The organism is Curtobacterium sp. MCBD17_013, assembly GCF_003234565.1.
Taxonomy (GTDB): domain Bacteria; phylum Actinomycetota; class Actinomycetes; order Actinomycetales; family Microbacteriaceae; genus Curtobacterium.
In genome coordinates this window covers 1-56,756 of sequence record NZ_QKTU01000017.1, presented here as the reverse complement: position 1 = coordinate 56,756, position 56,756 = coordinate 1, and the positions used below count along the sequence as shown (strand labels likewise).

The window sequence follows — 56,756 nt, the reverse complement described above, 5'->3', positions numbered from 1 at the left end:
GCGAGAGGGAAACGCCCGGTCACATTCCGAACCCGGAAGCTAAGCCTCTCAGCGCCGATGGTACTGCAAGGGGGACCTTGTGGGAGAGTAGGACACCGCCGGACTCAACGTGAAGATGTGGCCACCGGCCCTCCATCGGACTCCTGGGACTCGTTCCCAGGATGCCGATAGGGCCGGTGGCCATTTCTGTTTAACCCAGTGCGCCGTCGCGCCATGTGTGCGGATCCATCCGGCACGTGGTGGACTGAGCGTGGACAACGACACAGTGAACCGTCTCCGGTACGACCTCCGGATGAACGTACGAGGAGCCATGGTGGCCGACAGCCCCGAAGACGAAGCCCGCGACGACCGGCGCAACCGACGCGACGGAACCTCCCGCTCGAGCAGTGGTCGAGCAGGTGACGGTTCCGCTGGGGCACCCGGTTCTGGCGCTGGTCCTCGATCAGGGGCTGACGGTCGGCGCGGTCGATCGGGTGACGACCGGGGCACCGCATCGTGGCGTGATGCCGGACACCGGCGGGAGAACGGTGAGCGGCGTGACGTCGTGCGCCCCGACGGCGATCGTGGTCCCCGAGGAGGCCGGAGCGCTGAGCGCGGCGGGTACGTGCGGGGACCCCGGGAGTTCGAGCGTCGCGACGATCGGGGAGGCAGTTCGTACCGAGGGGGACCGCGAGACGGCAACGGCCGGGGTGTCGAGGGTGGACCTCGAGGATCCGGCCGTGCCGACGGTGATCGTCCTGGGCGCCTTCAACGTCCTTCCGAGGGGGAGCGTCCGCGCCGCGACGGGCGGGACTTCCGGGCGAACGGCACCCGTACGGACCGCCAGGGATGGCGCGACGACCGCGGGCGCGGACAAGGCGGTGCGAGGCCCGATCATGGCGGCGTCGGTCGGGGTGCGGCGGGGCGAGATGGTGGCCGGGCCTCCCGTCCGGCAGACGGCGGCCGCCGTCCGTACGGCGACGACCGCACACGCTCCGGCGACGACCGACGTGCCCGGAGCGACGAGGGCCGGCGCTTCGGCGACGACCGCCGGACGCGCGGTGACGACCGCCGACCGTACGGCGACGATCGGCGTGAACGGCGCGATGACCGCGGACCTGCCGGGGCCGGCCGTCGTGCTGGTTCCGATGGCGGCCGTTCGGGCGGAGCCAGCCGCGGGCAGGGTCCGCGCGACGGTCGACCGTACGGCGATCGTGACGACCGGGCGCGCGGCCAGGACGGGCGCGCCGGGGGTCGCGAACGTGCGCGCTTCGGTGACCGCTCCCGGTCTGCAGGCGCTCGCTTCGGGGAGGGGTCGCGGGACGCCTTCGTCGACCGCGATCCGTTCGGTACTCGGTCCATCCGTCCGCGTCACGATGACCCGGACGTCCCCGAGGGCATCCAGCCCCGTGATCTCGACATCCAGGCGCGCGCCGAGCTGAAGACGCTGAGCAAGGACAACTCGGACTGGGTCGCGAAGCACCTCGTGGCCGCAGCACTTCTCATCGACGACGACCCGGAACTCGCGCACGCGCACGCGGTCAGCGCCGGACGTCGGGCTGGACGCGTCGCCGTGGTCCGCGAGACCCTGGCGATCACGTCCTACCGACTGGGTGACTTCGCGTCTGCCCTCCGGGAACTCCGGACCTACCGCCGTATCTCGGGGCGCAACGACCAGCTTCCGATGATGGTCGACTGCGAGCGCGGACTCGGCCGTCCGGAGCGCGCACTCGAGTTGGGACGGTCCGTCGACCGTGCGGCACTCGACGTGCCCGTGCAGGTGGAACTCGCGATCGCGATGTCCGGAGCCCGACTCGACCTGGGGAATCCCACAGCGGCGCTTGCCGAGTTGGAGATTCCACAGCTGGACCCGGCGACGGCCTACAGCTGGTCGCCGTCGCTCTACAGTGCTTACGCGGCGACGCTCGAAGAGCTCGGCCGCCAAGACGAGGCCGACGAATGGTGGGCCCGTGTCGATCGTGCTACCGCGGCGCTCGCCGAGGCTGCGGATGAGGATGCTTGGGAGACGGTGGATGTGGTCGAGGAAGCGATCGACGGAGCGGACGACGAGCGAGGCGAGGACGACGGGCTTGCCCCCGTCGACTCCGGGCGAGCCGATGGCAGTGGGAGCGACGACGGGGAAGCACCCAGCGATGGACTCGTCGAGCGCGGAGACGGCGTCACCGGTGACGACGGCATCGACGAAGGGCCAGACGTCGCCGGCGTCATCGAGTCGGATGACATCGACGACGAAGCGTTCGAGATCGACGAAGCCGACCCAATCGACGTCGACGGATCCGGAGCAGACCGCTGATCGGTCTGGATCGAAACCGATCGCGGGCGCGGTCGATGTGCACGACGATGGGTCCGGATCGGCGCGCACCGACTCGGCTGACGCAGCTCGTCCGCCCTTGGACGGCATCGACCTCGTCCTGACGGACCTCGACGGGGTCGTGTACCGCGGCGCCGCGGCGATCCCGCACGCGGTCGAGGCACTCACCGCGGCGTCGGCCACGGCCCGCGTCGGCTACATCACGAACAACGCGTCCCGGCGCCCGGCTGACGTCGCCGAGCACCTGCGTGGCTATGGCCTCGAGGTCGGAGCGGACGACGTCGTCACCTCGTCGCAGGCCGGCGTCCGGCTCCTGTCGACGCTCGTGCCAGCGGGGGCGACGATCCTCGTCATCGGTGGAGTCGGGTTGACGAGCATCGTCGAGGCCGGGGGCTTCCGGGTGACGGACTCCGCCGACGACGAGCCAGCGGCCGTGATCCAGGGGTTCTCACCGGATCTCGGGTGGCGACAACTCGCCGAGGCGTCGTTCGCCCTGGCCCGGGACATCCCCTGGGTGGCGACGAACATGGACTGGTCGATCCCGGTCGAGCGCGGCATCGCCCCGGGCAACGGCACACTCGTGGCGGCGGTGCACAACGCGGTGGGACGCATGCCCGTCGTCGCGGGCAAGCCAGAACGGGCGATCTTCGAGACGGCGGTCGAGCGGTTCGGGGGAACGCAGCGACTGTTCATCGGCGACCGGCTCGACACGGACATCAAGGGTGCCAACGACGCCGGTATCCCGAGCGTCCTCGTGCTCACCGGCATCGACCGAGCGAAGCAGGTCCTCGCCGCGGATGAGCGATCGCGGCCGACGTGGGTCCTCGGTGACCTCCGCGGTCTCGCCGAGCCGTACCCAGTGACGCACCGCGAAACCGACCGCGACGGAGCGCGCATCGTGCGGGTCGGTGGGGCACGCGTGAGGATGCAGGCACACGTCGTTCGCGTCGAGGAGCGCGGCGACGACCCCCTCGACCTCCTGCGGGCAGGGGCGACCGCGATCTGGGAATCGGGGCTCGCGATCTACGGTCTCGACGTCGATCCGGCGCTGTACGGCGGCGAGTAGCCTGGACCGTATGGGTGAGCACGACGAGACCGGAGGGGACGCATTGATCTCCCGAGTCCGGCTCATCGAGGACCAGCCGCTCCCCGAGCGCGCCGACGCCTTCGCGCAGCTCCATGACGAGCTCCGCACGCGTCTCGAGGGTGGTGGCAGCGCGAGTGCGTGACGGGCGGCCCGCCGCGGGTGCTCGGACCGCTGGTGACGCCGATGCCGGTGTGCACGCTGGTTCTGGTTCTGGTTCCGGTGCTGCTACCGGTGCCGTCGAGCGTTCGGTGCGGCTCGACGCGCTGCTCGCCGAGCGGGGACTCGTGCGGTCCCGGACCGCCGCCGTGAAGCTGGTGCAGGCGGGCCGGGTCGTGGTCGACGGCATCACCGCGGTGAAGCCGTCGTCGCCGGTGCGCCCCGACGCCACGCTCGCGGTCGAACCGGACGACGACTGGGTGTCGCGGGCGGCGCACAAGCTGGTCGCGGCGCTCGACGCCTTCGAGGTGGACCCGGCGGGCAGGGTGGCGCTCGACGTCGGGGCATCGACCGGCGGCTTCACGCAGGTGCTCCTCGAGCGAGGAGCGTCCCGGGTCATCGCGCTCGACGTCGGTCACGGGCAGCTCGACCCCCGCGTGGCGTCGGACCGTCGCGTCGTTGTCGTCGAGGGGATGAACGCCAGGAACCTCGAGCCCGATGGCTTCCGCGCCCTGGATCCCCGGGCCGCGGCCACGACTCTGGTCGTCGCCGACCTGTCGTTCATCAGCCTGCGACTCGTGCTCCCGGCGCTGGCCGACGCGGTCCCGGCCGACGAACACGTCCTGCTCGTGAAACCGCAGTTCGAGGTGGGGCGGTCGGGCATCCGCGAGGGCATCGTCCACGATCCTGACCTCCGCGACGACGCCGTCATGAACGTCCTCTGGACCGCGCACGACCTGGGGTTCGGCGTAGCGGGCGTCATCGCGTCGCCGATCCTCGGTACGCACGGGAACCACGAGTTCCTCGTGCACCTGGTGCGGGGCGGCGGGACACAGCCCACGGAGTGGCGATCCCGGGTGACGGCGCTCGCAGCGAACGCCGTGCGGGGCACGACGTCCGTGCGGGGCACGACGTCCGTGCGGGGCACGACGTCCGTGCGGGGCACGACGTCCGTGCGGGGCACGATGTCAGCGCGGGACCGAACGGGTACGGACAGGAACGAGGAAACGCGATGACCGGCGAACGACACATCCTGCTCGTCTCGCACACCGGCCGGCGGGACTCGATCGACGCCGCGCTCGAGGTGTGCGACCTGCTGCACGCCGCAGGCCTCGTCCCGGTGATGCCGTTCGACGAGTACGCCGACATCCGGCGTGCCGAGGCCTCCGTGGGCCAGGTCGACATCCTCGGGGTCGACGTGCAGACGTCCGAACTCGAGATCGTGATCGTGCTCGGCGGGGACGGGACGATCCTCCGTGCGGCGGAACTGGTGCGCGACGTCAACGCGCCGATCGTCGGGGTCAATCTCGGTCACGTCGGGTTCCTCGCCGAGAGCGAGCGCGACGGGTTGGCCGAGACCGTGCAGCGTGCGCTGAGCGGCGACTACCACGTCGAGGAGCGGGTGACCCTGCAGGTCGACGTCATCCTGGGGCAGGACGTCGTCTACTCGTCCTGGGCGCTCAACGAGGCGACCGTCGAGAAGGCCGCCCGCGAGCGGATGCTCGAGGTCGTCATGGAGGTCGACGGCCGCCCCCTCTCGTCGTTCGGGTGCGACGGTGTCGTCATGTCCACCCCGACCGGGTCGACCGCGTACTCGTTCTCGGGCGGCGGTCCCATCGTGTGGCCGGACGTCGACGCGCTCCTCATGGTGCCGCTCGGGGCACACGCGCTCTTCCAACGACCCATCGTCGTCGGTCCGAACTGCACGTTGGCCGTCGAGGTCCTGCGCCGGACGGCCGGCCTGGGCGTGCTCTGGTGCGATGGACGACGCACCCACGACCTGCCTCCCGGCGCGCGCGTCGAGGTCCGGCGCTCGCCGCAGCCCGTCCGGGTCGCACGTCTCAAGGACGCGCCGTTCACCGACCGGCTCGTCGCGAAGTTCCAGCTGCCGGTCAGTGGATGGCGTGGGCCCCAGCACGACGAGGACGGATCGTGATCGACGAGATCGGGATCCGGGACCTCGGGGTGATCGGCGAGGCGACGCTGGAACTCGGCCCCGGGTTCACGGTCGTGACGGGTGAGACGGGTGCCGGCAAGACGATGATCGTGACGGCGCTCGGCCTGTTGCTCGGGGCGCGCGCCGACGCGTCGTCGGTACGGCGGGGGAGTGCGTCGGCCGTCGTCGAGGGCCGCTGGCGGATCGACGCCGACTCGCCGGTCGTCGAGCGCGTCGAGGACGCCGGCGGAGCGGTCGAGGACGGCGAGCTCATCCTGACGCGGACGGTCTCCGCCGAGGGACGCAGCCGCGCGACCGTCGGCGGACGGAGTGCGCCGGTCGCGGTACTCGGGGAACTCGCCGACCGGCTCGTCACGGTGCACGGGCAGTCCGACCAGATCCGCTTGACCTCGGCGACCGCGCAGCGCGCCGCGCTCGACGCCTTCGGCGGCTCGGCACTCCGCGACGCGCTCGCCGCGTACACCACGGCGTACGACCGCTGGCAGCAGCATGCGGGGGACCTCGAGGGCCTGACGCGCGATCGGGAGGAACGCATCCGGGAGGCGGACACGCTGCGGGCCGCGAGCGCGGAGATCGAGGCGGCCGACCCACAACCCGGCGAGGACGTCGAGCTCACGGAACGCGCCGAGCGGCTCGGCAACCTCGAGGAGCTCCGCCTCTCCGCCGGCCTGGCCCACGAGGCGCTCTCGAGCGAGGCGCTCGACGGCACACCCGACGTGGTCGGGCTGGTCGAGGCGGCGCGCCGCGCGGTCGAACGGGTGGTCGGCTTCGACGCGGAACTCGCGCCGATCCTCGACCAGCTCACCGACATCGGGTACCAGGTCGGCGAGGCGGCGTCGACGTTGTCGAGCTACCTCGGCTCGCTCGACGGCGATGCCGCGCACGACCTCGAACTCGTCAACGAGCGACGGGCCGTGCTCGCCGCGCTCGTCCGGAAGTACGGGGACGACGTCGACGACGTCATCGCGTTCGGGCGGCGGGCGTCCGACCGTCTGCTCGAACTCGACGGGGACGACGACCGCATCGTGGCGCTCGAGGCCGCGGTGGAGTCGGACCTCGCCGTGCTCGAGGAGACGGCGACCGCCCTCACCGCCGCACGGACGACCGCGGCCGAGGACCTCGCCGCACGGGTGACCGACGAGCTGGCGTCGCTCGCGATGTCCGGGGCTCGACTCGTCGTCGAGGTGACGGATGCCGGTGAGTACCGGCAGGCCGGACGGGACCAGGTCGCGATCCTGCTGCAGCCGCACTCGGGATCCGACCCGCGGCCGATCGGCCGGGGTGCGTCCGGCGGCGAGCTGTCCCGCGTGATGCTCGCGATCGAGGTCGTGATGGCCGGCACGACCACCGTGCCGACGTTCGTCTTCGACGAGGTCGACGCCGGGGTCGGGGGAGCGGCGGCGATCGAGATCGGACGCCGCCTGGCCCGCCTCGCGCGGACGACCCAGGTCGTCGTGGTCACGCACCTCGCGCAGGTGGCGGCCTTCGCCACGAACCACCTGCGGGTCGTCAAGGACGCTTCGGGTGCCGTCACCTCGAGCAGCGTCCAGCGCCTGCAGGGTGAGGACCGACTGCAGGAGATGGCGCGGTTGTTGTCCGGACTCGACGAGAGCGAGAGCGGTATCGAGCACGCGCGCGAACTGCTGCAGATGGCGGCGGCGAGCGTCTGAGGCGGGCGGCGGTCGGGCCTCCCGGCATCCTGCGGGCGCCGCGCGGACCGGACGAGCGCTCCATCGGCGTCGCGTCCCGGGGCGTGGCGCCGCGACACACCCGGACCGCCGCCGGCACCGCCCGCCGCTCCGGGCGGCATCGACGGGGTGACGCCCCGTGCCATACAATGGAAGCCCGTGGCGGACATCTTCAGCGGCGGTACTCGATCCTCTTCTCCTGACCAGCCCTCCAAGGTCACGAAGCACATCTTCGTCACCGGTGGCGTGGTCTCCTCGCTCGGCAAGGGCCTCACCGCCGCGAGCCTCGGCAACCTCCTCACCGCGCGGGGCCTTCGCGTCGTGATGCAGAAGCTCGACCCGTACCTCAACGTCGACCCGGGCACCATGAACCCGTTCCAACACGGCGAGGTCTTCGTCACCGACGACGGTGCCGAGACGGACCTCGACATCGGCCACTACGAGCGGTTCCTCGACATCAACCTGTCGCAGTCCGCGAACGTCACGACGGGGCAGGTCTACTCGTCGGTCATCGCCAAGGAGCGCCGGGGCGAGTACCTCGGCGACACGGTGCAGGTGATCCCGCACATCACGGACGAGATCAAGCGCCGGATGCGGGAGCAGGCGAGCAACGACCCGCAGCCCGACGTGATCATCACGGAGGTCGGTGGCACCGTCGGCGACATCGAGTCGCAGCCGTTCATCGAGTCGGCCCGCCAGGTGCGACACGAGCTCGGGCGGGCGAACGTGTTCTTCGTGCACGTCTCCCTCGTGCCCTTCATGAACGCCTCGGGCGAGCAGAAGACGAAGCCGACGCAGCACTCCGTCGCCGCGCTGCGCTCGATCGGGATCCAGCCCGATGCGCTCGTGCTCCGCTCGGACCGCCCCGTGTCGGACTCGAACAAGCGGAAGATCGCGCTCATGTGCGACGTCGACGAGGGCGCGGTCGTGAACGCGGTGGACGTGCCGTCGATCTACGACATCCCGACCATGCTGCACAACCAGGGCCTCGACGCGTACATCATCGACGCGCTCGGGCTGTCCGCGGGCCCGGTCGACTGGTCGAGCTGGAACGAGGTGCTCCGCGCGGTGCACGAGCCGAAGCGCGAGGTCACCATCGGACTGGTCGGCAAGTACATCGACCTGCCGGACGCCTACCTGTCCGTCACCGAGGCGTTGCGAGCCGGCGGCTTCGCGCACAACACCAAGGTGCTGCTGAAGTGGGTCGTGTCGGACGAGTGCCAGACGCCCGAGGGTGCGGCGAAGCACCTGGGTGACGTCGACGGCATCTGTGTGCCGGGCGGTTTCGGCGTCCGCGGGATCGAGGGCAAGCTCGGTGCGCTGCGGTTCGCCCGCGAGAACGGGATCCCGACCCTCGGTCTGTGCCTCGGTCTGCAGTGCATGGTCATCGAGTACGCGCGCAACGAGGCGGGTCTGCCGCACGCGTCGTCGTCCGAGTTCGACCCGGAGACGCCGTTCCCCGTGATCGCCACCATGGCCGAGCAGGTCGACATCATCGCCGGCGGCGACCTCGGCGGGACGATGCGGCTCGGCCTGTACCCGGCCGAGCTCGGCGAGGGCACGCTCGCCCGCGACCTGTACGCCGCGGCGGAGGCATCCGAGCGACACCGTCACCGCTACGAGGTGAACAACAAGTACCGCGACCAGATCGCCGACGCAGGTCTCGTGTTCTCGGGGACGTCGCCCGACGGCACGCTGGTCGAGTACGTGGAGCTCGACCGGTCCGTGCACCCCTTCTACATCGGCACCCAGGCGCACCCGGAGCTGCGGTCGCGGCCGAACCACGCGCACCCGCTCTTCGCCGGCCTCGTCGCCGCGGCGCTGGACCGTCAGGAGGCCTCGCGACTGTTCGAGGTGCAGGAGCCGGAGACCGAGTCCGTCTGACCACCGGCGACGCGGACGGGAGGGACGGTGCCAGTCGGTACCGTCCCTCCCGTCGTCCGTCCTCCCCATGTCCGCGTCGCGCTGCGCCGTCCACTGCCGCCCCGGCGGTCGAGTGTCGTCGTCGCGGCGAGGTGCAGGATGGATGCGTGACCGAGACCGCGACGAACGACCCTGAACCCACGCCCGCTGAGACCCCGCTCGCCGACGAGCACCTGGAACCACCGCTCAAGGCGTCCGAGGTCGTGTACGAGGGCGCCGTCTGGGACATCCGGAAGGACACGGTCGACTACAACGGCGAGGACATGGTGCGCGAGTACATCGCGCACACCGGCGCCGTCGCCGTCTACGCCGAGGACGACGAAGGCCGGGTCCTCGTCATCCAGCAGTACCGGCACCCGATCCGCAAGCGGGACTGGGAGCTGCCCGCCGGGCTCCTCGACCAGCAGGGGGAGGACCCGCTCGACGCCGCGAAGCGCGAACTCGGCGAGGAAGCCGACCTCGAGGCCGACGACTGGTCGGAACTGCTCCGCTTCACCCCGTCGCCGGGCGGCAGCGACGAGGTGATCATCGTCTACCGTGCCCGCGGCGTCCGTGCCAAGGACGAGGCGTTCGAGCGCTCCTTCGAGGAGGCCGACATCGTGAAGCGGTGGGTGCCGCGCGAGGACGTCGTGCAGGGCGTGCTCGGCGGCCGGCTCGGCAACGCGATCCTGTCCCTGGCGGCGCTCGCCGTGGACCGGGTCGAGTCCCGCTGACGCGGAGGACCGAGGGCAGGGTCGGGATCGCGGGCTCGGGCCACGTCGGAGGCCCGCTCGACCTCGCGGGGTGGGTCCGCGGGGTGGGTCCGCGTCGGGCGGACCGGGACCTCGGTCGCCTAGCCTGGATGCCGTGACGACGTACGACGCTGCCGTGGGGAGCTACCTGCGCCACGTCGCCGTGGAGCGGGGACTGTCCGAGCACACGCTCGCGGCCTACCGACGAGACCTGACGGCCTTCGGACAGTGGCTGGGGTCGGACCCGGACGGGGCGGTCGTGGTCGAGGACGTCCGACGTCTCACCAAGTCGCACGTGTCCGACTTCGTCACCTCTCTGGCCACCCGGCCCGAGGGGCCGCTCGCGCCCCGGAGCATCGCCCGGATGCTGTCGTCGATCCGGTCGTTCTCGGCGTTCACCGCTGCGGAGGGCGTCCTGCCCGCGGATCCCGCCGCGTCCGTGCGACCGCCGAAGTCCCCCATGCGACTGCCGAAGGCGATCACGATCGACCAGATGGGCGCACTCCTCGCCGCCGTCGACGGAGACGATCCCGTGCAGCTCCGCGATCGCGCGTTGCTCGAACTCCTGTACGCGACGGGGGCCCGGATCTCCGAGGCGGTCGGCCTCAGCGTCGACGACGTCACGGCCCTGCCGCCCGACGATGACGACGAGGACGGGGACGAGTCGGAGATCGCCGTGGTCCGGGTGACCGGCAAGGGCAACAAGCAGCGGATCGTGCCGCTCGGCAGCTACGCGCGAGCCGCCATCGACGCCTACCTGGTCCGGGCTCGGCCGGTGTTCGCCGCGCGCGGCACGGCGACCCCCGCGCTGTTCCTCGGTGTCCGCGGGGCGCGCATGTCCCGGCAGAGTGCATGGCTGGTGATCCAGGCCGCTGCCGAACGCGCCCACCTGACCGCGCACGTCTCGCCCCACACGTTCCGGCACTCGTTCGCGACGCACCTGCTCGAAGGCGGAGCCGACGTCCGGGTCGTGCAGGAGCTGCTCGGCCACGCGTCGGTGGCGACCACGCAGATCTACACGCTCGTGACCGCCGACATGCTCCACGACGTCTACGTCACGAGCCACCCGCGGGCGCGACGACCGACAGGTGTGCACACCGGCGGCACCCGGGCCTGATCGGGCACGCGTCGCCGAGCGTGCGGCGCGGGGCGGCGTGGGGTGCGCCTCCCGGCCGCGTCGTCGGCCGCCGCTACGATTGCAGCGTGCCCACGAACCCGACGACCCAGCCCGCGATCGGTCCGACCGGGCGACCCGTTCGGACGTTCCCCGTGCCCGAAGAACTCGACGGCCACGGGCCCGCCCGCATCATCACCCTGTGCAACCAGAAGGGCGGCGTCGGCAAGACGACGACCTCGATCAACCTCGGCGCAGCGCTCGCCGAGTACGGACGCCGCGTGCTCGCCGTCGACTTCGATCCGCAGGGTGCGCTGTCGGCGGGACTCGGTGTCCGCACGCACGACGTCCCCACCGTCTACGACCTGCTCATCGGCACGGTGAAGGACCCCAACACGATCATCCAGGGCACGGGGACGCCCGGGCTCGACGTCATCCCCGCGAACATCGACCTGTCCGCAGCCGAGGTCCACCTGGTCAGCGAAGTCGCTCGCGAGCAGATCCTCGCCGGGGTCCTGCGGAAGGTCTCGCGCGACTACGACGTCATCCTCGTCGACTGCCAGCCCTCGCTCGGACTGCTCACCGTCAACGCCCTCACGGCCGCGCACGGCGTGCTCATCCCACTCGAATGCGAGTTCTTCGCGCTGCGCGGGGTGGCGCTGCTCATCGAGACCATCGACAAGGTGCGCGACCGGCTCAACCCGGCGCTCATGCTCGACGGCATCCTCGCCACCATGTACGACTCCCGGACGCTGCACTCGCGCGAGGTCATGGAGCGGGTCGTCGACGCGTTCGGCGACAAGGTGTTCGAGACCGTCATCGGGCGCACCGTGAAGTTCCCCGACGCCACGGTCTCCGCGCGACCGATCACCCAGACCGCGCCCGACCACCCCGCAGCGGCTGCGTACCGGGCGCTCGCGCGGGAACTCGTCTTCCGTGGCGCCGTCGCCTGACCCGACGCGGACGGCACCGGAGGCCCTGACCGCGTCGGCCACCGAGACCGACGGGCGCCCGGGGTTCCGGGTGACGCTGGCGAACTTCGACGGGCCGTTCGACCTGCTCCTGTCGCTCATCACCAAGCGTGAACTCGACATCACCGAGGTCGCGCTCAGCGCCGTGACCACCGAGTTCATCGCATACGTGCGGGCGGCCGAGAGCGCTGAGGAGCTCGACGAGGCGAGCGAGTTCCTGGTCGTCGCCGCCACCCTGCTCGACCTGAAGATCGCGGGGCTGCTGCCACAGGGCGAACTCGTCGACGCCGAGGACGTCGCCCTGCTCGAAGCACGCGACCTGCTGTTCGCGCGGCTGCTGCAGTACCGGGCGTTCAAGCAGGCCGCGCACTGGTTCGGGGCGCAGTGGGACACCGAGGTGCGCCGGCACGTCCGGTCCGTGCGGCTGGAGGAGCGGTTCCGGGCTCGGACCCCGGAGCTCGTCTGGACACTTTCCGTACAGGACTTCGCGGCGCTCGCGGCCGTCGCACTCGCCCCGCGGGAGATCCCGACGGTGGGGCTCGACCACCTCCACGCGCCGCTCGTCAGCATCCGCGAGCAGGCCGCGATCGTCGTGTCGATGCTCCGCAACGGCGGCGAGGTGACGTTCCGGCAACTGATCGCCGGCGTGACCGAGACGGGTATCGTGGTGGCTCGCTTCCTGGCGATCCTCGAGTTGTACCGGAACGCCTCCATCGTGTTCGAACAGCTCGAGCCCCTCGGGGAGCTCACCATCCGCTGGACCGCGGACCACTGGTCCGACGAGAGCCTCGCCAACTTGGGAGCCGACTATGACGGATGACAGCAGCGGCGGTCGTGCCGGCGGCTCCGACGAGCCCGGCGGCGCCGACGAGATCGCCGAGGCCCGCTTCGCCGAGCAGGAGCTTCGTGACGGCGAGGCAGTGGACGCCGCGAACGGCGCCGACGATGCTCGGAGTGGCGCGGCAGGCCTCGACGTGCCGATCGACCGTCAGATCGAGGCGATCCTGATGATCGCGGACGAACCCCAGACCCCGATCGCGCTCGCGACCGCGGTCGGCGCGCCCGTGCCCGCGGTCCGGCAGGCCATCGAGCGCCTCGTCCATGACTTCGACGGGGCGGACGGCGGGGTCCGCCGCGGGTTCGAACTCCGTGAGGTCGGCGGCGGTTGGCGCTTCTACGTCCGGTCCGAACTCGACCCGGTGGTGGAGCAGTTCGTGCACGCCGAACGTCCCGCCCGTCTCTCGCAAGCAGCGCTGGAGACCCTGGCGGTCGTTGCCTACAAGCAACCGATCACACGTGCTCAGATCGCGTCGATCCGCGCCGTGAACGTGGACGGTGTCGTTCGGACCCTCGTGGCTCGCGGACTCATCGCGGAGTCCTTCACCGACAGCGAGACCGGCGCGATCAACTACGTGACCACGGACCTGCTGCTCACCCAGCTCGGGATCAACACGCTCGAGGAGCTGCCGCTCATCTCGCCGCTCCTCGAGGACGGCACGGAAGGATTCGCCGATGGCCGCGCATGACGACGACCGGGACCCGAGGGGGCGGGATCGGTCCGACCGATCGAGGCCGGACCGGAACGGGCACGGCCGCGCTCGTCCCGGTGCCGGAGGCGCTGATCGTGGTCGTCCGGATCGAGACGGTCCGGATCGCGGCCGTCCCGATCGCGGCCGGCCGTACAGCGACCGTGGGCGCGGTGACGGCGCCCGTGGTGACCGGCCGATCGACGGTCGGCCGTACGGCGACCGTGGTCGCGGCGACAGCGCCCGTGGCGAGCGGCCGAACGACGGTCGGCCGTACGGCGACCGTGGTCGCGGCGACAGCGCCCGCGGTGAGCGGCCGAACGGCCAGCGTCCGTCCCGCGACCGTCCGACGGGAGGCTTCGGTTCGCGCGGCGAGGGTCGCCGTGGGGGCGGCCCCGAGCGACGTCGGGACGACCAGAGCGACCGTTCGGGTGTTCCGCGCGACGAGCGGTTCCGTGGCGGGCGACACGGCGGGGACGACTCCCGGCCGCGAGCCGGGCGTGACGATCGCCGACAGGACGACCGGGGCGGCCGCGAGCGGGACCCCCGGGCCGGCCGCGGGCAAGACCCTCGACGCGACGCGCAGCGGTCCGACCCCGCGGACTCGCGGGTGTGGCACAACGGTCGTCGGTACGTCGGCGGCACCGCGAACCCGCGGAACCAGCGCCGTGACGACGACGGACGACCGGGGCGCCGCACTCCCGCCGCCCGGCCGGACACCACCCCGCTCCGGCCCGGTGCCGTGGATGAACGAGGGCTCCCGCTCGAGGGGACGCCGGAGCGCCCCATCATCCCCGAGTGGGACGACGCGACCGGCTCGGGAACGGGGCGTGGAGGTCCGGATGGGGCGGGCCTCCCGGCCGGCGATCTGCCCCAGGGAGAGCGCCTGCAGAAGGTGATCGCGGCAGCGGGGATCGCGAGTCGGCGGGTGGCCGAGAACCTCATCGCCGAGGGACGCGTCACGGTCAACGGCGACGTCGTCGACGCTCTCGGCCGACGCGTGGACCCCGAGCACGACGAGATCGCCGTCGACGGTCTCGCGGTGCAGGTGGACACCTCGCGTCGATACGTGATGCTCAACAAACCGACGGGCGTCGTCTCGAGCATGCACGACGAGCACGGACGGCCCGACCTGTCGCAGTACGCCGACCGGTACGACGAGCGACTGTTCAACGTCGGGCGGCTCGATGCCGAGACCTCGGGCCTCCTGGTCCTCACGAACGACGGTGCGCTCGCGCACGTCCTCGCCCACCCGTCGTTCGGCGTGACCAAGACCTACATCGCGAAGGTCGAGGGCGGCGTCACGCCCGCGACGATCCAGCGCCTCATCGACGGTGTCGAACTCGAGGACGGTCCGATCGCGGCGGACAAGGCGCGGTTGCTCGAGAACGCGCGCGGGTCCTCCCTGGTCGAGATCACGTTGCACTCCGGACGGAACCGGATCGTGCGTCGCATGCTCGACGCGGTCGGTCACCCGGTCGAGGAGCTCGTGCGTCGGTCGTTCGGGCCGCTCCACCTCGGCACGCTCGGCGTGGGCCGGCAGCGTGCGTTGACGGCGCAGGAGCTCGGAGCGCTGCTCACCATCGCGCGACGGCATCGGAACCGTGGATCGGACCGCGTGGAGCGGGACCCGGAGGACTGACGCGCTGCGGCCACGACGAGCCGTCGCGTCGGGCATCGGTAGGCTCGGGTGGTGCCCGCGGTACCGGGGCGCCCCGAGCGCCGTCGTCCTCGGGCCCCTGCGTGTGATGGAGAGGACACGACCGTGACCCGAACGGATCCGTCGGCCTCGTCCGGGCCCTCCCGCACCGCCCCGACCGCCGCGCCCGAGTCCACCGGCCAGCGTCGGGTCAGCGGACAGGTCCGGATCGTCGGGACCGGGCTCCTCGGCGCCTCGATCGGACTCGCGCTCCGGCAACAGGGCGTGGACGTCGTCCTCGACGACGCCTCGCCTGCAGCGCTCGCACTCGCCGCGGACTACGGGGCCGGTCGGCTCGCGTCCGACGGTGACCGCCCTGGCCTCGTCGTCGTCGCGGTGCCACCGGACGTGACCGCGTCGGTCGTCGCACGCGAGTTGGACGCACACCCGGACGCGGTCGTCACCGACGTCTCGAGCGTCAAGGCGGGTCCGCTGGCAGCGCTCCGACAGCGCGGAGCGGACGTCAGCCGATACGTGGGATCGCACCCGATGGCGGGTCGCGAGCGCAGCGGCGCCATCGCCGCGCGCGCGGACCTGTTCATCGGACGGCCCTGGGTCATCGCGGGCCACGACGGCATCACGCATCAGCGTGCCGTGGCCGTCGAGGACCTCGCGCTGGACCTCGGCGCGACCGTCGTCGAGATGGACGTCGACACCCACGACGAGGCCGTCGCCCTGGTGTCCCACGCGCCCCAACTCGTGTCGACGCTGATGGCCTCGCAGCTGCGCAACGCCCCCGACACGTCGCTCGGTCTCGCGGGTGGCGGCGTTCGCGACGTCACCCGGGTGGCCGCGAGCGATCCCGGCCTCTGGGTCCAGATCCTCGGTGCGAACGCGCCGCGGATCCGGCCGGTGCTCGAGGCGTTCCGCGCTGAACTGGACGCCGTCATCGCCGCGCTCGCCGAGCCCGCCGCCCCGGGAGCCCCCAGGACGATCGCGGGCGCGATGGCCGCCGGCAACCTCGGCGTCGCCCGGCTGCCCGGCAAACACGGCACGACCCGGCGGTACAGCCAGGTCGTCGTGCTCATCGATGACCAGCCCGGCCAACTGGCCTGCCTGCTGACCGAGATCGGGCAGATCGGCGTCAACCTCGAGGACCTGCGCCTCGAGCACTCGCCGGGAGCGCCCATCGGCATCGTCGAGGTCTCGGTGGTACCGGAGGAAGAACAGCGGCTGCTCGACGAGCTCGAGCGCCGTGGATGGAGGATCGCAGCGGCATGGGCATGAACGGCACCGACGAAATGGGCACCGACGAGATGGGCATCGCGGCGATGGGCGACACGGCGCTCGGCGACAGCGGCGTGACCGGTGGTCCGGACGGGCCCGACGCCGGCCTCCCGACTCCGGGTGGTGCGCCCGGTCCGGCGACACCGGGCGGCGGTGCTCCCGGTGGCGGGATCAGTGACGTGCTCGGCGGCGCTCCGGACGGTCCGGCCGGCGAGCCGGGCTCGATGCGGGACCCCCTGCCCGCGGGTCTGCCGCAGGGCGCGTACGTCGCGAAGTTCGTGGTCGCCGTGGACGGTCCGGCGGGGAGCGGCAAGTCGAGCGTGTCGCGGGCGGCGGCGCGGGTGCTGGGCTTCGACTACCAGGACACGGGAGCCGCCTACCGGGCGCTCGCGTGGCACGCGCTCCGGTACGGCGTCGACCTGGACGACCCGGCAGCCGTCGTGGCGTCCTGGGACACGTTCCGCTACCAGATCGGCACCGACCCCGACGACTACTTCGTCCGCGTGGGCGACACGGACGTCACCGAGGCGATCCGGACACCCGAGGTGACCGCTGCGGTGGCGCACATCGCCAAGCTCCCGGCCGTCCGGGCCAAGCTCGTGCAGTTGTTCCGCGACGTGATGCGCCGTGCGGACGCGCCGGGGATCATCACCGAGGGGCGCGACATCACGACCGTCGTCGCGCCGGACGCCGAGGTGCGGATCCTGCTGACGGCGGACGAGTCGGTTAGAATGGCCCGACGTTCTGCTGAGGTGACGACGCAGACACCCGAGGAGACGGCCCGTGCCCTGGCGCGACGTGACCAGGCCGATGCTCGGGTCGTCGACTTCATGAACGCCGCGGACGGTGTCACCACCGTCGACTCCACCGATCTCGACTTCGACCAGACCGTGCAGGCGGTGGTCGATCTGGCCCGAGCGGCCACCACCCCACAGGACTGACACATGGCGCATCTCGACGACCTGAGCGACGACGTCGCCGACTCCTCCGGCGGGGACTCGTTCCCCGAGTACGACCGCGCGCTCGGCGAGCGGCTCGACCAGCTCGACGACGCCGACGCGGAACAGCGGGCCAACGCGCTCCGGGCTGGACTCGAGGACTACGACCTCGACGAGGAGGACATCGAGCTCCTCGACGGCGCCGAACTCGGTGAGGACGGCCAGACCTATCTGCCGGCCCTGCCGGTGCTCGCGATCGTGGGACGTCCGAACGTCGGCAAGTCGGCGCTGGTCAACCGGATCCTCGGCCGCCGCGAAGCAGTCGTCCAGGACGTCCCGGGTGTGACGCGCGACCGGGTCTCCTACAAGGCGGAATGGAACGGCAAGCGCTTCACGCTCGTCGACACCGGCGGGTGGGAGCCCGACGCCACGGGCATCAACGCGTCCGTGGCGGCGCAGGCCGAGGTCGCCGTGGACCTGGCGGACGCGGTCCTGTTCGTCGTGGACGCCACCGTCGGCGCGACCGCGACGGACGAGCACGTCGTGCGGATGCTCCGGGGAACCGACAGGCCGGTCATCGTCGCCGCGAACAAGGTCGACGACGAGCGCCGCGAGCTCGACGTCCACGAGCTGTGGAACCTGGGCCTCGGCGAACCGCACCCGGTGTCGGCCCTGCACGGTCGCGGCGTCGCCGACCTGCTGGACCTCGTCGTGACGACGCTGCCCGACACCTCCGCGGTCGCCAAGCAAGAGGTGGGCGGCCCCCGTCGCGTCGCGATCCTCGGCCGACCGAACGTCGGCAAGAGCTCGCTGCTCAACAAGGCCGCGGGCGAGGAACGGGTGGTGGTGAACGACCTCGCCGGGACGACGCGCGATCCCGTCGACGAGCAGATCGAGCTGGGCGGCCGGGTCTGGCGCTTCGTCGACACGGCCGGCATCCGCAAGCGGGTGCACATGCAGCAGGGCGCCGACTTCTACGCGTCGCTCCGCACCACGGCGGCGCTCGAGAAGGCCGAGGTCGCGGTCGTCATCCTCGACGTGACCGAGCCGATCTCGGTGCAGGACCTGCGGATCATCGACCTCGTCCTCGAGTCCGGCCGCGCGCTCGTGCTCGCGTTCAACAAGTGGGACCTGCTCGATGACGACCGCCGGCGGTACCTGGAGCGTGAGATCGAGCAGGACCTGGCACACGTGGCCTGGGCGCCGCGCGTCAACATCTCGGCTCGGACCGGTCGGCACCTCGAGAAGCTGGTGCCCGCGCTGACGGTCGCGCTCGACTCGTGGGACACGCGCATCCCCACCGGGAAGGTCAACGCCTTCATCGCGGAACTCGTCCAAGAACACCCCCACCCCGTCCGCGGCGGCAAGCAGCCGCGGATCCTGTTCGGGACGCAAGCGTCCTCGCGACCCCCGACATTCGTCCTGTTCACCACCGGGTTCCTGGACCCGCAGTACCGGCGCTTCATCACCCGACGCCTCCGTGAGGTCTGGGGCTTCGAGGGGACCCCGATCACGGTCAACATGCGCGTGCGCGAGCGGCGGAAGCGGCCGTAGGTCCGGAACATCGAGGAGGGGGTGCCGTCGTCACGACGGCACCCCCTCCTCGATGCCCGCGGGCGTCCTCGGCTGCCCCGCCTGCTCGATCTCCTCGCAGCCGTTGGTCAAATATCAGTCGATCGGTCGGCTAGCCTGAGGGAGCGGGACGGGGGCCCCGCGGGTGCTGCCGGGTCTGTCACCGGCCCGGCAGCACAGCAGACGTGGGCGACGGGACGAGGGGGGACCATGACGGGATCGACGACGGACGAACTCCGCATCAGCCGCGCGGAACTGGAGGCGCTCGCACGCACGCTGGACGAGGCCGCGGACCGCGTGCTGATCGACCCGCGCATGCTCGGCCCGCACGACGACGCGGTCGGGCGAGTCGACGTGGTCGCGGAACTCGACGACGTGGTCGCTCGACAGGTGGCGCGATCCCGCGCGTGTGCCGACGACCTCCACCACCTCGGTGCCTTCGCGCGGACCACCGCTGACCGGATGGCGGAATGCGACGGGCTGTTGGCCGTCGCGGCGCGATGACCGACGACGACCCGGGCGCGGGAGACCCAGGTCAGCTCCGATCGTTGGCGCGCAACCGTGATGCGGTCCTGCGTGCCACCTCGGCTGCGGTCCGCGCCGTCCGCTCGGCAACCGAGTTCGACCACACCGCATGGGCGGGGTCGGCCGCGGACGCCTTCGCCGCGACCGTGCCGTCCGTCCTGGCCTCGGCGCTCGTCCTGGAGGCCGGTCTCCAGTTCCACGAAACGGCGCTCGCCCGGTACGCGGACGGCGTCGCTGAGATCCAGGAGGAACAGCGCGAAGCCCTCCGTCAGCTCGCCGAGGCCGAGGCGACCATCGGGTCCGAGCGGACATGGCTCCTGGATCTCGACGACCAGTTCCACCGCGTCACGGCACTCGGTGCGGGTGAACCCGGGGACCTCGCGGGCCTCCGTCAGCAGCGCGCTCGTGCCGAGGACACGGCGGCGCTCGCCGAACGGGAGCGCGCAGACGTGGAATCGGCGCTTGAGGACCTCCGCGTCCGGAGACGTCGCCTCGACGGCGCCTTCGTCGAGGCGCTGCACGACGCCGACGATGCGAACGCGGTGCTCCGGCGCGCAGGCGTGGCGGCATCGGCCACGGACCTCGTCGCCTTGCTCGCCGCGATGACGCCTGAGCAGGTGAGGTCCTACGCAGACGCGCACCGTGCGCTCGTGCGGGCTGCCTTCTCCGGCAGCGCCGACGCGGTCAGGCACCGCTGGGACAGCATGGGCGCCAGTGATGGCACCACGGCCGTCCAGTCGGCGCTGCTCGCAGCACTGCCGTCGTTCTTCGGGTCGCTCGACGGGGTCCCGGTAGAGGCGCGCGTCGCCGCGAACCGGCACGTGGCGGTGCGCCGCATCCGTCGGTTGGACCATGAGCGTGCCGCCCTCGTCGCGCGTGGCCGCCGCGGCGAGGGGGGCCTCCGACAGCGCATCGCCCAGCTCGACGCGGAACGCGCGTACCTGGCACTCGTCGTGGCCGGACGCCGACGGACGTACCTGCTGGACATCGACCACAGCCGAATCATCGAGGTCCTCGGGACGCCGAGCCCGGCGACGAGGCACGTGATCACCTACGTGCCCGGGACCTTCACCAACCTCGACGCCATGTACGGCGGGGGAGTGCGGCAGGTGCCCGCGTACCTGTCGAGGCGACACCAGGAGGGCGCGGTCGTGTTCGTGTACAAGGACGGCCGATTCCCCGGAGTCGTGGAGCCGGACGGGACAACGACCGCGAAGGGCTTCGTGATCGAGGCCAACGACACGGCCTTCGCGCTCCGCAGTGGCCGACAATTGGCGTCGTTCACCCGCGGCGTTGAGTCCGATCCAGTTCTCGCCGCTGCCCGGTCGACGGCGATCGGACACAGTTGGGGCCTGGCGAACGTCGCCGCGTCCGAGGTCGCCGGAAGCCGGTACGACGCCGTCGTCTCGCTCTCCGGCGCGGGGATGCCGTTGGACTGGCGCGCGGATCCGGCCACCGAGTACTTCGACTACTCGTACAACGACGTCCTGCAGGTGCTCCAGGCGCCCGTGCTCGATGCCGTCTGGCAGGGTGTCAACCCGCGGCACGAGCCGGCGTTCGAGCACGGTCCGTACTACCGCAGCCCCGCTGACGACGCCGCGGATCGCACACCCGGGCTCGCGGCGAGGGTCGAAGCAGAGCTCGGTGCCCTCACGAGCAACCATTCGCTGGTTGCGTCGAACGCGCCGGCCAACCGTCCGCTCCTCCAGGACCTCGACCGGCAGGTGCTGCGTTGACCGGTCCGCTGACGAACCCGTTCGCCGGTACCGTCTGCGCGATCGCCGTATTGACCGCACTCGGAGGCTGCGCCGTGATCCAACCACCCTCGCCACCCACGCCGACCCGGACCCCGGGCGAACCGACCATCGCTGAGGTCAAGGCCGGCGTGCAGCGCCGGGAGCACCAGATCGCCGATCTCGTCCCCGCCGAACTCGTCGACCGCACGCGGTCGCTGGACGAGGGCTCGTTCCTGAGCTGCGCCGACGGCCGACAATCCTGGACGGGCCGGACGTGGGTGTACCTGCATGACGCCGAACAGGTCCGGCCTGCGGTCGAGATGATCCGGCGGGCGCTCGTCGAGGCCGGAGACGGCGTCGTGTCGATACGAACGGACGCTGCCGGTGATCGCGGGGTCACCTTGACCCTGCCCCACGACGAGCAGTACCTGATCGGACCCGGGCCGGATTCGGACCCGACGGCGATCTGGATCGACTCGTTCTCGCGGTGCGTCGTGCTGCCGGGGGGTGTGCTGCCCGGCGACTCCTACTGATGCATCGCTGCCGTGCCGTGCCGTGCCGTGCGGCCGGTCATCGTGCTGGGGGTCGTGCGGACGCTTGGCTCGCGTCGCCGGTCGCTCGACCACCCGCGTGAACCGTTCTCTCAGCGACCGATGCGGCACCATTGATGCTCGGGATCGGCCCGGAGGGCAGAACGAGGATGACGCAGGCGTCGCACGGCGGTGCACTCGGCCACGGCCAGCGCAACGGTCTGCACGGACTCGCAGCGCTCGCGGACAGGGCGTGGTGCCGGTTGCGCCTCGACCGCCTCGCCGGTGGGCGTCAGGCCGGGTACGTGATCCGTGAGGACATGCGGCGGCATCCGCGGACGGTGCGCGCGTTCCGATGGATCCGTTGGCTCCTCGTGGCCGAGACGCTCGTGGGGCTCACCGCCATCGTCATCGCGGTCGTGCTCACACGGGCCGGCGTTGCCGTTCCATGGGCAGTGTGGTTCCGGGCGACCGTTGTGCTCCTGATCACCCTGACCCTCTCCGTGTTCGCGTGGCGGGCGCAGCTCGGGTACTACTGGGCATACTCACGGCTGCGGCTGTTCAGCAGGATCTTCCCCGTCGTCACGCTCGTCATCGCCGCGATCCCCGGCCTGTACCCGTTCTGGATGGTCGTCGAGCAGATCCTGTTCTCGCTGCTCATGATCGGGATCGGTGACTTCTTGACGTCGGACCACATGCGCGCCGCGTTCCCGAAGCCCGCGCCGCGGACCAGGAGTCGACGGGAACGGAGCTGAGGCAGCCGGAGCTGATGCGGCTCGCGCTGGATCCGTCCGCGCTGGCGTTCCGGGTGCTCGGTCAGGCCACCACAGCGAGTGCGAATGGCAGGACCTGCTCGACTCCGGCCTGCCGCAGCACGCGTCCGGCGACGGTCATGGTCCACCGGCTGTCCACGAGGTCGTCGACGAGCAACACCGGCCCGTGGTGTTCCTCGAGCGCGGCTCCGAGGTCAGGTCCGACGCGCACGCTGTCCCAGATGCCGGCGAGTCGATACGCACTGTTCGTCGCGCCGTCCGCGCGCATGGTGCCGCCCGTTCGCTCGAGAGTCCCGAGGAACCGCAGCTTGCCGATCCGCGCGAGCTCCCCCGCGAGCGAAGCGACCAGGAGCGGTCGCGTCCGTGACGGAAGCGCGACGACACCGGTGGGTCGGGCCTCCCAGGGCCAGTCGCGCAGCGCGCGGACGCAGCCCTGCATGAGCTCCGCGCTGATCGGGGCGTCGGCGCTGTCCGGCGCGAACAGCGCGCGGAGCGGGCCGCCCCAGCCGAGGTCGGTGAGGCGCGCGACGGCCCGGCCCGTCGCGACCTGTTCGGCTGGAGTGATCTTGCCCTTGACGGGGACGTGGAGCCGGTCCATCCCGGACGGCCACTGGAGTCGCGGCGGGATCTCGACGCCGACCTGGTCGAGCGTGCGAGCCGCCTCGGACGAGGCGGCCGCAGCCACATCGGTCGGGTACCACGCGCCTGCGCAGATGTCGCAGCGGCCGCAGGGTTCCGCCGTCGGGTCATCGAGGTCCTGCTGCAGCATCTGCATCCGGCACGTCGTCGCGTGCTCGTACCGGATCATCGACTCCTGCTCGGCGATGCGCGCCTGCGCGACTCGTTGGTACCGCTCGGCGTCGTACTGCCACGGTTCACCCGTGGCGACCCAGCCGCCGGACACGCGGCGGACCGCGCCGTCGACGTCCAAGACCTTGAGTAACAGCTCGAGCGTCGATCGCTTGATGTCGACGAGGCCTTCGAGCGCCACCGTCGAGAACGCCCGATCCCGCTCGAGTTGCCGGAGCACGGCGTTCGCACGGTCCTCGGACGGCATCGAGGCGTTCGCGAAGTACTGCCAGATCTCGCGGTCCTCGCGACCGGGGAGCAGCAAGACGTCGGCGTTCGGGGTGGCCCGACCTGCACGCCCGATCTGCTGGTAGTACGCGACGGGCGAGGACGGCGCCCCGACGTGGACGACGAACCCCAGGTCCGGCTTGTCGAACCCCATCCCGAGGGCGCTCGTGGCGACGAGGGCGCGGAGTTCGTTGTCCTTCAGCTGCTGCTCGAGCTGCGCGCGTTCCTCGGCGTCGGTGCGACCGCTGTAGGCCCGGACGGCATGGCCGGCCTCGCGGAGGAGGCGAGCGATGTCCTCGGCCGCCGACACCGTCAGCGTGTAGATGATCCCGCTGCCCGGCAGGTCCTGCAGGTGCGCGATGAGCCACCCGAGGCGAGCACGCGCGTCCGGGAGGTCCAGCACACCGAGACGCAGCGACGCTCGCGCGAGCGAACCACGGATCGTGAACACCGGTGCGTCCGGTGTGACCGTGAGCTGTTCCTCGACGTCGGCCGCCACCCGGGCATTCGCGGTCGCGGTCGTCGCGAGGACGGGAACCCCGTCCGGCAGGGCTCGGATCAGGTCGGCGAGACGCCGGTAGTCGGGGCGGAAGTCGTGACCCCAGTCGGAGATGCAGTGGGCCTCGTCGACGACGAGCAGGCCGAGCCGTTCGACCAGGGTCGGGAGCTGTTCGTCTCGGAAGCGCGGGTTGTTGAGGCGTTCGGGGGAGACGAGGAGCACGTCGACCTCGTCGGCGCGGAGCGCGGCGGTGATGTCGCCCCACTCGTGCGCGTTCGCCGAGTTCATCGCCATCGCTCGAACGCCGGCCCGTGCCGCGGCCGCCACCTGATCCCGCATGAGCGCCAGCAGTGGCGAGACGAGGACGGTCGGACCGGCGCCGCGGCGCCGCAGCAACAACGTGGCGAGGAAGTAGACCGCCGATTTTCCCCACCCGGTGCGCTGCACCACGAGCGCACGCTGCCGGTGTTCGACGAGCGCACTGATCGCCTCGAGCTGGCCGTCGTGGAACACGGCGTCCTGCCGCCCGGTCAGGGCGTGCAGCGCCTCGAGCGCCTCGGCGCGGAGGGCTTCGGACGGGGCCACGACGGTGGCGGGATCGCTGGTCACCACTCCATGGTGACAGGCGGGGCCGACAACACCTGGGCCTCCCGGCCATCCTGTGGACAACGAGGCGGGTAGGCGCTCTGTGGGATCAGTCTTCGGAGCTGATCAGGCGGCGTCGTGCCGACAGCAGGTCGACCTCCGGCCGCTCGGCCATCCACTGCTCGGCCGCGTCGAGTACCTCGACGACGTGCCCGGCGGAGGCAGCCACGGCCGCCAGCCCGACGCCCGCGCGGCGGTGCAGGTCGAGATGGTCGGTCTCCGCAGCGCTCACGGCGAACCGGCGGCGGAGTTCCGCGACGATGGGACGGACGACCGCACGCTTCTCCTTGAGGGAGTGCACATCACCGAGCAGCAGGTCGAACTCCAGGGTCCCCGTCCACATGCGCTCCAGTCTCCACCGGAGTCCACAGGATCCGTCGGGAGGCACGGCGCTCGTCGCGGACTCGTCCTACCGTGGTGGCATGAGCGATCGACACCTCGACATCCCCGGCTCCCGGCTCGCGTACGACGTCTTGGGCGCCGGTGACCGCGTCGTCATCGTCGCGCACGGCCTCGGCGCCAGCCGGGCGGCGGAGGACGCCGAGGGCGTATTCGACTGGTCCGCGGTCGCCGCGGACGCCCGCCTCGTCCGGTACGACGCTCGCGGCCACGGGGTCTCCACCGGTCGCGCGCAGCCGTCCGACTACCAATGGGCGGCGCTCGCCGACGACCTGCTGGCGCTCGCGGACGCCGTGTCGCCGGATGCACCAGTTGATGCCATTGGTGCGTCGATGGGCACGGCGACGATCATCTGGGCAGCCACGCGACGCCCAGAACGGTTCCGTCGCCTCGTGCTCAACATCCCGCCGACGGCGTGGGAGACACGGGCCAACCAGGGGAACCTGTACCGGGCGGGTGCCGACCTCGTCGAACACGAGGGGATGGACGGGTGGCGCCGTGCCATGGCGGCAGCTCCGTCGGTGCCGATCCTGGAGCAGGGCGGGTGGGCGTTCGATCGCGACCCCGATGTGCCTGCGGACTTGCTGCCGTCGGTGTTCCGCGGCGCCGCCGGGTCGGACTTCCCCGATGCCGACGCCGTCGCCACGATCGGACACGAGACGCTGCTGCTGCCGTGGGCGACGGACTCTGGGCATCCGGTGAGCACGGCCGAACGGCTCGCCGAGCTGCTGCCGTCCGCCACGCTCGAGGTCGCTGAGACGCCGGACACGATCCGGGGGTGGGGCGCGAGAGCTGCCTCGTTCCTCCGCGGCTGAGGACGGTCCTCCCCGACGGTCCGGCCCGCCGAGCGCCCGCTGGCTGGCGTGCGCGGCCGGGAGGCGCGGGTCCGCTATGCTTGTCGGGTCGCTCTGGTCGGAGCGGCACCAGAGTCCGCTCGTCGGGCTCTCGGGCTGTGGCGCAGCTTGGTAGCGCACTTGACTGGGGGTCAAGGGGTCGCAGGTTCAAATCCTGTCAGCCCGACCAAGGGGCCAACGTGAAAATCGTCTGAAGAACTGGCTCACAAGAAGAAGCTCACCGAGGATCTCGGTGGGCTTCTTTCTCGTTTCGGCGGCTGCCTGTGCTTCCGAGCTGTCCGGCAGCTCGACCCAGGGCACGAGGGTCTGCTGCAGGTTCGGCACGAGCGTTGCAGGGCCGGTCTGCCCGTCCGATCGGCCCGATGGAACGATTCGCTGCAGGCGACGGCGCACGGCGCGTTGCAGACGCATACCTCATGATGAGCGTTTCGTAAACCCTCCTGTTCGGGACGGGGCCGTCCTTACGCTTCAAGTGCTGGCTCAGTCCCCGTCAGCCGCTCCGAGCACTCGTGACCTTGGCTCGCTGTGTCTCACGAATCCGTAGGAGCTGACCTTGTATCGAGTCGATCGTGCCGCCGATTTCCATCCTCGAACGCTGACTCGGGAACGGCATCTCCCGCAGCGATCGGTTCGCCTGCACACCGACCGTGTCAGCCCGCGGCTCCTCTCCTCGGCGCTTGCAGAGAGGCTGGGCGGCTCGTGGGTGCCAGGAGCCGACAGGTGCGGTCTGCTCGACATCGAGGGGACGGCGTGGCCATGGTGAGGCGGAACGCGGTCACTGCCCGGTCCACCGGAGCGCAATGGCTCTTGTCGGTCGGCAGGACACCGCTGCTCCGCGTTGACACGCCCGCAGAAGCAGAAGTGTTCGGCCGGGAGCTTGCAACGGCGCTCGGCCTCGCCTTCGACACCACCGGCACGCTGGAGTGACAACCAGGCCGTTCGGTGGTGGGCAGTGAGGCTCGTGCTGAGGCGGGGCCGCGAGCGCGTCAGTCCGCGTCGATACCGGTGATGGCGATGCTGACACCGGGCTCGATCAGGAGTTCGGTCTGCCGGTATGAGCCTTCGCCGTGGTTCACGCGCATCCATGTTGGGGCTTCCGCCCGGACCGCAGCGAGCAGCGTCGCCTTGACCTCGTCGAGGTCCGCGTCAGTCACGCTGTACTCGATACCGCCGTAGGTGATGTTGATCCGCTTCATGGTCAGTTGCCGCCGTTTCCGGTCGCCGGAGAGCGCGGTTCCTCGAGGACCTGAAGCCCTTGCGCTGTGTTCGAGGAGAGCTCCAGGGCGGCTATCCACTCCCGGTTGAGAGCGGGCATCCGGCTGCCGTAGAACTTGAACACCAGCGGGATCGTCGGATGGATCCAGATGGTGGTTCGGCCGTCGCCGACCCGTCGGTCGTCTTTCCAAGAGAAGTAGAACGCTTCGTTCCGGCGCAGCTTCAGGCCGATCACGATCTGCAGATGCCCGAGGAGCCGGTCGTCGAACTCGACGTTGAGCGAGTGGTCGTACGTCAAGCTACCCATGATGCGCCCTCATCCAATTTGGACATCAGGGCCGCCCATTGGCGAACAAGATGCGGCCGCCCGCAACCTGCGAAGCGCCCTGGGGCTATCCTACTCGCGATATCCGAGGCCGGGCCCCGGCGGCCATGACGTTCTCGTGTCCGCGACGCTGCAGGAGTCGTCGGGATGGCCCTGCTGCACGCCGTCCCCGCTCTCCGTCTCGCGCCGAGAACGACCGAGGGCGCTTGTCTTCTGCTCGAGGCTCCTGACGAGGTATTCGTCGACGATGCCTTCGTGTTCGCGGGGCTCTGGCACGTTCATGACCTGGCTTGCTCGGCCGAGGAGGATCTCCGCTGGGGCGACGTCACCGCTCTCGAGGAGCACCGAGAAGGCGACGGTGTCCGGGGTGCCGCTGGTCTGCTCGGACCCGGAAACGTGGCCACCCGGGGCAACCCGATGGAGGCCGCGACAGCTCGACCTGTCGGAGCGCACGGATCGGTGTGCACCAGGAGCCGTGCAGCGGCGTGCGAGTGCAGATGCTCCGGCGCGTACGGTCGACTCATGAAGCACGTGACGTACTCGGACAAGTCGCTCCTGTTGGGCGACACCACGGCAGATCTGCTCCTCGAGTACGCCAGTGCCCTCGGCACCGACGGCACCGCGGACGCCGTCACCGTCAAGGCGATGAGCTCCGATGGCGACGACGTCGAAGCGACGTTCCTCCTCGGCGAAGGCGCACCGCTCATGGCCGAGACCTCGACCACCACAGTGCCCGAGCCCGACAACGCGGACGCGGACACCTATCTGCGGGAAAAGATCGAAGCCCTCGTCCACCCGGCCAAGGCGACGACCCTGCCGGAGGGAGACGTCTACCCCGACGACTACGCCGAGTTCCAGTCGTGAGAGCCGCCGCCACCGCTGTGGGCAGGCGCCTCTGCGCGTCGGTGCGCGATCTCGTGCGGGGAGGAAGGGCCTCCCCAGCGGGATCATCCGGAGGCTAGCTGCCGAGCAGCAGCACTCGTCCGCCGCCCGAGGCGCGACGTGCTTCGGCTCCCCCGTCGCGGGGGAGAGCCGACTGTGCTCGGCGAGAGGCCTCCCGTGGATCGGTCAGCGCTGATATGGCCCGGAGGGCCATGCCGGAGACCACGCGCACGCCAGCCGGCAGCAGCAGCGCGTCACCGTCGGTAGAGCTCGCGCCGGACGCGGACCGCGTAGTCACGGAGCAGATCGAGTTCGACGGAAGCCTCGTCCCGCGGCTTCGGGTCGAACACGCACACGGCGCCCACACGCGTGCCGTCGAGCGTCTCGAGCGGGTACCCGGCGTAGAACCGCACGTCGTTCCGCGGCAATGGCCGCTTCGCCTGCCAGGCGTCCCCGACGACGAGCGGGCCGGAGCCGAGCACCGTCGTCCTGCAGAACGAGTTCTGCAGAGGACTGCTGCCGACCGGGAACCACCGGCCGGCCTTGGTCCACTGCCGGTTCTCCGGGATGAAGGTGATCGCCGCACCCTCGGTGCGGAAGACCCGCGCCATGCTGTCGACGATGCGGTCGAACCGGGCCTCCCGAGCCGTGTCGAGGATGCCGAGCTGGTCCACCGCCTCGTACCGCTCCTGGCACGGCTGAGGCGCGTCGCGGTGCCACTGCGGGCTCCGCGCAGTGGCGCGCTGATGGGCGAGGAGCGCCCTGGACACCTCGAGCACCCGGGGCAACCCGTTCATCGTCGTGCTGTCCACGGCCAGGATGACGACCTCGTCCCGTCCCGTCTGCAGGGCTGCGGCGAGGTCCGACTGGTCCTCGCGGTGGGCGAGCACCACGATCGCCTCGGTGGTCGGCAGCAGTCGCTGCCGGAACCGGTCCACCTGCTCGAGGAGGTCTGCCGCGGCCGCGGCCACGGCCCCGGCGGAGGTCCGTCCGTGGATCACGCTGTCGGTGAGGGTGACGACGACGACGTCGTAGTTGACGCACCGCAGCGTGGTCGCTGCAGCGGCGAGCGGATCACCGGACCAGGCCGACCACGACACGGCCGTGACGTCCGCCCCGCGGCCGGTCATCGCGGCGAGCGCATCCGCCGTGATGCGCGCGCCCTGGTCGAGGGCGCTGCCGGGCGGGAACAGCGCGTCCCCGAACACGAGGACGCGATCGGGGTCCAGTCCCGTCGCTGATTCCGTGACGACCTTCGCGGTCGTCGGTCGAAGTGCTGCGAGCGACGTCATCGTCATCTCTCCTGATCGAAATGCGGTGATCCGGGCCGGTGGTGTTGCCGGCCCACCCCTCACGATAACGAGCCGAACCGAGCCTGAGAGGCCTCGCAGGGAACCCAGATCGGGGGCCATGGCCGAGAGCGATGACGTATTCCGTCCGTGCGCTTCGCCCGGCGTCCGCCGCGCTCGTCATGCGCGTGCGGTGCGGGGCGTCACGGGAGCGGGCGGATGTTCTCGGCCTGGGGTCCTTTGTTGCGTCCCTTCTTCCCCGGACCGAGGTCGTAGTGCACGCGCTGGTGGTCGTTCAGGACGCGTTCTCCGCTGGCCGGGACGATGCTGGAGAAGTGGGCGAAGACGTCATCGGTGCCGTCGTCGGGCGTGATGAAGCCGTAGCCCTTGGTGTTGTCGAACCATTTCACGGTGCCTGTGGGCATGTCGTGCCGGCCTGATCTCGGATGGTCGAGCCGGGCACGGGATGCAAGTGGTCCGGAGGGACCTCGACCGGGATCACGCGGATCGGCCGGCCGAGGCTGGTGTGGTCAATGGATGCGGAGTTCCGCGACCATGGGGCATGCGAACGGGTCGCGGGCGGAGAGACCGACGCGGTTGAGGTAGCGGACGACGATGCCGTAGCTGCGGAGGAGCGTGGTCTCGGTGTAGGGCACGTCGAGTGTGTCGCAGTGGTCGCGGACGAGCAGACGAGCCTGCTTGAGCGCCGGCCGCGGCATGCTCGGGAACAGGTGGTGCTCGACCTGGTAGTTGAGGCCGCCCATGAGGAACGACACCCACCAGCCGCCGCGGATGTTCCGGGAGGTCCGCACCTGTCGCGAGAAGAAGTCGACCTTCGCGTCATGGGCGATGGTGGGCATCCCCTTGTGGTTGGGCGCGAACGAGGCGCCCATCATGATCCCGAAGACGGCGAGCTGGACGCCGAGGAACGCGCACGCCATGCCGAAGGGCAGGAACCAGAACACGGCCGTGAGGTAGAGACCGAACCGGACCGCGAGGAGTCCCGCCTCGAGCCAACGGTGCCGCACGTCCGCTTTGGTGTCCTTGCCGGTGGCGATTGAGCGCACCGCGAGCCAGTGCAGGTTCACGCCCTCGAAGGCGAGCAGCGGGAAGAACGCGTAGCCCTGCACCCGCATCAGCCACCGCAGGGGCCCCCGCACCGCGGCGGCGTCCTCCGGGAGGAATCGGATGGTGTCCGGCGCGATGTCCGGGTCCTTGCCGACCGTGTTCGGGTTCCCGTGGTGCCGGGTGTGCTTGTTCATCCACCAGGAGTAGCTCAGCCCCACCAGGAAGGTGCCGATGTAGCGGCCGGCGCGGTCGTTCCACCGTTGTGAGGTGAAGATCTGGCGGTGCGCGGCCTCGTGGGACAGGAACGCGAACTGCGTGAAGATCACGCCGAGTGCGGCGGCGACGATGAGCTGGAACCAGGAGTCACCGAGGAACGCGAACGCGACCCATGCAAGGGTGAGCGTGCCGGCCAAGCTGCCGAACAGCGACCAGTAGAAGCCGGTTCGGCGTCGGAGCAGGTGGTGGTCCTTCACCTGCGCGAGGAGCGCGGAGTACGTCGACGTGCCGGAACGGCCGCCGGAGCTGGGGCGGGTGCGGGTGTAGCCCGCGGCGATCGGATCGGTGGTCGTCAAAGGACCAGCCTTCCGTCAGGATCGGTCCTTCAACCGGTGCAGCAGAGTTCACGCAGTCGCGCTTGCTCGCGACGATACGCGACCGACATGCGAGTCGGCCTTCCCCGGGGTACGAGTCCGGCCCCCGCACGATCCGACCGGGAGGCGCCCACCGCGGCGGTGGACCAGGCGCCGGCTCCGCTGCGGCGGAAGCAGGTCGGCCGATCCGAGTGTCAGTGGAGGCGCCAGCGAGCGACGACGAACTGGTCAGGGGACATTCCTGCTGCCACAGCCGCATCGAGCCAGGCGATCTGACTCGCTGTCGGTGCTGTGCGCCCGCGGACCGTCTGGTAGAACACGACGTCGCCCTCATGGCCGGCCGTGACCGACCAGGCGCCGGCCCAGCTGCCCCGCTGCTCGGCGATGCGTTCGAGCGCCGCCCCGGACGGTGCATGGGAGACGGGGTCCTGGATCTGGTCGTGCCGGCCCAGTCTCGGGTCCCAGCACGACATCATCTGGGGACGGTCATCGCGGCTGTCGTGCCGGAGCTCGTCGAGCCACCGGGCGTCCCACCCGTACGCGGTCGCCATCGAGGCGACCGCGAGTTCCACGAACATCGGCTCGATCCGCCGGCTCACGACCGGCTTCCTCCCGTACGCGTCGGCGATGGGGGCACCAGTCCACTTCGGGAACGCCACCTCCACGCTCGGCACGACGTGGGACCCGAGGTGCTCGTGAGAAGTGGGACTGAGAGTGCGAGGGTAGGCGGGCATCCCTCGAGCCTAGGCGGGTGCGCATGTGGCCCTGGCCAGGAGCGGCTCTGGTCGCCGTCGACGACATGGAGGACCTCGGGTCCGCCGCGGGGCCGCCCGGCTCCCGCTGCGCCTCGCGGACACAGCGGGAGCCGGATCGGTCACGCCGCTGCCGGGTCCTGTGGGCGACGGCGCTGCGTCTCGAGCCAGCCTCGCAGGTCGGCAGCCTCGGGGACGATCTTCCGCGTCCCGGGTCGATCGGCCAGGTATGACGGCGAGGTCGCGAACCAACTGAACATGGCGTGCATGTCCGCGTCGGAGGCGAGGACCTCCACCGGGAGCGCCTCGAACCGCGCTTCGATGCCGTAGACCTCGCCGATGGTGGCGGCGACCTGGTCCATCGTGAGTTCGTCGCCGGCGATCTCGATGGCCGAGCCGGCCAGCAGGTCCGGGTCGAGCAGCAATCGCGCCGCCGTGCGGCCGACGTCACGGACGGCGATCATCTGCATCGGCAGGTCGGCCGGCATCGGGAACCGCAGCACGAAGTCGTCGGCGTCGCTCGTCGGCAGCTGTTGGAGCAGGTTCTCCATGAAGAAGGCCGGTCGTACGAAGGTCGCCGGCACGTCCAGCTGTTCCAGGCGCTCCTCGACGCGACGCTTGCTCTCGAAGTGGGGGACGCCGGTCCCGCGCTCGGCGCCACCGACCGACGAGTACACGACCCGTGGGACGCCGGCACGGGCGGCGGCGTCGGCGACCGTGATCCCGCGACGGGCCTCCCCTTCGGTGCCGTCGGGGCCTTCGAAGGTGGTGAAGAAGAAGAGTCCTGCCGTGCCGGCGAGGGCGCGCTCGAGCGCATCGCGGTCCTCCTGGTCCGCGGCGACGACCTCGACACCGCGGTCTCGGAGGGCGGAGGCGGCATCGGCGTCCGGATGGCGGACGAGGGCGCGCACCGGGGCTCCGGCGGCGAGCAGCTCGTCCACCGCTGCTGATCCCTGGTTGCCTGTCGCGCCGATGACGGCGAAGGGGGTTCGAGAACTGGTCATGATGCTCCGATCAGAGATGGCGTCGTCGGTCAACGCCGGATGGGTTGGTTGTTCCGGGACAGCGGGGACCGCCGTCGGGGGGGGGGGGTCAGAGAGAGGAGAGGACGCGGATCCGGTCGGCGAGCGCACGGCCGGACACGTCGGCATCGGGCGCGATCGAGTCGAATTCGTGCGGAACGCCGGGGCGCAGGTGCAGCTCCACCGAAACACCGGCGCGGCTCAGGGCGGTCGCGTAGGCGGTGTCCTCGTCGCGGAAGACGTCGAGTTGACCGACTTCGATGTAGGCGGGCGGCAGCCCTGCATGGTCGTCGAGACGTGCGGGCGCAGCGGTCGCCGGGACATCCGGGCCGCCGGCACGGTCACCGAGCAGCGCGGGCCAGGCGGTGCGGCTGTCGTCGTACGACCAGATCAGGAACGGTTCGATGTGTGGATCCGGGGTGGTCGTCCGGTCGTCGAGCATCGGCATCAGCAGGATCTGCTGTGCGATGGCCGGCCCGCGCCGGTCGCGGCTGAGGATCGACACCGCAGCCGCCAATCCACCGCCGGCGCTGTCACCCATGACGCCGATCCGGTCGACGTCCACGCCGAGCTCGTCCGCGTGGGTGTGCAACCAGGTGAGCGCTGCGTAGCCGTCCTCCAGGGGGGTCGGGTAGGGGTGCTCGGGGGCGCGTCGGTACTCGACGGACAGCATCGACACCCCGCTGAGCGACGCGTACCGGGCGACGGGGCCGTCGAACTGCTCGATGTGCCCGAAGATGTAGCCCCCACCGTGGAAGAAGATCGCGGCGGGACCGGGCTCGGCACCCTCCTTCACGTACCAGCGCGCGGTGATGGTCGCGCCGTCCGCCGTCGGGATCGTCCGTTCGGTCACGGTGACGTCGGGCGAGGCCGGGACCGCGTCGCTGGCGGCTGCCAGGATCGGTTCCCACATCATCCGCCGTCCCTCGACGTCTCCGACGGCGGGCAGGGTCGTCGACGCCATCGCTTGCCCCATCGGAGCCATTGCGATTGCGACTTCGGGATCCAACTCGAGTGCCATGAGCGCGCTCCTGATGCTTTGCGAATCGTTTGCTTCGGATTCGAAGCAATACCAGAACCGTAACACTGCTTCGAAGCTGAAGCAAGTGGGATCACGGCATGGAGAACGCGCCCCCTCGCATCGATCCGGCGCACCTCGACGCGTACTTCGCGCTGATCGAGGTGAGCAGCCTGCTGCGACACTCGGTCGAGCAGCAGCTGCGCGACGCCGGGAAGCTCAGCTCCGTCCAGTTCCAACTGCTGGTGACGCTGGGCGACCGATCATCGGGCAGTGCTCGCATGACGGATCTGGCAGACGGCGTGGTCTCCAGCCGCAGTGGCCTCACCTACCAGGCGCTCGGTGCCGTGTTGGGGAAGGTGCGCGCACGTGCGCAAGAACCCGCCGCGATCCGCCAGCGCTCGCGGCACCCGCCCCGGTTCCTCTCGGACCGCGACAGCCGGGTGAGCGGATCGGCGACGCTGACAGGGCCGTCCGAACGACTGTCGGCATGCCCGGGAACTCGGAGCCCCTCAGAACTCCTCGTGCGTCCGGGGGTCCTGCCCGCTGACCCGGCCGTCGGGGCGTGCGAGCCCGGACAGCGCAGCGACCTCGTCCTCGCTCAGCTGGATCGCGAAGACGTCGAGGTTCTCCGCCTGCCATGACGGGTCGGCCGCCCGGGGGAGCGGGATCACGCCGAGCGTGACCGACCAGGCGAGGACGATCTGCGCGGGGGAGACCGCGTGCGCTCCGGCGATGCGCCGTACCACCGGGTGCTCGAGCAGGTCGGTACCGCGGCCGAGCGGAGACCAACCCTCGGTGAGGATCCCACGCTGGGCGTTCTCGGCCTGCAGGTCGAGCTGCGGGAAGTACGGATGCACCTCGATCTGGTTGACGGCCGGCGCCACCCCCGTCTCGTCGATCAGGCGGTCGAGGTGGTCCGGCAGGAAGTTGGACACGCCGATCATCCGGGTGAGCCCGCGCTCCCGCGCCTCGACGAGGGCGCGCCAGGCTTCCGTGTAGAGCCCGACCCGCGGGTTCGGCCAGTGGATGAGCACGAGGTCGAGGTGGTCGAGGCCGCTGCGGAACAGGCTCTCCTCGACGTACTGCAGCGCGAGGTCGGCGCTGTGGGCACGCCCCGGCAGCTTCGTCGAGAAGACGACGTCATCGCGGGGCACCGGAGCGGTGCGGAGCGCGCGGCCGACCGTGCCCTCGTTGTCGTAGATGAACGCAGTGTCGAGCAGGCGGTAACCCAGCCCGAGTGCGGAGGTGACGGCTGCGACGCCGTCGCTGCCCCGGGCCTCCAGGCTGCCGAGCCCGATCGCGGGGAACGCGAGACCGTCGGCGGTCCGGCGCTGCGGTGCCACCGCGGCCGGTTCCGGTCGGAACGCACGCTGCTCGTCGTCCTGCATGCCGCGCTCCTGCCCCTCGACTGCGCGACGCGGTGTCGCCGCTTCGATCATCCCACCGCGTCGCGCGCTGCTCCGCGCCTGGACGCGACGGATGCGCTGGACGCGACGGATGCGCCGGACGCGGTGGCGGTGGCGGCCGTGGCCGATGCGACCATGGGTGCCGTGACAGCGCGCGCTCCCCTCGGGTTCGTCGTCGGCCTCGCCGCGATCGTCACGGGCGGGCTCGCCGTCGCGGAGGCCCTCACCTGGTTCGCATCGCGCGACCTGACCGCGGACGGTCCGGACGACGGCGCCGAACTCGTGGTGGTGCTCGGGTACCGGTCGAGTCCCCGCGGACGGACGAACGTGGTGCAGCGCTGGCGGACCGGGATCGCGCTCCGCAGTGTCTCCGACCACGGACGCCTCGTGTTCACAGGCGGCCCGACGCGGGGCGTGCGGTCGGAGGCCTCCGTGATGGCGGAGGACGCCGTGCGCCGGGGCTTCCCCGCCGATCGGGTGGTGCTCGAGGAGGAGTCGCGGACGACGTGGGAGAACGTCCGGAACACGGTGGACCTGCTGCGGACCGCGGACACGATCCGGTTCGCCTCGAACACGTTCCACGCGCGGCGAGCGCGCCGCTACCTGATCCGGCAGGCGCCCGAGCTCGCCGGTCGTCTGCGCCCGGCTCGTGACTTCGTCTGGGGGGAACGTCCGGTGCTCACGACGTTCCTGCTCGTGTACGAGCTGGTCAGGACCCGCCTGCGACCGTCTTGACGGCGTGTCCGAACCTGAACGCATCTGCGAGTTCACTCAGGTCCAGGTGCCCCCCGAACGCGTGACGTACCCCGAAACGGCGCGGCGAGCTCCACAGGTCGCGTCACTCCGGGCTTCTGAACCTGGAGAAACGCCGTGCATCGGGGGGACGAAAAACCGTTACCGTTCCATCCGCTCACGACCTTTCAGGGAGGGGACGAGCCCATGGAGATCAGGAACTCGAAGCAGGACACCAGCCACGGCTTCCAGCGGCGCGCATCAGGGCGCGCCGCGGAACCCGGGAGTCGCGTACGGACGCGCGGGATCGTGTCGGCCCTCACCACGGCCGTCATCGCATCGATCGCGCTGACCGGATGCGCGACGAACACCAGTGCGCCGACGCCGGCCAGTGGCGCCGGCCGATCGGTGACATCCCACACCGCACCCGGCGCGATCCGGACCGGAACGGCCTCCACGGGCACCGTCCGGGCGGCCATCGACGTCGCGCGTTCCACGACGGCGGGCACGCCCTCGCCGAACGTGGTCACGACGGCCGCAGTGTCGACTGCCGAGCACGGCAAGGGCGTCTCGCCCGGCGGCGTGTACGAGAGCACCATCAACCGCATGTCCGCGAGCGGAGCGCTGTCGGTGTTCACCGACATGCGGTCCGTGGGCGTGCAGTGGGTGCGGCTCGACTACAACTACGCCGGGTCGGTCAGCGCCCACGGCGGCGCCAGCGACCAGACCATCCAGCAGGCTCGCAAGGCCGGACTCGACGTCACCGTGGTCCTCGGGGACGGCACGACGACCATGCCCGAGTCGGCCGGGTTCACGGCGAAGAACGGCTGGCTGACGTCGTCGGTCAAGCGTCTGGCGTCGATGGGCGTGCACCACTTCGAGGTCGGCAACGAGGTCAACCTCGGCGCCCAGTGGGGTGGGAAGGCGAACCCGACCGCGTACGTGGGGCTCCTCAAGACCGTCCACCCGATCATCCACGCGGCCGATCCGAGCGCCGTGGTGCTCATGGCGGGCATGGCGCCCTACGGCAAGCAGGCACCCGGGAGCGTCGCCCAGGGGAACAACTACAACCCCATCGACTTCATCCGGCAGCTGTACAAGCAGGGCGGACACGGGTCCTTCGACGCCGTGAACCTGCACCCGTACACGTACCCGGCGATGCCGACGGCCGCGGACGGCGGCTACAACATGCTGTCCGTCCTGCCGGACCTGCTGGCACTCATGAAGCAGCAACAGGACGCCAGCATGCGGATCTGGTGGACCGAGAGCGGGATGCCCACCGGCCCGGACGGCGGGTACCCGACGTACACGGTCGCGCAGCAGCAGCAGACGATCACGGGACTGTTCCAGGTCGCCGCGAAGTACCCGCAGGTCGGCCCGGTCTTCCTCTACGACTGGCAGGACGGTGGGGTGGACGGCGACTTCGGGCTGTACACGTCGTCGCACCAGAAGAAGGCGTCCTACGCGACCTTCGCCGCGGCCACCGCGAAGTAGCGGCACCAGCGCTGCGGCACCGGGCCCGCACCGCACTGCACCACACCCGGGGGAGCGCCACGATCGCGTTCCCCCGGGTGGGAGCATGAGCAGATGACCGCCACGCTCGTCGCCAAGGACCTCGCCGGTGGGCACGCCGCTCGCACCCTCTTCGACTCGCTCGACCTGACCGTCGCGCCCGGTGACGTCATCGGCGTCGTCGGCGTGAACGGGGCCGGCAAGTCGACGCTGCTCCGCCTGCTCGCCGGGGTCGACGAACCCCTGGCGGGGTCGGTCGCGCTGTCGCCGAAGGACGCGTTCGTCGGCTGGCTGCCGCAGGAGCACGAGCGCGTCGAGGGCGAGACGATCGGCGGGTACCTCGCGCGACGCACCGGATGTGCGGCGGCGACCGCGGCGATGGACGACGCAGCCGCGGCGCTCGCCGAGCCCACCGCCGGTGACGTTGCTGGTGACGACTACGCGGTCGCGCTCGAACGGTGGCTCGCCTCCGGTGCGGCGGACCTCGACGAGCGCATCCCGGTCGTCCTCGCGGATCTCGGACTCGACGTCGACTCGGGCTACGGCTCGCTCACGGTCGACTCGGCGATGACGTCGCTGTCCGGAGGCCAGGCGGCACGGGTGGGCCTCGCGGCGCTCCTGCTGTCGCGGTTCGACGTGGTGCTGCTCGACGAGCCGACGAACGACCTCGACCTCGACGGCCTGGCCCGGCTCGAGGAGTTCGTCCGGGGCCTGCGCGGCGGTGTGGTCCTGGTGAGCCACGACCGGGAGTTCCTGGCGCGCTCGGTCACGGCCGTGCTCGAGCTCGACCTGGCCCAGTCGTCGCATCGGCTGTTCGGCGGCGGGTACGACGCGTACCTCGAGGAGCGCGCGCTCGCCCGGCAGCACAAGCGGGACGCCTACGAGGAGTACGCGGCGACGAAGGCGGACCTCGTCGCCCGCGCGCGCACGCAGCGCGAGTGGACGAGCCAGGGCGTGCGGAACGCCATGCGGAAGAGCCCCGACAACGACAAGCTCCGCCGGAAGGCGTCGGCGGAGTCGAGCGAGAAGCAGGGGCAGAAGGTCCGCCAGATGGAGTCACGGATCGCCCGGCTCGACGAGGTCGAGGAGCCCCGCAAGGAGTGGCAGCTCGAGTTCACCATCGGCGCGGCCCCGCGGTCGTCGTCGGTGGTCGCGACGCTGTCCGAGGCGACGTACGTGCAGGGCGACTTCACGCTCGGTCCGGTCTCGCTCCAGGTGGCCGCGCGCGACCGCATCGGGATCACGGGTCCGAACGGCGCAGGCAAGTCCACGCTGTTGCGGGCACTCCTCGGCGGGCAGGAGCCGACCTCCGGCACGGCGTCCACCGGGTCGAACGTGGCCGTCGGTGAGATCGACCAGGCGCGCAGGCGGTTCACGGGCGCCACGGCGCTCGCCGAGGTGTTCGAGGGGCTCGTGCCCGAGATGTCCACCGCCGAGGTGCGGACCCTCCTGGCCAAGTTCGGGTTGAAGGCCGACCACGTCGGTCGCGCCGCGGGGGAGTTGTCGCCGGGTGAGCGGACGCGCGCCGGTCTGGCGCTCCTCCAGGCCCGCGGGGTGAACGTGCTCGTGCTCGACGAGCCGACGAACCACCTGGACCTCCCCGCGATCGAACAGCTCGAGCAGGCACTCGACGCCTACGACGGCACGCTGCTCCTGGTGACGCACGACCGCCGCATGCTCGAGACCGTGCGACTCGACCGCCGTTGGCACGTCGAGGAGGGCCGGGTCACGGAAGTCTGACCAGCGGGCGTACCGACGGGGACCGGTCGGGCTACCCTCGGCGCCGAGGAGGGCTCGATGACGACCCATCACGATCGAGACCGACGGTGCGGGGTGCGCCTGCGCACGCTGGTCGTGCCCGTCGCCGTGCTGCTGCTCGCCGGGTGCACGGCCGGGAGGCCCTCCGTCGCGCCGACGACACCGCCTCCGTCCGCCGGAGCGCCTGCTGGTACCGCGTCGACGAGATCGGACGGACCGTCCGCCCCGTCCGGACCGTCGACGGGGACGGGACCGTCCCGAGCCGCCGCGTCCGACTCGTGGCCGAGCTACCACGGCACCGCGACGCTGACGGGTGCGGTCCCCGCCGGGGCGCCTCTCGACCACGCGACGCGGAGGTGGTCGGTCGACCTCGGCGGCACCGTGCAGGGGCAGCCCGTCGCTGCGGACGGACGCATCGTCGCCGCCACCGAGCGGAACCGGGTCGTCGCCCTCGACCCCACGACCGGGCACGTGCTGTGGTCTCGGACGCTCGGCACACCGCTCACGCACGTCGCCGCCGTGGCGGGCTGTGGCGACATCGACCCACTCGGCATCACGAGCACGCCCGCGATCGACCCGGCGACGCGCATCGTGTACGTGGTCGCCGAGGTCGACGCCGGCCGGGGCGTCGTGCACCACGTGCTCTCGGGGCTCGACCTGGCCACGGGGCGGACGGTGCGGACCGAGGACGTCGACCCGCCCCTCCCGGCCGGCGAATCGCCGGTGCACCTGCTCCAGCGGGTGTCCCTGGCCGTGGCGAACGGCCGCGTCTACGCCGGCTACGGCGGCAACGCGGGGGACTGCGGGCACTACCACGGCTGGGTCGTCGGGGTGCGCGAGAGCGGCGCGCCGGACCCGGTGTCGTTCGAGGTCGCCCCGGACGGCGAGGGCGGAGCGGTCTGGGAGTCGGGCGGCGGCATCGCGGTCGGTGCCGACGGGCACCTGTTCGTCACGACGGGCAACGCGAACCCCGATCCGCCGCAGGGCGGCCCCGATCCCGAGCGGTACACCGAGAGCGTCGTGGAGCTGTCCCCGGACCTCCGGCCGCTCGCCGCGTTCAAGGACCGCGTCGCGGGCGGCGACGAGGACCTGTCGACGAGCAACCCCGTGCTGCTCCCGGGCGGGCTCGTGTTCGCCGTCGGGAAGACGGACACCGCGTTCGTGCTGCGGCAGGGAGACCTGTCGCAGGTGACCGCGATCCGCCACGTGTGCGGCAGCGACCCGGACGGCGCACCCGCGTTCGACCGCCGCACGGACCGCGTCTTCGTCCCCTGCCGAGGCGGCGGGATCCAGCGGGTCGACCTCGCGACGCGGACGCTCGGACCCCGACTGGCGGGTGCGAACAGCGGACCGACGCTGATCGGCAGGCACCTCTGGGCCGTCGAGTACCCGACGGGGACCGTCTCGGAGTGGGACCCGCGGTCCGGGCGCCGACTGCAGACCCTCCACACGGGGACGGCGTTGCCGACGTTCGCGACGCCGACGTCGGTGGACGGCCTCCTGCTCGTGCCCACGGTCCATGGTGTGACGGCGTTCGCCGGGCGGTCCTCGTAGCACGCGGCGTCCCGGAGCGCTCTACGCCGCGGCGAACGTCCCCGGCGTCGTCCCGAGCACGCGACGGAACTGCCGCGTCATGTGGGGTTGGTCCGCGAACCCGGCCTCGGCGGCGGCGTCGACCGGGCGGCGTCCCGCGAGCAGGAGTCGGCGCGCCAGGTCGACCCGCCGCGCCGACACGTACTGGTGCGGTGCGATCCGGAACGCCGCCGAGAACACGCGGGCGAGGTGTGCCGGGTGGACGTGCAGCGCGGCGGCCGCGTCGGCGATGGTGAGCTGCTCGGTCAGGTGCTCGTCGAGCATCGCGCGGAAGCGTCGGGCGAGGACCGGGTCGTCGCGGTCCGTGGCGTCCGCGCCGAATGCGTCGCGGAGCCGGGCGCCGAGGCGCAGGACGCCGAACTCGACGGCCAGGGCAGCCGTCGTCGGCGCGGCCTGCGCGAGCGCGGCGTGGATGCTGGCCACGCCCGCCGCGAGCGTCCCGTCCGTGAACGCCGGGTGGTGGACCGCGCCGCCGATCGTCCCCGCCGGCAGCCACTCCGGTTCGAGGTACAGCACCCGCTTGCGGTAGCGCTCGCCGCCGGTGGCGGTGCGCCCGGTGTGCGGGACGCCCGGCGGCAGGACCGTGAGCGTCCCGGGCATCACGTGGTGCCGTCGGCCGTCGAGTTCGTAGACGACGGCACCGTCGTCGACCGTCAGGAGGGTCCAGCTGTCGTGCGTGTGCGCCGGGTACGCGTGCTCGAGGTGCTCCGCGTGCAGCACCTCGCGCACCAGGGGCACGGCGGGCCGCCACGCGCGCACGGACTCGACCATGCAAGGAACGTACAAGACGACCGGGTGTGCCCGGCGCGATCGTGGGGACATGGCACCGCTCGACGACACCACCACCGAACCCGTCCGCTTCGACACGAAGGTCGTCGTGGTGCTCCACGACGACCTGCTGCCCTGGCAGGAGCTCAACGTCACCGCGTTCCTGACGAGCGGCATCGCCACGAGTGAGCCGGACCTCGTCGGGGAGCCCTACGCGGACGCGGACGGCAACCGGTACCTCCCGATGCTCCGGCAGCCGGTGATGGTGATGTCGGCCGGCCCCGAGGTCCTCGCCGCCGCGCGGACCCGGGCGCTCACCCGCGGCGTCCCGCTCGCCCTGTACACGCGCGACCTGTTCGCGACGGGGCACGACGCCGCCAACCGCGCAGCCGTCGCCGCCGTGGCGGCCGACGACCTCGATCTGGTCGGCATCGCCGTGCGCGGGCCCCGGAACGCGGTGGACAAGATCACGAAGGGTGCGCGCATGCACGCCTGACGCGCGCTCCGCGGTGTCCACGCACCCCCGAGCAGCGGCGAGCACCATGGAGGTCGTGCACCGGCTGGTCCTCGGCCGGGCAGACAGGAGACAGCATGGAAACCCGCACACTCGGCGACCTGCAGGTCGGTGCGATCGGCCTCGGCACGATGGGCATGAGCGCCTTCTACACGGGCGCCGGCACGGACGACGCGGAGTCGGTCCGCACGATCCACCGGGCGATCGACCTCGGCGTCTCGTTCTTCGACACGGCGGAGGCGTACGGGCCGTACACGAACGAGGAACTCCTCGCCCGCGCGCTCGGCGACCGTCGCGACGACGTCGTCATCGCGACGAAGTTCGGCCTGATCCGTCACGTCGAGGGCGAGACGACCCCGAGCACGGAGCGGCACATCACCTCGGACCCCCGGTCGGTCCGCATCGCGCTCGAGGGGTCGCTGCGCCGGCTCGGCACGGACCACGTCGACCTCTACTACCAGCACCGTGTCGACCCGGAGGTCCCGATCGAGGACGTCATCGGGCAGCTCGCCGGCTTCGTGCAGGAGGGCAAGATCCGTCACATCGGCATGTCCGAGGCGAGCGCCGCCACCATCCGCCGTGCGCACGCCGTCCACCCGATCACCGCGCTCCAGAGCGAGTACTCGCTGTGGACGCGGGACCCCGAGGGCGAGGTGCTCGACACCCTGCGGGAGCTCGGCATCGGGCTCGTGCCGTACTCGCCGCTGGGCCGGGGGTTCCTGACCGGCGCGATCACGAAGCCGTCCGACCTCGACTCGAGCGACTTCCGCCTGGCGAACCCCCGGTTCCAGGAGGAGGCGTTCGCGGCGAACATGCGCATCGTCGACGAGGTGCGCACGGTCGCGGACGAGGTCGGCGGCACACCCGCGCAGGTCGCGCTCGCGTGGCTGTTGGCGCAGGGCGAGGACCTCGTGCCCATCCCGGGCACGAAGCGTGTCTCGCGGCTCGAGGAGAACCTCGGCGCGGCGGACCTCACGCTGAGCGGCGAGCAGGTCGCGCGGCTCTCCGCACTGCCGGCACCCACCGGCGACCGCTACCCGGACATGGCCCCCATCGGGCGCTGACCGGACGGGCGCTGACCGGACCGGCGCTGACCGACGGGCGCTGACCGGACCGGCGCTGACCGACGGGCGCTGACCGGACGGGCGCTGACCCGATCGTGCGCTGACCCGATCAGGCGCTGACCGAGTGCGTCGTCGCCCCGCGGGGCGAGCCGCGACGGACGGGAGGGACGGTGCCGGACCGCCCCGTCCCTCCCCAGCGTCCCCTGTCGCCCGGTCGTCCCCACCTGCCGTCGGGGGGAGCGGCAGGGGAATAGATTTGGACCCGGCCCGCCGCGCAGCGCCGCGTGATCCGCGAGCCGTGCACCGTTCCCTGTTCAGGAGGACCCCTTGACCGAATCCGCTCCCGTCGATCCCACCTCGACCGAGGCCTGGCGCGCCCTGGCCGGCATCGCCGACGGCTTCACGCCGGACCTGCGTGGGTGGTTCGACGCCGACCCGGACCGGGCCGACCGGTACACCTTCCAGGCCGCCGACCTCACCGTCGACCTGTCGAAGGGCCTCGTGACCGAGGAGATCCTCGGCCACCTGCTGCAGCTCGCGCAGGACGTCGACGTCCCCGGCCGCTACCAGGCGATGATCCGCGGCGAGCACATCAACGTCACCGAGGACCGCGCCGTGCTCCACACCGCGCTGCGTCGTCCGGCCGCCGGTTCCGACCTGGTCCCGCCGGCGGGCTTCGAGGTCGACGGGCAGGACGTCGACGCCGACGTGCAGGCCACGCTCGACAAGGTGTACGGGTTCGCCGAGCAGGTGCGGTCAGGGGCGTGGAAGGGCGTCACCGGCAAGCGCATCGAGACCGTCGTCAACATCGGCATCGGCGGGTCGGACCTCGGCCCCGTCATGGTCTACGAGGCGCTCAAGCCATACGTGCAGCAGGGGCTCGAGGCCCGCTTCGTCTCGAACATCGACCCCGCCGACATCTACGAGAAGACCGCGGACCTCGACCCGGAGACGACGCTGTTCATCGTCGCGTCGAAGACCTTCGGCACGCTCGAGACCCTGACGAACGCCCGGCTGGCCCGCCAGTGGCTGTGGGAGCGGCTCGGTGCCGCCGGTGCGATCGAGGACACCGACGAGTCCCGCAAGGACGCCGTCGCCAAGCACTTCGTCGCCGTCTCGACCGCGCTCGACAAGGTCGCCGCGTTCGGCATCGACCCGGAGAACGCGTTCGGGTTCTGGGACTGGGTGGGCGGCCGCTACTCGGTCGACTCGGCCATCGGCACGTCGGTCGTCATCGCGATCGGGCCGGACAACTGGCGCGACTTCCTCGCCGGGTTCCACGCCGTCGACGAGCACATGCGCACCGCGCCGCTCGAGCAGAACGTCCCCGTGCTCATGGGCCTGCTCAACGTCTGGTACTCGAACTTCCTCGGTGCCCAGAGCCACGCGGTCCTGCCGTACACGCAGTACCTGCACCGTTTCGCCGCCTACCTGCAGCAGCTCACGATGGAGTCGAACGGCAAGCGGGTCCGCTGGGACGGCTCCCCGGTCACGACCGACACCGGCGAGGTCTTCTGGGGCGAGCCGGGCACGAACGGCCAGCACGCCTTCTACCAGCTCATCCACCAGGGCACCCGGCTGATCCCGGCGGACTTCATCGCCGTCGCGAACCCGGCGCACCCGCTGCAGGACGAGACCGGTGACGGTGGCGCCGTGCAGCCCGGACAGGACGTCCACGCGCTGTTCATGGCGAACTTCTTCGCGCAGACCAAGGCGCTCGCGTTCGGCAAGACGGCGGACGAGGTCCGCGCCGAGGGCACGAAGGAGTCCGTCGTGCCGGCCCGCGAGTTCCCGGGCAACCGACCGACCGCGTCGATCCTCGCACCGGCACTCACGCCGAGCGTCGTCGGCCAGCTCATCGCGCTGTACGAGCACATCGTGTTCACCGAGGGCACGATCTGGGGCATCGACTCGTTCGACCAGTGGGGTGTCGAGCTCGGCAAGCAGCTCGCGCTGCAGATCGCTCCCGCGGTCGACGGCGACACCGAGGCGCTCGCGTCGCAGGACGCCTCGACGAAGGCGCTCATCGCGAAGTACCTCGAGCTGCGCGGCTGACGCGTGTGCCGGGCGCGCAGATGCGCACCCGGACGACGAGGGCGCGGTCCGACGACCGCGCCCTCGTCGTCTGTCCGCGCCCGTTCGGGTGGTTCCGCAACCCAGGGGAACGGTCGGGAGGGACAGGACGGGCCGGTGCCGTGCCTCCCGGCCGCCGGTCGGTGCGGTCAGGCAGCCGGGACGGTCAGGGCGATCCGCTGCGCGTCCGGTCCGAGCGTGAAGGGCGTCGTCGTGCCGGCGAGCCGTGCCGCGTAGTCGCCGCGGAAGCCGCTCACACGGACCTCACCGCGTCCGTCGGTGACGAGTTCGGTCGGTCCGAGCCACCACGCGTCGCGGACGAGGCGGCGCAGCGCGTCGTAGGAGGGCTTGGGGGAGCCGTCCGCCCGGACGAGTCCGATCGGCGCGCCGAGCCACGCGCCCGCGTCGGTGATGCCCCAGTACGTGATGGCCTCGACGGCCTCGTGCCCCACGAGGCTCCGGTAGTGCCGGTCGATCTCGTCGGCCTGCCGCGCCTCGCCCTCGGGCGTCGACGGCCATGACGGCACCTGGTGGTCGTTGAGGTCCGCGATCTCCGCGGGCATGAGTTCGCCGGACACGAGCGAGGACTCGGTCATGTGGATCGGGAGGCCGAACCGCGCGAACCGGTCGACCGTCGCGAGCATCGTGTCCTCGCCCCAGTAGCCCTGGTGCATGTGCGTCTGCAGACCGAGGGCGTCGAGCGTGATCCCCGCGTCGAGGACCTCCTCGACGAGGTGTTCGTAGTCGCTCGACAGGTCGAAGTCGTTGAGCAGGAGCCGGGCCTCCGGGTTCGTCGCACGGGCCTCCTCGAACGCCATCCGGATCATCGGCACGCGGCCCCGGGCGCGGGCGAGGGGTGTGATGGCGTTGTCGCCGTTGTCGAACACGGGCATGATGACGACCTCGTTGATCGCGTCCCAGGTGTCGACGAGCCCGGCGAAGTCGGCGACCTCACGCCGGATGCGCGCACGCTGCAGTCGCTCCACCTCGTCGAGCGGCAGGCCGAGCAGCCAGTCCGGCTGCACGGTGTGCCAGACGAGCGGATGGCCCTTGAGCGCGATCCCACGGTCGCGGAACCACCGCGCCGCGGCCCGGAGGCGTGTGGTGTCGGGCGCGCCCCGCTCCGGTTCGAACCGCCCCCAGTAGAAGGGGAGGGTCGCCGTGTTGAACACCTCGGCGTACCGCTCCGCGAGCGCCTCGGTCCCGACGTCGTCGGGCTCGCCGTTCGCGAGGCCGATGAAGTCGAAGCCGATGTTGCCGAACACGAAGGCGTGACGGGTCTGCTCGACAGTGATCGGGACGGCGGGCTGCGGGGTGCCGGCGGCGTCGACGACGGCGAGGACGACCTCGCCGAGCCGTGCGGCCGGGCCGGGCGGGGGGAGGGTCTCGTGCATGTCGGGCGCCTTCCGGACAGCGTCGTCAGGTTTGTTGTGGGCGAGAACATAACACGGACGGCGTGCGACGGCGTCCGGTCGCGCCGGATCCCGCGCGCCGCGGCGTCCGGCCGCGCCGGATCCCGCGCGCCGCTCCGTCCGGCCGCGCCGGTTCCCGCGCGCGGAGGTGGGGCCGGTCGCGGCGAACCTGAGTGCCGATTCAGGGTCTCGGCGCGGCCAGCACGCTGTTCGCACCCGCTTCCGGGATGATCCTGGGACGGCACCGAACTCCGAGGGGGACGAATGGCGCGCGAACGTGCGGCAGTGAGCGGCGGCATCGCACGGCACGGACGGCTCCGCCGCTCGAGCCGGGTCGCCGCCGTCCTCCGGATCCTCGCCGCCGTCGTCGCGGTCGCGGTCGTGAGTTCCGGTTCCGTCGCGGCGATCGCGACCTGGCAGGTCCTGCAGGGCGCCAAGCCCGCGGTGACGCTGGCGTTGCCGGGCGTGAGGCACGAGGCCGTCCCGACGCTCACCGCGCAGTCGGGTGAGGTCAACATGCTGCTCGTCGCCACCGACACCCGGACCGGGCAGGGCGCGGGGTTCACCGGCGCGGCGAACCAGGCCGCGAGTTCCGGGGTCGGGCACAACGACACGACGATCCTGGTCCACATCTCGCAGGACCACACGCACATGGCCGTCGTCAGCTTCCCCCGCGACCTCATGGTGCCCATCCCGGCGTGCACGAACGACGACGGCTCGGTCACACCGGCCTCCTCGAGGGCGATGCTCAACACGGCGCTCTCGCGCGGTGGGGAGCGCCACGGCCTCGCCTGCGTCGCGGGGACCATCAGCCAGCTGACCGGCGTTCCGATCTCCTACGCCGGCATGGTCACGTTCGACGGCGTCGTGCGGATGGCGGACGCGGTCGGCGGGGTCCAGGTCTGCCTCGCCACGCCGATCCACGACCACAACGTCTCCCCGGCGATCGACCTGCCCGCGGGTACCCGCTCGCTGTCGGGCGCCCAGGCCGCCGCGTTCCTCCGGTCGCGGGACGGCGTCGGCGACGGCAGCGACCTCGCGCGCATCAGCAACCAGCAGACGTTCATGTCCGCCCTCGCGCGCCAGGTCGTCTCGGCCGGGACGCTGACGAACCCCGCGAAGGTGCTCCGCCTGGCCGACACCGCGTTCCGCAGCATGACGCTCTCGGACACCCTGACGGATCCGCGGACCCTCGCGCGCCTCGCGCTGGCCGTCACGACGGTCGGCCTGTCGAACATGGTGTTCGTGCAGTACCCCGTGGTCGACGACCCCGAGGACCCGAACCGGGTCGACGTCGCGACGGACCCGGCGGGGATCCTGAACGCCGCGCTCCGTCATGACGACCCGATCGCGCTCTCGGCCGGCAGCCTCGGTCGCTCGGCCGTGGTCGACCCGAACCCGCCGAAGGCGGCCGCCCCGACCGCTCCGCCGTCGCACGCTGCGGGAGGCCCGTCCAAGCTGGCAACGGCGCCCTCGTCGGGCGCGTCCACCCCGAGCGCGCCGGCCACGACGGCGCAGCTCCCCGGGTCCGTGTCGGGGCAGAGCGCCGCCACGGTGACCTGCGCGGCCGGGCGGGACTGACCTCCCGCCCGCCTCAGCGCGTGGGGGCCGGTCCGGTGCTCGCGCGGACCACGAGCGTCGCGGGCAGCTGGACGTGCTGCGGGACGTCCTGTCCGCGGAGCAGGTTGAGGAGCATGTGCACGGCCTCGGCGCCGAGGTCGTGCAGCGGCTGTGCGACGGTCGTCAGCGGCGGGGTGGCGTTCGCGGCGAGGGGGACGTCGTCGAAGCCGACGACCGACAGGTCCTCGGGCACGCGGAGACCGAGCTCGTGCGCGACCTCGAGCACCCCGAGCGCCGAGATGTCGTTCGCCGCGAACACCGCGGTGGGACGGTCCGGACGGGTGAGGAGCGCACGGGCGACCTCGGCGGAGAGTGCGGTCTGGTACCCGCCGACGCGCACGAGCTCCGGGTCGAACGGGATGCCGGCCGCGGCGAGGGACTCCCGGTAGCCGGTCTCGCGGAGCTCGGCGGACGCCAGGTCCTCGCGGCCGCGGATGTGCGCGATGCGCCGGTGTCCGAGGCCGATGAGGTGCTCGGTCGCTGCCCGCGCACCGCCGACGTTGTCCGAGTCGATCGCCGCGTGGCCCTCGGGACCGGTGTGCGGGTCGATCGACACGACCGGCACCGACGTCGACGACATGAGCGTCGTGGGCGTGACGACGATCGCGCCGTCGATGAGGGTCCCGGCGAGCCGCGACAGCGACCGGCGCTCCCAGCCCGGCCGGGTCTCGCCCGACACGAGTCCGGCGTACGCGAGGAGCTCGTACCCCGTGCCGGTCGCCGCGGACGAGATGCCCTTGAGCAGCTCGGTGGAGAACGGCTCGAACTCGGTGACGAGGATGCCGATCACGTCGGTGCGGCTCCGACGGAGGCTCCGGGCGACGAGGGAGCTCTCGTAGCCGAGGGACTCGATCACCTCGAGCACGCGCTTCGACGTCGCGGGTGCCACCCCGTCGCGCCCGTTGATGACCTTCGAGACCGTCGGCACGGACACCCCGGCCGCGCGCGCGACGTCGCTGATGGTGGCGCGCCCGGGCGGGGGAGCGGACTCTGCGACGGTCTCCACGTGCTCACCGTACCGCCCGGATCGTGCGACACGAGTCGTCGCCGCGCCCACCGAAATCGTTATCGATATCGATTGACAACCCGAGCCACGCCTGCCACGCTCTCGTCTGCGGCACTCGAAGCCGCATGTCAACGACGACTACCGAGGGGTTTCCACAATGACGAGGAAGATCAAGCTCGCGACGGCCATCGCGCTGGCCGCGGGCACCGCACTGCTCGCCACGGGCTGTTCGAGCGGCGGTTCGGACAACGCGTCGGGGAACGGCAAGGTCACCATGACCTTCTGGCACAACTCGACCACCGGCCCGGGCAAGGCGTTCTGGGCGGACACCGTCAAGGACTTCGAGGCCGCCCACCCGAACGTCACCATCAAGGTCCAGGCGATCCAGAACGAGGACCTCGACGGCAAGCTCCAGACGGCCCTCAACTCCGGCGACGCCCCCGACATCTTCCTGCAGCGGGGCGGCGGCAAGATGAAGGCCATGGTCGACGCTGGCCAGGTCATGGACATCTCCGGCTCGATCGACAAGGCCTCGAAGGCCGCGATCAACAAGGGCACGTTCGCCGGCTACGAGCAGGGCGGCAAGACCTACGCCATGCCGATCGACGTCCTGCCCGAGGGCATCTGGTACAGCCAGGACCTGTTCAAGGCCGCCGGGATCACGAGCACCCCGAAGACCATGACCGAACTGAACGCGGACATCGCCAAGCTCAAGAAGTCGGGCGTCGCACCGGTCGCCGTCGGTGCCAAGGACGCCTGGCCCGCCGCGCACTGGTACTACAACTTCGCGCTCCGGGAGTGCAGCCAGGCCACGCTGAACAAGACCGCGTCCAACCTGAAGTTCGACAGCAGCTGCTGGACGAAGGCCGGCCAGGACGTCAAGGCGTTCAACGACACGAAGCCGTTCAACAACGGATTCCTCACCACGGCGGCGCAGCAGGGCGCCGGCAGCTCCGCCGGTCTCGTCGCGAACCACAAGGCGGCCATGGAGCTCATGGGCTCCTGGGACCCGGGCGTGATCTCCTCGCTCACCCCGAACGCCAAGCCGCTGCCCGACCTCGGGTTCTTCCCGTTCCCGTCGATCTCCGGCGGCTCGGGCAAGGCCGGCGCGATGATGGGTGGCCTCGACGGCTACTCGTGCTCCGCTAAGGCGCCGAAGGTGCCCTGCACCCAGTTCCTCAACTACATCGTGACGAAGTCGAGGCAGGAGGCGTACTACAAGGCGTTCGACACCATCCCGGTGAACGAGAACGCGCAGTCCGTCGTCACCGAGCCGTACCTCAAGGACGTCCTCGCCGCGTACCAGAAGGCGCCGTACGTCTCGCAGTACCTCGACACCCTCTACGGCCAGAACGTCGGCAACGCGCTGAACACGAGCGTCGTCGACCTGCTCGCCGGCAAGGGCAGCCCGGCGGACATCGTCAAGACGACCAGCCAGGCCGCGGCCAAGGGCTGATCCCGTGTCCGCGAACACCTCCATCGCTGCGGGTCGGGTCACCGACCCGCAGCGCCCCCCGGGTGCACCGGAGGCGGGGCGGGGCGCACCACGTGCCTCCAGCCCCGCCGGCCGGCGCGGTACCCGGGCGCCGGCCGACTGGCGCAAGCGCGCCGAGATCGCCGTGCTCGCCGGACCGGCGGTCGTCGTCTTCGTCGGGTTCGTGATCCTCCCGGTCGTGCTCGCCGCCTACTACGGGTTCTTCCGCTGGGCGGGCTACGGCACCCCGACCGACTTCGTCGGACTGCACAACTACGTCGTCATCTTCACCGACAGCGCGTTCCAGTCCGTCCTGCTCCACAACGCGTTCATCGTGGTGCTGTCCCTGGTCCTCCAGGGTCCGCTGGCGATCTTCCTGGCGCTGCTCCTCAACCAGAAGATCCGCGGTCGGACGCTCGTCCGGGTGCTCGTGTTCGTGCCGTACGTGATCTCCGAGGTCATCGTCGGCACCGGCTGGAGCCTCATGCTCCAGTCGAACGGGGCGGTGAACGACCTCCTGCAGGCCATCGGCCTCGGCGGCCTGCGCGCGGACTGGTTGTCGAACCCGTCGATCGCGATCTGGACCCTGCTCCTCATCATCTCGTGGAAGTACATCGGGTTCGCCGTGATCCTGTTCCTCGCCGGGCTGCAGAGCATCCCCGAGGAACTGTTCGAGGCCGCCGCCATCGACGGTGCCGGCTACTGGCAGATCCAGCGACGGATCACCCTGCCGCTGCTCGGACCGACCATCCGCATCTGGGCGTTCCTGTCGATCATCGGGTCGCTCCAGCTGTTCGACCTCGTCTACATCATCTGGGGTCAGTACATCGCCTCGACCGCCGGGACCTCGACGATGGCGACGTACATGGTCGGGAACGGCCGCAACTCCGGCAACTACGGCTACGGGAACGCGGTCGCCGTGGTGATCTTCCTGATCTCCCTCATCGTCGCGCTCCTCTACCAGCGCTTCGTCCTGCGCCGCGACACCGCGGGCGCACTCACCGAGAGGAACGGCTGATGGCGACCACCACCATCGACGGCCGGGAGGCCCGCTCGGGCCGGTCCCGCGGCGTCCGGTCCGGCATCCCCGGCCCCGGCAGCACCCGTCGGCGTCGGTCGGGCGCGGCGAACACCCACGTCAACCCGATCACCTACGTCGTCGCGATCGTCTTCATCGCGGCGAACCTCGCCCCGGTCCTTTACATCGTCCTGGGCGGCTTCCGGACGAACGCGCAGATCACGACGAGCCCCGCGGGCCTGCCGGACCCACTGCAGTTCGGGAACTACGCGAGCGTGCTCTCGAGCGGGGTGTTCTGGCAGGAACTCGGCAACTCCGCGATCACGGCGATCGCCACCACGGTCGGCGTCGTGGTGCTCGGACTCATGGTGAGCTTCGTGCTCGCGCGCTACCACTTCGCCGGACGCGGGGCGCTGTACGCGCTCTTCGCCGCGGGGCTGATGTTCCCGATCACGGTCGCGATCACACCGCTCTACCTGCTCGTCAAGGACCTCGGCCTGACGAACAACCTGGCCGGGGTGATCCTGCCGCAGATCGCGTTCGCGCTGCCGACGACCGTGATCATCCTCGTGCCGTTCCTCCGGGCGATCCCCGACGAACTCGAGGAAGCCGCGTCGATCGACGGTGCGAGCCGGCTCGGGTTCTTCTTCCGCATGATCGTGCCGTTGTCGCTGCCGGGTGTCGTCACCACCGGGATCCTCGCGTTCATCGCGAGCTGGAACAGCTACATCCTGCCGCTGTTCATCCTCAACAACGAGGGGCAGTACACGCTGCCGCTCGGTGTGCAGGCGTTCTCGTCCCAGTACTCCGTGGACACCGCGAAGGTGCTCGCGTTCACGACGATGTCGATGATCCCGGCGCTCGTGTTCTTCACGATCTTCCAGCGCCGCATCGTCGGCGGCCTGACCGGCGCGGTGAAGGGATGAGCGCCTCCCGGCGTGCGTCGCGCACCATCCCGACCACCGGTCGCCCCACTCCGACGAAAGCGAGGAACGCGTGACCACCGCGATCCCCACCACCACCACCACCACCGACGTCGACGACCACGCCGTCGTCGCCGCGGCGACGCCGCCCGCCATGCCCACCGTGTCCGACCGGGTCCGCGCCCTGCACGCGCGGATGACCCTCGAGGAGAAGGCGGCGCAGATCGTCGGCTACTGGCTCGACCAGAACGGCGTCGTCGCGCCGATGCAGGGCGAGATGGCCGCGGGGCAGGACGCCTCGGCTCCGCTGGCGGAGGTCACCCGCGACGGCATCGGCCACTTCACCCGCGTCTACGGCACGCGACCGGTCGACGCCGAGGAACGCGCGGCGTGGCTCTGGGGCGAGCAGCGCCGCCTCAAGCGCGAGACCCGGCTCGGGATCCCCGCGCTCGTGCACGAGGAGTGCCTGACCGGGCTCGCTGCATGGCGCGCCGCGACGTTCCCCACGCCACTCGCCTGGGGCGCCGCGTTCGACCCGGAGCTCGTCGAACAGGTCGGTCGCGCCATCGGGGACTCCATGCGCGAACTCGGCGTGCACCAGGGGCTCGCGCCCGTGCTCGACGTCGTCCGTGACCCCCGCTGGGGCCGCGTCGACGAGTGCATCGCTGAGGACCCGTACCTGGTCGGGACCGTCGGTACCGCGTACGTGCGGGGGCTGCAGGACGCCGGCGTGCACGCCACGCTCAAGCACTTCCTCGGCTACTCCGCATCGCGCGCCGGGCGGAACCACGCCCCCGTGCACGCCGGGCCGCGCGAGGTCGCCGACGTGTTCCTGCCCCCGTTTGAGATGGCGGTCCTCGACGGTGGCGTCCGATCCGTCATGAACTCCTACGCCGAGATCGACGGCGTGCCCATGGCCGCGAACGGCGACTACCTGACCGGGGTGCTCCGCGAGCGCCTCGGGTTCGACGGCGTCGTCGTGGCGGACTACTTCGCCGTCGCGTTCCTCGAGGTCATGCACGGCGTCGCGGCCGACCGGGGTGAGGCGGCCGCGCTCGCGCTCGAGGCCGGCATCGACGTCGAGCTGCCCACCGGTGACGCCTACCTGCAGCCGCTCGTCGACCGCGTCCGCTCGGGCGAGTTCGACGAGGCGTACGTCGACCGTGCGGTGCTCCGCGTGCTCGCGCAGAAGGAGTCGCTCGGCCTGCTCGACGACGACGCGTACGAGGACGAGCCGCCGACGGCGATCGACCTGGACTCGCCGCGCCACCAGGCGCTCGCCCGGCGGCTCGCCGAGGAGTCGATCGTGCTCCTCCACAACGACGGCGTGCTGCCGATCGGGAGGTCCGGGGCCGACTCCGGCGCCGATCGTCCGGCACCCGCCCGGGTCGCCGTGATCGGTCCGAACGCGGATCGGGCCGAGGCCCTGCAGGGGTGCTACTCGTTCGCGAACCACGTGCTCGCCGGTCACCCCGACCTGCCACTCGGGTTCACGATCCCGACGGTGCTCGAGGCACTGCCCGGCGCGTTCGCCGCGGCGGGCCTCGGTGCCACCGAGATCGTGCACGCCGTCGGCTGCGCGGTCGAGGGCGACGACACGACTGGATTCGCGGAGGCCGTCGACGCGGCGGCCGCCGCCGAGCTCGCGGTCGTCGTCGTCGGCGACCAGGCCGGACTGTTCGGCCGGGGCACCGTGGGCGAGGGCAACGACTCCGAGTCGCTCGAACTGCCCGGCGTGCAGCGGCAGCTCGTGGAGGCCGTGCTCGCCACCGGCACGCCGGTCGTCGTGGTCCTGCTCACCGGTCGGCCGTACGCGATCGGCTGGGCGCTCGACGGCACGGGCCCGAAGCCGGGCGCGGTGCTGCAGGCGTTCTTCCCCGGTGAGGGCGGCGGGCTCGCGATCGCCGACGTGATCACCGGTCGGGTCGCACCGTCCGGGCGTCTGCCCGTGTCGCTGCCCCGGTCCGCGGGGGCGCAGCCGTACTCGTACCTGCACCCGGTGCTCGGCGGGCCGTCGGACGTCACCGCGACGGACTCGACGCCGCTCCGGCCCTTCGGGTTCGGGCTCGGGTACACCACGGTCGCGTACTCGGACCTCGTCGTCGACCGGACCGTCGGCGCCGGGGACACGTTCACGGCCGCCGTGACCGTGACGAACACCGGTACGACCGCGAGCGGCCACGTGGTGCAGCTGTACGGCCACGACGTCCAGGGTTCCGTGACCCGTCCGGTGGTGCAGCTGCTCGGCTACGCGCGGGTCGACCTCGAGGCGGGGGAGTCCGTCCGCGTCGCCTTCGACGTGCCGACCACTCGGTTCGCCTTCAGCGACCGCCGCATGGTCCGGGTCGTCGAGCCGGGCGACGTCGAGGTCTGGGTCGGCGATCACGCGGCGGCGTCGGCGGCCCCCGTCGACACCGAGGAGACCACGGGCGGCGTCATCGTGAACGAGAAGCAGGCCGTGGCGCAGGACCTCCCGGGTTCCGCGACGCCGCGCGCGACGCTCACGATCGCGGGGCCGGTGCACGAGGTCACGACGGCGGACGAGCGGCTCGTCGCCTGGCGGGTCGTGTCGGGCGTCTGACGCGCGGTGCCCGCCGGGCGGCAGCCGGGCCTCCGCCCCGGTTCCGCGAGATCGCAGAAGATGCCGCTTCCAAGCCATGGGGAGCGGCATCTTCTGCGATCTCGGTGGGGGGGAGGTGGGCCTGGGGGTCAGGCGCCGCCCATCATGAGGCCCTCGATGTCGTGCTTCTGCACGATGGGCGTGAGCTCGTCGACCACCGGGCAGACGAGGTGGTCGCGGACCCGCTGGGGGAGCGACTCGTGGAACGCATGCGTGACGGCCATGTCGTGGTGCTCGGCGTTCCCCGCACCGGGTGCGTCGATGCCGAGCACGAGCACCGGACGCGGCTGCGACGAGAAGTTCTGCGTCCCCCGGTGGACCGTGAGCGCGGACCGGGCCGCGATGTCACCCATGTTCGGGTACTTGCGGACGGCACGCTCGGCGTAGCGCGGCGCGAAGGACGCCGGCGGGAACATCTCGTGGTCGAACTCCGGCGAGAGGTCCCACTGCGTGCCGAGGGCGATCTCGAACGGACCCATCTCGTCGACCGTGTCCACCGCCGTGAGGTTGAAGGCGAGGGACGTCAGCCGCCGGTCCTCACGCGTCGCCTCGGGCATCCGGAAGTCGCGGTGCCACGGCTGGTTCTTCGCACCCGGGAACGGGATGTCGAAGCCGAGCTCGACGATCTGGTACTCCGGCCCGAGGACCGCCTCGCTGAGCGCGCGCACCCACGGGTGGTCGACGATGTCGACCCAGCCGCGGAGCTGCTCGGGGTGGATCTCGACGTAGTAGCGGCGCGGACCGCGGCCCATCGTGCCGCCCTTCCGCGCGAGGGCCTGGTGGAACGCGACGTACACGTCCTCGGCCATGTCGGTCGCCCACTCGCGGGAGAAGGCGCCCTTCTTGCCGATCGTGCCGTCGGTGTAGAGCGCGCGCACGGCCTCCGCGATCTCGGGCGAGGCGCCCTCGGGAACGGGGATCCGGTCGGGGCCCCCGAGGCTGATGTCCTCGAGGTCGGTGCTGGTGTCGGTCATCGTCGTCCTTCCGCCGTCGCCCTCGCCGTCGAGGGCACGTCAGCAGTATCGTCCTCCGACCCTGCCGGGCTCCTCCGGTCATCCGCGAGATCGCACTTGTTGCCGCTCTGGACCGCGCCAGAACGGCAACAAGTGCGATCTCGCGGATGACCGGAGGAGCCCGGCAGGGTCGGAGGACGATACTGCT

Annotated in this window: 51 protein-coding genes, 1 tRNA gene, 1 rRNA gene and 1 pseudogene; 37 read left to right on the top strand and 17 right to left on the bottom strand. The window is 71.3% G+C overall.

The window, feature by feature from the left end:
• The 21 genes and pseudogenes from rrf to DEI81_RS14065 all read left to right on the top strand — a co-directional run.
• Positions 1-104: ribosomal RNA gene (rrf, locus tag DEI81_RS14165) — 5S ribosomal RNA — on the top strand; the annotation flags it as partial.
• A 1,448-nt stretch (positions 105-1,552) separates the two neighbouring features.
• Positions 1,553-2,293 carry a M48 family metallopeptidase gene (locus DEI81_RS14160; RefSeq protein ID WP_258368756.1) on the top strand — a complete coding sequence of 247 codons (741 nt, stop codon included), beginning with the start codon at positions 1,553-1,555 and terminating at the stop codon, positions 2,291-2,293.
• 97 nt (positions 2,294-2,390) lie between these two features.
• Positions 2,391-3,377 (top strand): HAD-IIA family hydrolase, encoded by a 987-nt coding sequence (locus DEI81_RS14155; RefSeq protein ID WP_258368755.1) that lies wholly within the window; start codon positions 2,391-2,393, stop codon positions 3,375-3,377.
• Positions 3,378-3,387: 10 nt separating this feature from the next.
• A complete protein-coding gene (locus tag DEI81_RS16310) occupies positions 3,388-3,540 on the top strand; it encodes a hypothetical protein (RefSeq protein WP_181434694.1) in 153 nt (50 codons plus the stop codon).
• Positions 3,541-3,589: 49 nt separating this feature from the next.
• Positions 3,590-4,426, top strand: a pseudogene (locus tag DEI81_RS14150) (TlyA family RNA methyltransferase); the annotation flags it as partial.
• A 140-nt stretch (positions 4,427-4,566) separates the two neighbouring features.
• A complete protein-coding gene (locus tag DEI81_RS14145) occupies positions 4,567-5,490 on the top strand; it encodes an NAD kinase (RefSeq protein ID WP_111011366.1) in 924 nt (307 codons plus the stop codon).
• A complete protein-coding gene (gene recN / locus DEI81_RS14140) occupies positions 5,487-7,181 on the top strand; it encodes a DNA repair protein RecN (protein ID WP_111011365.1) in 1,695 nt (564 codons plus the stop codon). The genes DEI81_RS14145 and recN overlap by 4 nt, the downstream gene beginning before the upstream one ends.
• Positions 7,182-7,358: 177 nt before the next feature.
• Positions 7,359-9,083: a CTP synthase gene (locus DEI81_RS14135; protein WP_284158620.1), complete on the top strand. Its 1,725-nt coding sequence runs from the start codon at positions 7,359-7,361 to the stop codon at positions 9,081-9,083.
• A gap of 146 nt (positions 9,084-9,229) precedes the next feature.
• A complete protein-coding gene (locus tag DEI81_RS14130) occupies positions 9,230-9,835 on the top strand; it encodes an NUDIX hydrolase (protein WP_258368754.1) in 606 nt (201 codons plus the stop codon).
• Between the two features lie 133 nt (positions 9,836-9,968).
• A complete protein-coding gene (locus tag DEI81_RS14125; RefSeq protein WP_258368753.1) occupies positions 9,969-10,970 on the top strand; it encodes a site-specific tyrosine recombinase XerD in 1,002 nt (333 codons plus the stop codon).
• An 86-nt stretch (positions 10,971-11,056) separates the two neighbouring features.
• Entirely contained in the window at positions 11,057-11,920 is an 864-nt protein-coding gene (locus tag DEI81_RS14120) for a ParA family protein (protein WP_111011364.1), read from the top strand.
• Positions 11,904-12,758, top strand: coding sequence for a ScpA family protein (locus tag DEI81_RS14115; protein WP_111011363.1), 855 nt, complete (start codon positions 11,904-11,906; stop codon positions 12,756-12,758). The genes DEI81_RS14120 and DEI81_RS14115 overlap by 17 nt, the downstream gene beginning before the upstream one ends.
• Positions 12,748-13,464, top strand: coding sequence for an SMC-Scp complex subunit ScpB (gene scpB, locus DEI81_RS14110; RefSeq protein ID WP_111011362.1), 717 nt, complete (start codon positions 12,748-12,750; stop codon positions 13,462-13,464). Before DEI81_RS14115 ends, scpB begins: the two co-directional genes overlap by 11 nt.
• Positions 13,465-14,332: 868 nt before the next feature.
• Positions 14,333-15,106, top strand: a complete 774-nt coding sequence (locus DEI81_RS16625) for a pseudouridine synthase (protein WP_111011377.1) — start codon at positions 14,333-14,335, stop codon at positions 15,104-15,106.
• A gap of 123 nt (positions 15,107-15,229) precedes the next feature.
• Entirely contained in the window at positions 15,230-16,390 is a 1,161-nt protein-coding gene (locus DEI81_RS14095; protein ID WP_111011360.1) for a prephenate dehydrogenase, read from the top strand.
• Positions 16,391-16,614: 224 nt separating this feature from the next.
• Complete coding sequence (cmk, locus tag DEI81_RS14090) at positions 16,615-17,331, top strand: (d)CMP kinase (RefSeq protein WP_111011376.1); 717 nt, start codon at positions 16,615-16,617, stop codon at positions 17,329-17,331.
• 3 nt (positions 17,332-17,334) lie between these two features.
• Positions 17,335-18,882 carry a ribosome biogenesis GTPase Der gene (der, locus tag DEI81_RS14085; RefSeq protein WP_111011359.1) on the top strand — a complete coding sequence of 516 codons (1,548 nt, stop codon included), beginning with the start codon at positions 17,335-17,337 and terminating at the stop codon, positions 18,880-18,882.
• Between the two features lie 228 nt (positions 18,883-19,110).
• Positions 19,111-19,404, top strand: coding sequence for a hypothetical protein (locus tag DEI81_RS14080; protein ID WP_111011358.1), 294 nt, complete (start codon positions 19,111-19,113; stop codon positions 19,402-19,404).
• The gene (locus tag DEI81_RS14075) at positions 19,401-21,161 is read left to right on the top strand and encodes a hypothetical protein (protein ID WP_111011357.1); all 1,761 of its coding nucleotides are present in this window, start codon (positions 19,401-19,403) and stop codon (positions 21,159-21,161) included. Before DEI81_RS14080 ends, DEI81_RS14075 begins: the two co-directional genes overlap by 4 nt.
• A 74-nt stretch (positions 21,162-21,235) precedes the next feature.
• Entirely contained in the window at positions 21,236-21,694 is a 459-nt protein-coding gene (locus DEI81_RS14070) for a hypothetical protein (protein ID WP_146244116.1), read from the top strand.
• 167 nt (positions 21,695-21,861) lie between these two features.
• Positions 21,862-22,446, top strand: a complete 585-nt coding sequence (locus DEI81_RS14065; protein ID WP_258368752.1) for a hypothetical protein — start codon at positions 21,862-21,864, stop codon at positions 22,444-22,446.
• 61 nt (positions 22,447-22,507) lie between these two features.
• Here DEI81_RS14065 and DEI81_RS14060 read toward each other — a convergent pair whose 3' ends face one another.
• On the bottom strand, positions 22,508-24,652 hold the full coding sequence (locus tag DEI81_RS14060; RefSeq protein WP_111011355.1) for an ATP-dependent DNA helicase RecQ: 2,145 nt from the start codon (positions 24,650-24,652) through the stop codon (positions 22,508-22,510).
• Between the two features lie 82 nt (positions 24,653-24,734).
• Entirely contained in the window at positions 24,735-25,028 is a 294-nt protein-coding gene (locus DEI81_RS14055; protein ID WP_111011354.1) for a DUF503 domain-containing protein, read from the bottom strand.
• A 79-nt stretch (positions 25,029-25,107) separates the two neighbouring features.
• Here DEI81_RS14055 and DEI81_RS14050 point away from each other — a divergent pair, with 79 nt between their 5' ends.
• Together DEI81_RS14050 and DEI81_RS14045 are read left to right on the top strand one after the other, a co-directional pair.
• Positions 25,108-25,899, top strand: coding sequence for an alpha/beta fold hydrolase (locus DEI81_RS14050; RefSeq protein WP_111011374.1), 792 nt, complete (start codon positions 25,108-25,110; stop codon positions 25,897-25,899).
• 131 nt (positions 25,900-26,030) lie between these two features.
• Positions 26,031-26,107 (top strand) — tRNA-Pro (locus tag DEI81_RS14045).
• Here DEI81_RS14045 and DEI81_RS16050 read toward each other — a convergent pair.
• Positions 26,086-26,349, bottom strand: coding sequence for a hypothetical protein (locus DEI81_RS16050; protein ID WP_146244115.1), 264 nt, complete (start codon positions 26,347-26,349; stop codon positions 26,086-26,088). The two genes, DEI81_RS14045 and DEI81_RS16050, sit on opposite strands and share 22 nt — an antisense overlap.
• A gap of 339 nt (positions 26,350-26,688) precedes the next feature.
• Here DEI81_RS16050 and DEI81_RS16305 point away from each other — a divergent pair, with 339 nt between their 5' ends.
• The gene (locus DEI81_RS16305) at positions 26,689-26,865 is read left to right on the top strand and encodes a hypothetical protein (protein WP_181435440.1); all 177 of its coding nucleotides are present in this window, start codon (positions 26,689-26,691) and stop codon (positions 26,863-26,865) included.
• Positions 26,866-26,924: 59 nt separating this feature from the next.
• Here the strand turns inward: DEI81_RS16305 and DEI81_RS14040 are convergent, their stop codons facing one another.
• Together DEI81_RS14040 and DEI81_RS14035 are read right to left on the bottom strand one after the other, a co-directional pair.
• The gene (locus tag DEI81_RS14040) at positions 26,925-27,134 is read right to left on the bottom strand and encodes a hypothetical protein (protein ID WP_111011353.1); all 210 of its coding nucleotides are present in this window, start codon (positions 27,132-27,134) and stop codon (positions 26,925-26,927) included.
• A 2-nt stretch (positions 27,135-27,136) separates the two neighbouring features.
• Positions 27,137-27,460, bottom strand: a complete 324-nt coding sequence (locus DEI81_RS14035) for an ATP-dependent DNA ligase (RefSeq protein ID WP_111011352.1) — start codon at positions 27,458-27,460, stop codon at positions 27,137-27,139.
• A gap of 540 nt (positions 27,461-28,000) precedes the next feature.
• Between DEI81_RS14035 and DEI81_RS14025 the strand changes: the two genes are divergently transcribed.
• Positions 28,001-28,342 carry a hypothetical protein gene (locus tag DEI81_RS14025; protein WP_111011350.1) on the top strand — a complete coding sequence of 114 codons (342 nt, stop codon included), beginning with the start codon at positions 28,001-28,003 and terminating at the stop codon, positions 28,340-28,342.
• 272 nt (positions 28,343-28,614) lie between these two features.
• Here DEI81_RS14025 and DEI81_RS14020 read toward each other — a convergent pair whose 3' ends face one another.
• The 7 genes from DEI81_RS14020 to DEI81_RS13985 all read right to left on the bottom strand — a co-directional run bounded on the left by DEI81_RS14020 (position 28,615) and on the right by DEI81_RS13985 (position 35,490).
• Positions 28,615-29,652 (bottom strand): GAF domain-containing protein, encoded by a 1,038-nt coding sequence (locus DEI81_RS14020; RefSeq protein ID WP_146244113.1) that lies wholly within the window; start codon positions 29,650-29,652, stop codon positions 28,615-28,617.
• A 200-nt stretch (positions 29,653-29,852) separates the two neighbouring features.
• Positions 29,853-30,074, bottom strand: coding sequence for a cold-shock protein (locus DEI81_RS14015; protein WP_111011348.1), 222 nt, complete (start codon positions 30,072-30,074; stop codon positions 29,853-29,855).
• Positions 30,075-30,179: 105 nt separating this feature from the next.
• Positions 30,180-31,289, bottom strand: coding sequence for an acyl-CoA desaturase (locus DEI81_RS14010; protein ID WP_111011347.1), 1,110 nt, complete (start codon positions 31,287-31,289; stop codon positions 30,180-30,182).
• Between the two features lie 212 nt (positions 31,290-31,501).
• Positions 31,502-32,041 (bottom strand): hypothetical protein, encoded by a 540-nt coding sequence (locus DEI81_RS14005; RefSeq protein ID WP_146244112.1) that lies wholly within the window; start codon positions 32,039-32,041, stop codon positions 31,502-31,504.
• 140 nt (positions 32,042-32,181) lie between these two features.
• Positions 32,182-33,063: an NmrA/HSCARG family protein gene (locus DEI81_RS14000; RefSeq protein WP_181435439.1), complete on the bottom strand. Its 882-nt coding sequence runs from the start codon at positions 33,061-33,063 to the stop codon at positions 32,182-32,184.
• Between the two features lie 88 nt (positions 33,064-33,151).
• Complete coding sequence (locus DEI81_RS13995) at positions 33,152-34,045, bottom strand: alpha/beta hydrolase (protein WP_220035695.1); 894 nt, start codon at positions 34,043-34,045, stop codon at positions 33,152-33,154.
• A 566-nt stretch (positions 34,046-34,611) separates the two neighbouring features.
• A complete protein-coding gene (locus tag DEI81_RS13985) occupies positions 34,612-35,490 on the bottom strand; it encodes an aldo/keto reductase (protein WP_111011373.1) in 879 nt (292 codons plus the stop codon).
• A 162-nt stretch (positions 35,491-35,652) separates the two neighbouring features.
• On the opposite strand from DEI81_RS13985, the gene DEI81_RS13980 reads away from it, so the two are divergent.
• Positions 35,653-36,243: a YdcF family protein gene (locus DEI81_RS13980; protein ID WP_181435438.1), complete on the top strand. Its 591-nt coding sequence runs from the start codon at positions 35,653-35,655 to the stop codon at positions 36,241-36,243.
• 185 nt (positions 36,244-36,428) lie between these two features.
• Here DEI81_RS13980 and DEI81_RS13975 read toward each other — a convergent pair whose 3' ends face one another.
• Positions 36,429-36,749 carry a hypothetical protein gene (locus DEI81_RS13975; RefSeq protein ID WP_146244110.1) on the bottom strand — a complete coding sequence of 107 codons (321 nt, stop codon included), beginning with the start codon at positions 36,747-36,749 and terminating at the stop codon, positions 36,429-36,431.
• A 31-nt stretch (positions 36,750-36,780) separates the two neighbouring features.
• On the opposite strand from DEI81_RS13975, the gene DEI81_RS13970 reads away from it, so the two are divergent.
• The 3 genes from DEI81_RS13970 to DEI81_RS13960 all read left to right on the top strand — a co-directional run bounded on the left by DEI81_RS13970 (position 36,781) and on the right by DEI81_RS13960 (position 41,064).
• On the top strand, positions 36,781-37,734 hold the full coding sequence (locus tag DEI81_RS13970; protein WP_146244109.1) for a hypothetical protein: 954 nt from the start codon (positions 36,781-36,783) through the stop codon (positions 37,732-37,734).
• A 93-nt stretch (positions 37,735-37,827) separates the two neighbouring features.
• Positions 37,828-39,492, top strand: coding sequence for an ABC-F family ATP-binding cassette domain-containing protein (locus DEI81_RS13965; protein ID WP_111011340.1), 1,665 nt, complete (start codon positions 37,828-37,830; stop codon positions 39,490-39,492).
• 57 nt (positions 39,493-39,549) lie between these two features.
• A complete protein-coding gene (locus DEI81_RS13960; protein ID WP_111011339.1) occupies positions 39,550-41,064 on the top strand; it encodes a PQQ-binding-like beta-propeller repeat protein in 1,515 nt (504 codons plus the stop codon).
• 21 nt (positions 41,065-41,085) lie between these two features.
• Here the strand turns inward: DEI81_RS13960 and DEI81_RS13955 are convergent, their stop codons facing one another.
• Positions 41,086-41,874 (bottom strand): AraC family transcriptional regulator, encoded by a 789-nt coding sequence (locus DEI81_RS13955; protein ID WP_111011338.1) that lies wholly within the window; start codon positions 41,872-41,874, stop codon positions 41,086-41,088.
• A 49-nt stretch (positions 41,875-41,923) separates the two neighbouring features.
• Between DEI81_RS13955 and DEI81_RS13950 the strand changes: the two genes are divergently transcribed.
• The 3 genes from DEI81_RS13950 to pgi all read left to right on the top strand — a co-directional run bounded on the left by DEI81_RS13950 (position 41,924) and on the right by pgi (position 45,504).
• Positions 41,924-42,367 (top strand): DUF2000 family protein, encoded by a 444-nt coding sequence (locus DEI81_RS13950; protein WP_220035694.1) that lies wholly within the window; start codon positions 41,924-41,926, stop codon positions 42,365-42,367.
• 95 nt (positions 42,368-42,462) lie between these two features.
• Complete coding sequence (locus DEI81_RS13945) at positions 42,463-43,449, top strand: aldo/keto reductase (protein ID WP_111011336.1); 987 nt, start codon at positions 42,463-42,465, stop codon at positions 43,447-43,449.
• Between the two features lie 327 nt (positions 43,450-43,776).
• The gene (gene pgi, locus DEI81_RS13940; RefSeq protein WP_111011335.1) at positions 43,777-45,504 is read left to right on the top strand and encodes a glucose-6-phosphate isomerase; all 1,728 of its coding nucleotides are present in this window, start codon (positions 43,777-43,779) and stop codon (positions 45,502-45,504) included.
• 167 nt (positions 45,505-45,671) lie between these two features.
• Here pgi and DEI81_RS13935 read toward each other — a convergent pair whose 3' ends face one another.
• Positions 45,672-46,916, bottom strand: a complete 1,245-nt coding sequence (locus tag DEI81_RS13935) for an endo-1,4-beta-xylanase (protein ID WP_111011334.1) — start codon at positions 46,914-46,916, stop codon at positions 45,672-45,674.
• A gap of 282 nt (positions 46,917-47,198) precedes the next feature.
• Between DEI81_RS13935 and DEI81_RS13930 the strand changes: the two genes are divergently transcribed.
• Positions 47,199-48,515, top strand: a complete 1,317-nt coding sequence (locus tag DEI81_RS13930; protein WP_111011333.1) for an LCP family protein — start codon at positions 47,199-47,201, stop codon at positions 48,513-48,515.
• A gap of 13 nt (positions 48,516-48,528) precedes the next feature.
• On the opposite strand, the gene DEI81_RS13925 is transcribed toward DEI81_RS13930, so the two are convergent.
• Positions 48,529-49,560 carry a LacI family DNA-binding transcriptional regulator gene (locus DEI81_RS13925; RefSeq protein WP_258368749.1) on the bottom strand — a complete coding sequence of 344 codons (1,032 nt, stop codon included), beginning with the start codon at positions 49,558-49,560 and terminating at the stop codon, positions 48,529-48,531.
• A gap of 157 nt (positions 49,561-49,717) precedes the next feature.
• On the opposite strand from DEI81_RS13925, the gene DEI81_RS13920 reads away from it, so the two are divergent.
• From DEI81_RS13920 to DEI81_RS13905, 4 genes are all read left to right on the top strand, one after another.
• Positions 49,718-51,016, top strand: coding sequence for an ABC transporter substrate-binding protein (locus DEI81_RS13920; RefSeq protein ID WP_111011332.1), 1,299 nt, complete (start codon positions 49,718-49,720; stop codon positions 51,014-51,016).
• A 4-nt stretch (positions 51,017-51,020) separates the two neighbouring features.
• A complete protein-coding gene (locus DEI81_RS13915; RefSeq protein WP_258368748.1) occupies positions 51,021-52,052 on the top strand; it encodes a carbohydrate ABC transporter permease in 1,032 nt (343 codons plus the stop codon).
• Positions 52,052-52,978 (top strand): carbohydrate ABC transporter permease, encoded by a 927-nt coding sequence (locus DEI81_RS13910; protein ID WP_258368746.1) that lies wholly within the window; start codon positions 52,052-52,054, stop codon positions 52,976-52,978. Before DEI81_RS13915 ends, DEI81_RS13910 begins: the two co-directional genes overlap by 1 nt.
• A gap of 151 nt (positions 52,979-53,129) precedes the next feature.
• Positions 53,130-55,556: a beta-glucosidase gene (locus DEI81_RS13905; RefSeq protein ID WP_111011369.1), complete on the top strand. Its 2,427-nt coding sequence runs from the start codon at positions 53,130-53,132 to the stop codon at positions 55,554-55,556.
• 128 nt (positions 55,557-55,684) lie between these two features.
• Here the strand turns inward: DEI81_RS13905 and DEI81_RS13900 are convergent, their stop codons facing one another.
• Complete coding sequence (locus tag DEI81_RS13900; protein WP_111011331.1) at positions 55,685-56,569, bottom strand: phytanoyl-CoA dioxygenase family protein; 885 nt, start codon at positions 56,567-56,569, stop codon at positions 55,685-55,687.
• Positions 56,570-56,756: the final 187 nt, after the last annotated feature.

Excerpts from the sequence above, each read along its gene's own strand:
- DEI81_RS16310 (WP_181434694.1), top strand. The coding sequence starts at position 3,388 with ATGGGTGAGCACGACGAGACCGGAGGGGACGCATTGATCTCCCGAGTC.
- DEI81_RS14145 (WP_111011366.1), top strand. The coding sequence starts at position 4,567 with ATGACCGGCGAACGACACATCCTGCTCGTCTCGCACACCGGCCGGCGG.
- scpB (WP_111011362.1), top strand. The coding sequence starts at position 12,748 with ATGACGGATGACAGCAGCGGCGGTCGTGCCGGCGGCTCCGACGAGCCC.
- cmk (WP_111011376.1), top strand. The coding sequence starts at position 16,615 with ATGCGGGACCCCCTGCCCGCGGGTCTGCCGCAGGGCGCGTACGTCGCG.
- der (WP_111011359.1), top strand. The coding sequence starts at position 17,335 with ATGGCGCATCTCGACGACCTGAGCGACGACGTCGCCGACTCCTCCGGC.
- DEI81_RS14080 (WP_111011358.1), top strand. The coding sequence starts at position 19,111 with ATGACGGGATCGACGACGGACGAACTCCGCATCAGCCGCGCGGAACTG.
- DEI81_RS14075 (WP_111011357.1), top strand. The coding sequence starts at position 19,401 with ATGACCGACGACGACCCGGGCGCGGGAGACCCAGGTCAGCTCCGATCG.
- DEI81_RS14065 (WP_258368752.1), top strand. The coding sequence starts at position 21,862 with ATGACGCAGGCGTCGCACGGCGGTGCACTCGGCCACGGCCAGCGCAAC.
- DEI81_RS14055 (WP_111011354.1), bottom strand. The coding sequence starts at position 25,028 with ATGTGGACGGGGACCCTGGAGTTCGACCTGCTGCTCGGTGATGTGCAC.
- DEI81_RS14050 (WP_111011374.1), top strand. The coding sequence starts at position 25,108 with ATGAGCGATCGACACCTCGACATCCCCGGCTCCCGGCTCGCGTACGAC.
- DEI81_RS16050 (WP_146244115.1), bottom strand. The coding sequence starts at position 26,349 with ATGCGTCTGCAACGCGCCGTGCGCCGTCGCCTGCAGCGAATCGTTCCA.
- DEI81_RS14040 (WP_111011353.1), bottom strand. The coding sequence starts at position 27,134 with ATGAAGCGGATCAACATCACCTACGGCGGTATCGAGTACAGCGTGACT.
- DEI81_RS14035 (WP_111011352.1), bottom strand. The coding sequence starts at position 27,460 with ATGGGTAGCTTGACGTACGACCACTCGCTCAACGTCGAGTTCGACGAC.
- DEI81_RS14025 (WP_111011350.1), top strand. The coding sequence starts at position 28,001 with ATGAAGCACGTGACGTACTCGGACAAGTCGCTCCTGTTGGGCGACACC.
- DEI81_RS14020 (WP_146244113.1), bottom strand. The coding sequence starts at position 29,652 with ATGACGTCGCTCGCAGCACTTCGACCGACGACCGCGAAGGTCGTCACG.
- DEI81_RS14015 (WP_111011348.1), bottom strand. The coding sequence starts at position 30,074 with ATGCCCACAGGCACCGTGAAATGGTTCGACAACACCAAGGGCTACGGC.
- DEI81_RS14005 (WP_146244112.1), bottom strand. The coding sequence starts at position 32,041 with ATGCCCGCCTACCCTCGCACTCTCAGTCCCACTTCTCACGAGCACCTC.
- DEI81_RS14000 (WP_181435439.1), bottom strand. The coding sequence starts at position 33,063 with ATGACCAGTTCTCGAACCCCCTTCGCCGTCATCGGCGCGACAGGCAAC.
- DEI81_RS13995 (WP_220035695.1), bottom strand. The coding sequence starts at position 34,045 with ATGGCGTCGACGACCCTGCCCGCCGTCGGAGACGTCGAGGGACGGCGG.
- DEI81_RS13985 (WP_111011373.1), bottom strand. The coding sequence starts at position 35,490 with ATGCAGGACGACGAGCAGCGTGCGTTCCGACCGGAACCGGCCGCGGTG.
- DEI81_RS13965 (WP_111011340.1), top strand. The coding sequence starts at position 37,828 with ATGACCGCCACGCTCGTCGCCAAGGACCTCGCCGGTGGGCACGCCGCT.
- DEI81_RS13960 (WP_111011339.1), top strand. The coding sequence starts at position 39,550 with ATGACGACCCATCACGATCGAGACCGACGGTGCGGGGTGCGCCTGCGC.
- DEI81_RS13955 (WP_111011338.1), bottom strand. The coding sequence starts at position 41,874 with ATGGTCGAGTCCGTGCGCGCGTGGCGGCCCGCCGTGCCCCTGGTGCGC.
- DEI81_RS13950 (WP_220035694.1), top strand. The coding sequence starts at position 41,924 with ATGGCACCGCTCGACGACACCACCACCGAACCCGTCCGCTTCGACACG.
- DEI81_RS13945 (WP_111011336.1), top strand. The coding sequence starts at position 42,463 with ATGGAAACCCGCACACTCGGCGACCTGCAGGTCGGTGCGATCGGCCTC.
- DEI81_RS13935 (WP_111011334.1), bottom strand. The coding sequence starts at position 46,916 with ATGCACGAGACCCTCCCCCCGCCCGGCCCGGCCGCACGGCTCGGCGAG.
- DEI81_RS13930 (WP_111011333.1), top strand. The coding sequence starts at position 47,199 with ATGGCGCGCGAACGTGCGGCAGTGAGCGGCGGCATCGCACGGCACGGA.
- DEI81_RS13920 (WP_111011332.1), top strand. The coding sequence starts at position 49,718 with ATGACGAGGAAGATCAAGCTCGCGACGGCCATCGCGCTGGCCGCGGGC.
- DEI81_RS13910 (WP_258368746.1), top strand. The coding sequence starts at position 52,052 with ATGGCGACCACCACCATCGACGGCCGGGAGGCCCGCTCGGGCCGGTCC.
- DEI81_RS13905 (WP_111011369.1), top strand. The coding sequence starts at position 53,130 with ATGCCCACCGTGTCCGACCGGGTCCGCGCCCTGCACGCGCGGATGACC.
- DEI81_RS13900 (WP_111011331.1), bottom strand. The coding sequence starts at position 56,569 with ATGACCGACACCAGCACCGACCTCGAGGACATCAGCCTCGGGGGCCCC.